The 57,671-nt window shown below is 45.1% G+C and carries 42 protein-coding genes and 1 riboswitch (1 of these 43 running past the window's edge); of the genes, 24 read left to right on the forward strand and 18 right to left on the reverse strand.

The window, feature by feature from the left end; genetic code table 11:
* Positions 1-6: 6 nt before the first annotated feature.
* From OCU74_RS16340 to OCU74_RS16355, 4 genes are all read left to right on the forward strand, one after another.
* A complete protein-coding gene (locus tag OCU74_RS16340; RefSeq protein ID WP_087481774.1) occupies positions 7-1,224 on the forward strand; it encodes an AAA family ATPase in 1,218 nt (405 codons plus the stop codon).
* Positions 1,225-1,230: 6 nt separating this feature from the next.
* The gene (locus OCU74_RS16345) at positions 1,231-2,202 is read left to right on the forward strand and encodes a ParB/RepB/Spo0J family partition protein (RefSeq protein WP_087481773.1); all 972 of its coding nucleotides are present in this window, start codon (positions 1,231-1,233) and stop codon (positions 2,200-2,202) included.
* 187 nt (positions 2,203-2,389) lie between these two features.
* Complete coding sequence (locus tag OCU74_RS16350) at positions 2,390-4,417, forward strand: GNAT family N-acetyltransferase (protein ID WP_087481772.1); 2,028 nt, start codon at positions 2,390-2,392, stop codon at positions 4,415-4,417.
* Between the two features lie 142 nt (positions 4,418-4,559).
* Positions 4,560-6,239 carry a DUF342 domain-containing protein gene (locus OCU74_RS16355; protein WP_087481771.1) on the forward strand — a complete coding sequence of 560 codons (1,680 nt, stop codon included), beginning with the start codon at positions 4,560-4,562 and terminating at the stop codon, positions 6,237-6,239.
* 82 nt (positions 6,240-6,321) lie between these two features.
* Here OCU74_RS16355 and OCU74_RS16360 read toward each other — a convergent pair whose 3' ends face one another.
* The 4 genes from OCU74_RS16360 to OCU74_RS16375 are packed head-to-tail and all read right to left on the reverse strand — an operon-like array spanning position 6,322 to position 12,486.
* Complete coding sequence (locus OCU74_RS16360; RefSeq protein WP_087481770.1) at positions 6,322-8,433, reverse strand: type I secretion system permease/ATPase; 2,112 nt, start codon at positions 8,431-8,433, stop codon at positions 6,322-6,324.
* Between the two features lie 27 nt (positions 8,434-8,460).
* Positions 8,461-10,374 (reverse strand): bifunctional diguanylate cyclase/phosphodiesterase, encoded by a 1,914-nt coding sequence (locus OCU74_RS16365; protein WP_087481769.1) that lies wholly within the window; start codon positions 10,372-10,374, stop codon positions 8,461-8,463.
* Between the two features lie 6 nt (positions 10,375-10,380).
* Positions 10,381-11,043: a transglutaminase-like cysteine peptidase gene (locus OCU74_RS16370; protein WP_087481768.1), complete on the reverse strand. Its 663-nt coding sequence runs from the start codon at positions 11,041-11,043 to the stop codon at positions 10,381-10,383.
* 51 nt (positions 11,044-11,094) lie between these two features.
* Complete coding sequence (locus tag OCU74_RS16375; RefSeq protein WP_087481767.1) at positions 11,095-12,486, reverse strand: HlyD family type I secretion periplasmic adaptor subunit; 1,392 nt, start codon at positions 12,484-12,486, stop codon at positions 11,095-11,097.
* Positions 12,487-12,732: 246 nt separating this feature from the next.
* On the opposite strand from OCU74_RS16375, the gene pdxH reads away from it, so the two are divergent.
* A complete protein-coding gene (gene pdxH, locus OCU74_RS16380) occupies positions 12,733-13,368 on the forward strand; it encodes a pyridoxamine 5'-phosphate oxidase (protein ID WP_087481766.1) in 636 nt (211 codons plus the stop codon).
* 100 nt (positions 13,369-13,468) lie between these two features.
* Here pdxH and OCU74_RS16385 read toward each other — a convergent pair whose 3' ends face one another.
* Both OCU74_RS16385 and OCU74_RS16390 read right to left on the reverse strand, forming a co-directional pair.
* Entirely contained in the window at positions 13,469-15,301 is a 1,833-nt protein-coding gene (locus tag OCU74_RS16385) for an SUMF1/EgtB/PvdO family nonheme iron enzyme (RefSeq protein WP_087481765.1), read from the reverse strand.
* A gap of 157 nt (positions 15,302-15,458) precedes the next feature.
* Positions 15,459-16,571: a PEGA domain-containing protein gene (locus OCU74_RS16390; protein ID WP_087481764.1), complete on the reverse strand. Its 1,113-nt coding sequence runs from the start codon at positions 16,569-16,571 to the stop codon at positions 15,459-15,461.
* A 561-nt stretch (positions 16,572-17,132) separates the two neighbouring features.
* On the opposite strand from OCU74_RS16390, the gene OCU74_RS16395 reads away from it, so the two are divergent.
* From OCU74_RS16395 to OCU74_RS16415, 5 genes are all read left to right on the forward strand, one after another.
* The gene (locus tag OCU74_RS16395) at positions 17,133-18,005 is read left to right on the forward strand and encodes an AraC family transcriptional regulator (RefSeq protein WP_390623664.1); all 873 of its coding nucleotides are present in this window, start codon (positions 17,133-17,135) and stop codon (positions 18,003-18,005) included.
* Between the two features lie 332 nt (positions 18,006-18,337).
* Positions 18,338-21,493: a bifunctional proline dehydrogenase/L-glutamate gamma-semialdehyde dehydrogenase PutA gene (putA, locus tag OCU74_RS16400; protein ID WP_087481763.1), complete on the forward strand. Its 3,156-nt coding sequence runs from the start codon at positions 18,338-18,340 to the stop codon at positions 21,491-21,493.
* Complete coding sequence (locus OCU74_RS16405) at positions 21,483-22,181, forward strand: 1-pyrroline-5-carboxylate dehydrogenase (RefSeq protein ID WP_087481762.1); 699 nt, start codon at positions 21,483-21,485, stop codon at positions 22,179-22,181. The genes putA and OCU74_RS16405 overlap by 11 nt, the downstream gene beginning before the upstream one ends.
* Before the next feature lie 105 nt (positions 22,182-22,286).
* A complete protein-coding gene (gene putP, locus OCU74_RS16410; RefSeq protein WP_087481761.1) occupies positions 22,287-23,777 on the forward strand; it encodes a sodium/proline symporter PutP in 1,491 nt (496 codons plus the stop codon).
* A 205-nt stretch (positions 23,778-23,982) separates the two neighbouring features.
* On the forward strand, positions 23,983-24,225 hold the full coding sequence (locus tag OCU74_RS16415; RefSeq protein WP_087481760.1) for a hypothetical protein: 243 nt from the start codon (positions 23,983-23,985) through the stop codon (positions 24,223-24,225).
* Between the two features lie 191 nt (positions 24,226-24,416).
* Here the strand turns inward: OCU74_RS16415 and OCU74_RS16420 are convergent, their stop codons facing one another.
* The 3 genes from OCU74_RS16420 to OCU74_RS16430 form a co-directional block, all read right to left on the reverse strand.
* Complete coding sequence (locus OCU74_RS16420; RefSeq protein ID WP_087481759.1) at positions 24,417-24,953, reverse strand: MltR family transcriptional regulator; 537 nt, start codon at positions 24,951-24,953, stop codon at positions 24,417-24,419.
* A gap of 66 nt (positions 24,954-25,019) precedes the next feature.
* The gene (locus OCU74_RS16425; protein ID WP_087481758.1) at positions 25,020-26,165 is read right to left on the reverse strand and encodes a mannitol-1-phosphate 5-dehydrogenase; all 1,146 of its coding nucleotides are present in this window, start codon (positions 26,163-26,165) and stop codon (positions 25,020-25,022) included.
* 64 nt (positions 26,166-26,229) lie between these two features.
* Positions 26,230-28,122 (reverse strand): PTS mannitol transporter subunit IICBA, encoded by a 1,893-nt coding sequence (locus OCU74_RS16430; protein WP_087481757.1) that lies wholly within the window; start codon positions 28,120-28,122, stop codon positions 26,230-26,232.
* A 603-nt stretch (positions 28,123-28,725) separates the two neighbouring features.
* Here OCU74_RS16430 and OCU74_RS16435 point away from each other — a divergent pair.
* A complete protein-coding gene (locus tag OCU74_RS16435) occupies positions 28,726-29,682 on the forward strand; it encodes a M23 family metallopeptidase (protein WP_087481756.1) in 957 nt (318 codons plus the stop codon).
* Positions 29,683-29,755: 73 nt separating this feature from the next.
* Here OCU74_RS16435 and OCU74_RS16440 read toward each other — a convergent pair whose 3' ends face one another.
* Positions 29,756-30,112: a DUF413 domain-containing protein gene (locus OCU74_RS16440; protein WP_087481755.1), complete on the reverse strand. Its 357-nt coding sequence runs from the start codon at positions 30,110-30,112 to the stop codon at positions 29,756-29,758.
* Positions 30,113-30,287: 175 nt separating this feature from the next.
* Between OCU74_RS16440 and OCU74_RS16445 the strand changes: the two genes are divergently transcribed.
* A complete protein-coding gene (locus tag OCU74_RS16445) occupies positions 30,288-31,184 on the forward strand; it encodes a LysR family transcriptional regulator (RefSeq protein ID WP_087481754.1) in 897 nt (298 codons plus the stop codon).
* Positions 31,185-31,194: 10 nt separating this feature from the next.
* Here the strand turns inward: OCU74_RS16445 and OCU74_RS16450 are convergent, their stop codons facing one another.
* Entirely contained in the window at positions 31,195-31,638 is a 444-nt protein-coding gene (locus OCU74_RS16450; RefSeq protein WP_087481870.1) for a DoxX family protein, read from the reverse strand.
* 281 nt (positions 31,639-31,919) lie between these two features.
* On the opposite strand from OCU74_RS16450, the gene OCU74_RS16455 reads away from it, so the two are divergent.
* Entirely contained in the window at positions 31,920-32,315 is a 396-nt protein-coding gene (locus tag OCU74_RS16455) for a hypothetical protein (protein ID WP_087481753.1), read from the forward strand.
* A gap of 219 nt (positions 32,316-32,534) precedes the next feature.
* Here the strand turns inward: OCU74_RS16455 and OCU74_RS16460 are convergent, their stop codons facing one another.
* Positions 32,535-34,184: a methyl-accepting chemotaxis protein gene (locus tag OCU74_RS16460; protein WP_159457444.1), complete on the reverse strand. Its 1,650-nt coding sequence runs from the start codon at positions 34,182-34,184 to the stop codon at positions 32,535-32,537.
* A 612-nt stretch (positions 34,185-34,796) separates the two neighbouring features.
* Here OCU74_RS16460 and OCU74_RS16465 point away from each other — a divergent pair.
* Entirely contained in the window at positions 34,797-36,236 is a 1,440-nt protein-coding gene (locus OCU74_RS16465) for a PTS transporter subunit EIIC (protein WP_087481751.1), read from the forward strand.
* A 35-nt stretch (positions 36,237-36,271) separates the two neighbouring features.
* A complete protein-coding gene (locus OCU74_RS16470; RefSeq protein WP_087481750.1) occupies positions 36,272-37,678 on the forward strand; it encodes a glycoside hydrolase family 1 protein in 1,407 nt (468 codons plus the stop codon).
* Positions 37,679-38,011: 333 nt separating this feature from the next.
* On the opposite strand, the gene OCU74_RS16475 is transcribed toward OCU74_RS16470, so the two are convergent.
* Genes OCU74_RS16475 through slyA form a run of 3 tightly spaced genes read right to left on the reverse strand, consistent with a single transcriptional unit; the run spans position 38,012 to position 40,602 of the window.
* The gene (locus OCU74_RS16475) at positions 38,012-39,046 is read right to left on the reverse strand and encodes a DUF2955 domain-containing protein (RefSeq protein WP_087481749.1); all 1,035 of its coding nucleotides are present in this window, start codon (positions 39,044-39,046) and stop codon (positions 38,012-38,014) included.
* Between the two features lie 13 nt (positions 39,047-39,059).
* A complete protein-coding gene (locus tag OCU74_RS16480; protein ID WP_087481748.1) occupies positions 39,060-40,118 on the reverse strand; it encodes an HlyD family secretion protein in 1,059 nt (352 codons plus the stop codon).
* Between the two features lie 22 nt (positions 40,119-40,140).
* Positions 40,141-40,602, reverse strand: coding sequence for a transcriptional regulator SlyA (slyA, locus tag OCU74_RS16485; RefSeq protein WP_087481747.1), 462 nt, complete (start codon positions 40,600-40,602; stop codon positions 40,141-40,143).
* 510 nt (positions 40,603-41,112) lie between these two features.
* Here slyA and OCU74_RS16490 point away from each other — a divergent pair.
* The 3 genes from OCU74_RS16490 (at position 41,113) to OCU74_RS16500 (ending at position 46,581) form a co-directional block, all read left to right on the forward strand.
* The gene (locus OCU74_RS16490) at positions 41,113-42,702 is read left to right on the forward strand and encodes a carboxylesterase/lipase family protein (RefSeq protein WP_087481746.1); all 1,590 of its coding nucleotides are present in this window, start codon (positions 41,113-41,115) and stop codon (positions 42,700-42,702) included.
* A gap of 330 nt (positions 42,703-43,032) precedes the next feature.
* Entirely contained in the window at positions 43,033-44,631 is a 1,599-nt protein-coding gene (locus OCU74_RS16495; protein WP_087481745.1) for a carboxylesterase/lipase family protein, read from the forward strand.
* Between the two features lie 351 nt (positions 44,632-44,982).
* Complete coding sequence (locus OCU74_RS16500; RefSeq protein ID WP_087481744.1) at positions 44,983-46,581, forward strand: carboxylesterase/lipase family protein; 1,599 nt, start codon at positions 44,983-44,985, stop codon at positions 46,579-46,581.
* A gap of 80 nt (positions 46,582-46,661) precedes the next feature.
* On the opposite strand, the gene OCU74_RS16505 is transcribed toward OCU74_RS16500, so the two are convergent.
* The 3 genes from OCU74_RS16505 to OCU74_RS16515 form a co-directional block, all read right to left on the reverse strand.
* The gene (locus tag OCU74_RS16505; protein ID WP_087481743.1) at positions 46,662-48,578 is read right to left on the reverse strand and encodes a methyl-accepting chemotaxis protein; all 1,917 of its coding nucleotides are present in this window, start codon (positions 48,576-48,578) and stop codon (positions 46,662-46,664) included.
* A 154-nt stretch (positions 48,579-48,732) separates the two neighbouring features.
* Entirely contained in the window at positions 48,733-49,389 is a 657-nt protein-coding gene (gene ribB, locus OCU74_RS16510; protein WP_087481742.1) for a 3,4-dihydroxy-2-butanone-4-phosphate synthase, read from the reverse strand.
* Between the two features lie 116 nt (positions 49,390-49,505).
* A riboswitch (FMN riboswitch) is annotated at positions 49,506-49,654 on the reverse strand.
* Between the two features lie 180 nt (positions 49,655-49,834).
* A complete protein-coding gene (locus OCU74_RS16515) occupies positions 49,835-50,716 on the reverse strand; it encodes a LysR family transcriptional regulator (protein ID WP_234993608.1) in 882 nt (293 codons plus the stop codon).
* 239 nt (positions 50,717-50,955) lie between these two features.
* Here OCU74_RS16515 and OCU74_RS16520 point away from each other — a divergent pair, with 239 nt between their 5' ends.
* The 6 genes from OCU74_RS16520 to fecE form a co-directional block, all read left to right on the forward strand.
* Positions 50,956-51,756: a dioxygenase family protein gene (locus OCU74_RS16520; RefSeq protein ID WP_087481741.1), complete on the forward strand. Its 801-nt coding sequence runs from the start codon at positions 50,956-50,958 to the stop codon at positions 51,754-51,756.
* 339 nt (positions 51,757-52,095) lie between these two features.
* Positions 52,096-54,231, forward strand: a complete 2,136-nt coding sequence (locus OCU74_RS16525) for a TonB-dependent siderophore receptor (protein ID WP_234993607.1) — start codon at positions 52,096-52,098, stop codon at positions 54,229-54,231.
* Positions 54,232-54,395: 164 nt separating this feature from the next.
* Entirely contained in the window at positions 54,396-55,298 is a 903-nt protein-coding gene (locus OCU74_RS16530) for a Fe(3+) dicitrate ABC transporter substrate-binding protein (protein ID WP_087481740.1), read from the forward strand.
* Entirely contained in the window at positions 55,295-56,323 is a 1,029-nt protein-coding gene (locus OCU74_RS16535) for a FecCD family ABC transporter permease (RefSeq protein WP_234993606.1), read from the forward strand. The genes OCU74_RS16530 and OCU74_RS16535 overlap by 4 nt, the downstream gene beginning before the upstream one ends.
* On the forward strand, positions 56,320-57,282 hold the full coding sequence (fecD, locus tag OCU74_RS16540; protein ID WP_087481738.1) for a Fe(3+) dicitrate ABC transporter permease subunit FecD: 963 nt from the start codon (positions 56,320-56,322) through the stop codon (positions 57,280-57,282). The genes OCU74_RS16535 and fecD overlap by 4 nt, the downstream gene beginning before the upstream one ends.
* A gap of 3 nt (positions 57,283-57,285) precedes the next feature.
* A protein-coding gene (gene fecE, locus OCU74_RS16545) for a Fe(3+) dicitrate ABC transporter ATP-binding protein FecE (RefSeq protein ID WP_087481737.1) crosses the window boundary here: on the forward strand, positions 57,286-57,671 show its 5' portion. 382 nt of this gene lie beyond the right edge of the window; 386 of the gene's 768 nt are visible here — the first part of the coding sequence; it begins with the start codon at positions 57,286-57,288; its stop codon lies beyond the right edge, outside the window.

The following is a 57,671-nucleotide window of genomic DNA, read 5'->3' on the forward strand; positions in this document are numbered from 1 at the left end:
TTGGCAATGAAGAGAGAACAAACAATAGATAACCTCTGCCAGCTTGCTGAACAGACAAAACAAGTTCAGGCTGATCGGATTGAAATCGTCCTTGAAGAACGTAAAGATGAGCATTTTCCTCCGATGTCTAAGGCATTGATGGAAACCCGTTCAGGTCTGACGCGTCGGAAGTTGGATGAAGCCATTGCAAAAATGGAAGCTGAAGGTCATCAATTTACAAAAAATAATGCAAATCATTATTCGATCTCTCTTGCTGAAGCCCATATGCTGATGGATGCGGCAGGTGTTTCTACTTTCCACCAGCGTAAAAAGAACAGTGATAACAGTCCCTGGATTATCAATGTTCAGAATCAGAAAGGTGGAACAGGCAAGTCAATGACAGCTGTTCATCTGTCTGCTTGTCTGGCTCTGAATCTTGATAAACGATATCGTATCTGCTTAATCGATTTAGATCCTCAGGGATCATTGCGCCTGTTTTTAAATCCTCAAATCAGTACGGAAGAGAATGAAAATATCTTTTCGGCTGTTGATATCATGCTGGATAATGTCCCAGACGGGACGGTTGTTGATCGTACTTTTCTGAATAAGAATGTTCTGATGTCAACTCAGTATCCGAATCTGAAAACCATTTCTGCTTTTCCTGAAGATGCGATGTTTAATGCTGAAGCGTGGCAATATCTGTCGCAGAATCAGTCTCTGGATATTGTCCGTCTGTTGAAAGAGAAGTTGATTGATAAAATTGCTGATGATTTTGATATTATTATGATTGATACCGGTCCTCATGTGGATCCTTTGGTCTGGAATGCCATGTATGCATCCAATGCTCTTCTGATTCCATGTGCTGCAAAGCGGTTGGACTGGGCATCAACTGTGAATTTTTTCCAGCACTTGCCGACCGTTTATGAGATGTTTCCTGAAGATTGGAAAGGGCTTGAGTTTGTTCGTTTGGTTCCTACGATGTTCGAAGATGATAATAAAAAACAAGTTTCTGTACTGACAGAAATGAATTACCTGCTCGGAGAACAGGTAATGATGGCGACGATACCACGTAGCCGGGCTTTTGAAACCTGTGCGGATACTTATAGTACTGTGTTTGATCTGACTTCCGGTGATTTTGAAGGTGGTAAGAAAACATTGGCAACTGCGCAGGATGCTGTCCAGAAAAGTGCATTAGAACTTGAAAGGGTTCTGCATACACATTGGTCGTCGTTGAATCAGGGGTAAGAGAATATGGCAATTAAAACATCTGAATTAAATGCAAAACTGTTTGGAAAAGCTGATAAACGGCGGGCAACAACCCCACAGGAAGCACAGCATGCAGCGAAAGAAAAAGCACATGTGATTGAACTGGCTGTAGCCGGAAAAGATTTAGTGACCTTCGAGCTGATGCATGTACCGGCCGATAAAATTGCGGCGAAGACGAGCGTTTTTGATCGCAATGCACGTGAGCAGTCATTTCTCAATGAACATGCTTTGTCTGATATCCTGAGTACTTTACAAGACCGGGGACAGCAGTATCCGGCGGTTGGACGCCGTTCAGCGGATGGCACAATTGAAGTCCTGGATGGCAGCCGACGCCGGATGGCGTGTATTCTGGCTAATCAGGATTTCTTGGTTTACGTCGCAGATGATATCAATGAAGAGCATGCGAAATTCTTGTCTGATGTTGCCAATGCTCATAAACCGCTATCTCTTTATGAAAAAGGGAAAGAGATGCAGGCGAAGCTTGCGAGTGGTGAAGCCGAAGATCAGAAAGCACTGGCGAAAATGTTCCAGTGTAGTGAAGCGCTGGTCAGTGGTGCTCTGAAAGCCGCTGATTTACCTCTCGAACTACTTCAGGCTTATCCGAATGTCGTTGAACTTGGACGGCCAACAATAGTGAAGCTTCACAAACATTTTAGTGTGTTGGATGAGAAACAGCAGAAACAGCTGCTGGATAAATGTCGTGACGGTGGGGAATTTGTGTGGCAGAAAAGTGATGCCCAAGGGATTGCCCGGTTAACCAAAGAAGTAACGGAGACTCTGGAACAGTGGATGGCCTCACTGGCACCGAAGCAGAAGGCGGCGTCTCAGAAGATTGAACTGGTGAAAGGTCGTGCTCACTATGTCCGTAAAGGAAGCCATTTGGTTCTGAACCTGAAGAGAATCGATGATCAGCTTATGGATGAACTGTTTGAGTTTATTCAGAGTAAGATGGATTAAGACGATCCCCCGACTGCAAGTATTAAACCCGGTGAATCACCGGGTTTTTTCTGAAATGAATAATATCGGTCACATTTGTTTGATGGTCTTGATAAATGTGATTCTACAAACCGCTTAAAACTTCCCTTTCCCTGCATGACTTGTATGATGTGATATCTATGCATCAGTTGTTACGGTTTCGCTTTTTATGCCTGCTTTTTCTGAGATTATCTCATCATTACAGTCTTATTTGACCGACTCTTTCTGTCGTGCCGGTGTCGTGTTGCGAGGTGAGCCGGAGTGGACTGATGAACTACTACTGCAGTTGAATGATCATTTCTATGCGGTTCGCCGCATACAACTGGGTGGTTCTCCCCGGGATGGTTATGAGTGGATCGATTTTAAGCAGGGACGTCGCTTACTTGGGCAGGAATGTAGTCTTTTAGTTGTCGACCTCTCTCTTGGCTTTGATGCCGACAGTTTCAATGCACTTCTGGGAACACTACAGGGCGGTGGTTTGCTGGTTTTTGTTGGTGAGTCTGGCAGACATTCGGATCATGCCCAAAAGTGGTTACATCGTGCGTTAGAGCGGCTAATCTTAGTCGAACAGCAGGTAAATTCTGTTTGTTTCGATTTTCTTCCCATTCCGCTGCAGAAAAATCCATTCGAGCAACAAGAAAAGGCTGTTGATGCGATTGTTCATGTCGTTGAAGGCCACCGTAACCGTCCATTGGTTTTAACTGCTGATCGTGGCCGGGGGAAAAGTAGTGCGTTGGGAATTGCTGCTGCAAAGTTAATGGAACGACGCCCTTCGATTCAGATTATTGTCACAGCACCATCTTATGCTGCTGTTGGGCCGGTATTTCATCATTTATTACGTGTTTTAAGTGATGGAAAAATGCAAGCGAAACAATTTATCTATCGGGAAGCCAGACTACAATTTGTGCCTCCGGACGAACTGCTTCATTCACATCAGAGCTGTGATTTGCTGTTGATTGATGAAGCTTCTGCGATTCCTGTTCCGCTGCTTACCGATTTAACCAGGCAGTATCACCGTTTAGTTTTTTCGACAACCATTCATGGTTATGAGGGTTGTGGAAGAGGATTCACACTTAAGTTTTTGCCTTGGTTAAAACAACTCAGACCGGCACTCAGACATCAGAAATTGTCGATGCCAATCCGCTGGTCTGAGGGCGATCCGCTTGAACAATGGCAATATCAGACATTTCTCCTTGATGCAGAGCTTCCTGATATTTCTGAAAAGAAAGCTGAGGAGCCGGTTCAGTATCACTATCTCTCCGGAGAAACACTGCTGAATGATCCTGAACTGCTGGCAAATATTTTTTCTCTGTTAACTAATGCTCATTATCAGACGACTCCAAATGATTTAATGGGGGTTCTTTCTGACCCTAATATAGCTGTTTTTGTTGCCCGGTCTCAGCATCATCTGCTGGGATGTGCTCTGACGATACAGGAAGGCCCTTTATCATCGCAGACGGTTATCCGGATTCAACGTGGCCAGCATCGCCCTAAAGGGCATCTGGTTCCCACAACATTGGTCAATCAACTCGGACTTTCCGCAGCTGCCAGTGCATCTTGCTGCCGTGTCATGCGTCTTGCTGTTCATCCTGATTTACAACATCAGGGATATGGTTCAGCATTGCTATCTGAACTGATTCGCCAGTGTCCGGCAGATTACGTTGCCACCAGTTTTGGTGCGACTTCGGAGTTACTTCGGTTCTGGGGAAAAAATAATTTCCATCCGGTTAAGATTGGTTCTCGCAGAGATCAGGCTAGTGGATGTTATTCCATCGTGATGATTTATCAAAGCCCACATGCATGGTTTGATACGGCAAGAGAACAGTTTTCTTATTATTTCTCCCATGCATTAAAAACTGAATTGATTCGGCTGGAACCAGATGTCGTCCGGCAGCTACTAAAGATGAAGGTAGCTTTACCGATAACAGATATAGCTACATCACTGATACAGAACTATGCTCAGGGTGGTGCTAATTACGAAAGTGTTGCTGTGTGGATTCATCTCTATATATCAATGCTGCCATATGAGTATATCGATATGGTTGATGATCTATTGGTTGCGAAAGTATTGCAGAATCAGGAATGGTCTTTGGTCGCAGCTTGTTATTCTTTAACCGGCAGAAAACAGATTGAAGAGAGAATAAGAGAAAATCTTTCAGCAATTATGATGACTTTACAGTGTAAATCTCAGAAATGATGGGCTTGTTTATTTACAGTGTAAATTGCTTAGTTGGTGACCCAGCGCTTAATTTTTAATGGAGTTTATTTAGTTGATGCCTTGGGATGCGTAAAATGCAAACGATAGAATAGGTTACGATGTGTACGATAGGGGCGAATAGATGTGGAAAAGAATCTTATCTATTGCAGAAGATAAAAAATCAGTAATAGCTAATTTGAAGCCGATAGAAACGCTTAGTAAGAAATTATCTAAGAGTGGAATCATGGAAGCTTTATTCTCTTTAGGTGCCTCTAAATTCTATCTGGATCAAGAAGCCTTAGAACTATTTATCAATCATGCAAATGAAGGTAAAGGTGAGGCTTATCAGGATTGTGTGATTGCAAAACGTTTAAATGCGACGGTTACGATCGAGTTAGCTGAGCAGAGTATGATTGCCAGTATGGTTGTTACCGGTGCTTATGGTGGCCGGGGATTGCTGGGGAGTGATTTAGTTCATGCGCTTGCTCATTCCCATGTCGTAAAAGGCATCAATAAAGCAGCTTTGAAAAAAGTTCTCATCACCAGTAAGTCGCTTCCTCCCGGGGAAGTTTTTACCCAACCCATCGCCCGGGGGAAAAATCCGGTTGACGGAGTCGATACTAAATTTATTCCTTTAGTCGATGATGTGAATAAACGGGTTCTGGCTCCACAACGTAAAGAAAATTCCTCAAAGCTTGATATGAGAAACTTGGGAGAAACCATCACTGTTGGTGAAGGGGATGAGGTGATGCGTCGGATTCCTTCAACAAAAGGAACGCCTGGTTATACCGTACAGGGGACAGTGATTCCTGCTAAACCGGGCAATGATTTCCCCATGAAAGAAGGAAAAGGAACCGCACTTTCTTCAAAAGATCCCAATCTTTTAGTTGCGACGATTTCCGGGATGCCGTTGATTAAAGAAAGAAGTATCGATGTTGATAATGCATTGTGTATGCAGAATATCAATGTGACAACCGGGCATGTGAAATTTAAAGGATGTTTGATCATTACCGGAAATGTTGAAGCCGGTATGATTGTCCGGGCTACTGGTTCTATAACGATTGCTGGATTTATAGAATCAGCTGATGTTCAGGCTCAGGGGGATATTCAGGTCGGGAAAGGAATTATCGGTCATACGACAAACGATGATGAAAAGCGGACCTGTACGGTTAAATCCGGGGGCAGTATCAAGGCAAATTATGCCCAGTACTCAGAGCTACAGGCGCATGATGATATTCATCTGACCGTCCATAGCATCAGTAACAATATCCGCTGTGGACAGGATTTATATGTAATTGATGAAAAAGAAAAGCAAGGGACATTGAGTGGCGGCACCGCGAAAGTCGGTGGAAAAATCACTTGTGTCAATCTGGGGGTTGAAGGTGATACCACAACACGTGTTGAGGCTTTTGCCTGTTATGCCAGCTATCGGGAACGTCTGGAACAGTACAAGGAACAGTATAAAGAGACTCAGGCTAAAACGATGGAAGTGGTTCGCCGGGAACTGGAATTCAATAAGAAACCCAAAGAGGAGCGGACAGAGGAAGGCCGTCAGGAAATCGAGCGTTTTAAGCTAGAGTCCAGTGAGCAAATGATTAAAGAAAAAGATATGCTTGCTGTATTAGAAGACGAATTTGAAGATATGCTGAGAGAAAATACGATTGAAGTTAAAAGTAAAGTTTTCAGTCATGTCATTATTCAGTTTGGTGATGAGCGTGTGGTGACCAAACGACTGCATGGTGCTAGCATCTTTACCTATACACAGTATGAGATTAAATGCCGTTCTTTATTAGATGAAAACGATGTTGTATCCGAAGTTTGAAGTGGTACCGGATAAACATCGTCTTAATTTTTCTTTGTAATTACTCGTATAACAATCGTTCGTATAAAGATAGCCCGTATCACTATACCGCCCGGACATTTCCCTGACGAAGATTATTGAGAACCTCATCTTTTGGTCCGTCAGCAATCACGCTTCCTTTTTCCATTACAATAATACGATCAACAATGTCCAGCATTGATGTTTTGTGTGTGATGAGGATCAGCGTTTCATTGTTGGTCAATTGTCTGAACTGATGTTTCACATGCATTTCGGAACGGTTGTCCATCGCACTGGTTGGCTCGTCCATCAGCAATACTGGTGGTCTGCCCAATAAGGCTCTGGCGATGGCTACAGTCTGTTTCTGGCCACCGGAGAGGAATTGTCCGCCTTCTCCAACCTGACGTTCCATACCGGCAGCATCCTGCTGAGTAAACATCGTTACGCCAGCCCGGTTGGCTGCATCGACCACATCCCGATCATCAACCAAAGGTCTTCCCAGAGTAATATTTTCTCTGATCGAACCGAAAAACAGCAAACTGTCTTGTGGTACGCAACCGATATTCCGGCGAATATCAATGTGGTGTAATTGAGAGATATTGGTATCGTCGATACGAATGTGGCCTTCTGTCGGTTTATACAGCCCCATAATTAACCGTTCTAATGTGGTCTTCCCTGAACCGACCCGCCCGATAATGGCGACTTTTTCTCCGGGATTAATGGTGATGCTGACATCACGAATAGAAGCAGAAGCTGAGCCCGGATAATGAAAGGTCACTTTGTCTAATTCAATCTTACCTTTAAAAATTGGCCGGTGAATATAACGTTTTCCTTCCTCTTGCTCATCCGGCATGGACATAATTCCTTCTATCAGCGTAAAGGCTGACTTTGCCTGAGCATAGCGGGTGGACAACAATGCCAGTTGGATCATCGGCGCTATTGCCCGGCTGCTGAGCATTGTGGCTGCAATCATGCTTCCCATCGTGAGCTCGCCTTCAGCAATCAGGTAAACCCCCACAATAATCATACCGACATTACTGACTTGCTGAACAAACCCCGCAGCGTTCTGAACGCCATTAGTAATCTTCCTGCTTTTAATGTTCCAGTTGGCCATATGGGCAACAGCTTCTTCCCAGCGATACTGGAACTGACTCTGTGCTCCGAAGAGTTTTACGGTCTCCAGACCGGAAAGACTTTCAATCAAATTGGCATATTTTTGAGAAGCGAGCCTGGAACCTTCTTCTATCGCCAGTTTAAGTTTTGACTGTATCAGATAGGAGTAGCCTGCCAGGGCGAGTACACCAATAATTGGCACAATAACTAGTGGTCCTGACATCAGCCAGATCAGGAGCAGGAATAAGATAGCAAAAGGTAAGTCAATCAGTGATGAAATTGTTGCTGAAGTAAAAAATTCCCGGATAGATTCAAACTCCTGCAGATGCCGGGCAAATGCACCTACTGAGGCCGGGCGGTTTTCCATGCGAATCCCCAGCACTTTACTGTAGAGTTTTGAAGAGATAAGAATATCAGATTTCTTTCCGGCGATATCGATGAAGTAACTTCTGAGCATTTTCAGCGTAATATCAAATAGAAAAATACAGATGATTCCGCTGGAAAGTACCCAGAGCGTTTCGAATGCCAGATTGGGGACGACTTTGTCATACACCAGTCTGGAGAACATGGGAGCTGCAATCGCGAAAGCATTGATCAGCAGCGAAGCAATCAGCACATCCCGGTAGATATTTTTGGATTGCCAGATTGTACTCCAGAACCAGTGTCCCTGATTGGTCTTTAAAACTTCCGGTGAGCGCTCATCATAGCTGAATTGCTTCTTTACCATGAAATAGCGGCCAATATAGCGCTCTTCCAGCTCCTGGAGTGAGTAAGATATCGGAACCATACCAGAGGCTTCCGTTACAACTTCTGCTTCCTGCTGCTCTTCACTGATGCTCAGCAGTACACATGATTCTCCACCTCTGAGTAGAAGAACGACAGGAAATATCAGCTTGGGTATCTCGATAAGCTTTGCCCGGTTTTCTTTGGCGACTAATCCGGCTCTTTCTGCTGCACGGGGAAACAGAAACGGGGTTAGTTTTCCATCAGATAATGGCAATCCATTGATCAGAGCTTCCGGTGAATTCGCCAGTCCATAATACCGACTGATATAAATCAGCGAATTGAGTAATGTATCTTGCATTCAAGCTGATCCTTTCTTATCCATAAATCACTTATCAACAATAAAGCCCTGGAAAACATCAATAAAGTGTTCTGCCAGAAAGTCCAGTTGCTCTTGTGTTTCTATTCTTGATGCGACGGTCACAATATCCAGATTGTGTGCTGCACGTGAAATTGATGCGAGCGTATAGGTTTGCTTCTCATCTTTCAGGTTATGCGTAAATAAGTAATCCAGTTTGACATAACGAGGTCTGAATTCGTTCAGGTAATCCAGCGTCTGGAAGTGTCGCCCATAATGGTCCACACCGAAGTCGGCTCCTGCTTCCCGGATGCCATGACAGAGTAAGGCAGTATAGCTTGCTATATCAATGAAGCAGGCTTCGGGGATTTCAAAATGGAGCCGTCTGGCGACTGATGGATTCTGTGTGAGCAACTGGGAAACCCAGCGGATGAAACTCGGTTCAGAAATACTGCTGGCTGAAATATTAATGGCCAGAGTGTCTTCTCCATGTTCGTCCTGAGCTAATTTATCGAACATCTGTTGAATGACATACTGGTCGAAAATATGGCTGACATGGAGTTGTTCCAGAGCGAACAGATATTGAATTGCGCTATATCTGTGTCCCTCTTTCTCGATCGAAGAAAAGACTTCTTTATGCAGTTCTTTTCCATCTTTGTCACAAGCGGACTGAAAACGGAAATTAACAGCATCATTTTTCATGGCTTCATCAACCAGTGCTTTCCACTGCTGTTTACCCATGACAATCTGATTGTCTTCACTGCTGATATAGCAGTATGGTTTTGCCCGATCAGCTTTTGCTGAAGCCAAAGCATTGTCCAGAAGCGAAAGAATTTCTGTCGTTGTCTTTTTCGATTTGTTCAGAACCAGTCCTAAATAAGCCTCAGGAGACACAAGACCGGTCGGGTCCGGCGTCATATCAGAGACGCAATTCATAATATCTTCTGCAATAGACTGAATTTCATCATCTTCGGTATGAGGGAAAAGAAACGCGAATTCGCTGTTCGACAACCGGGCAATATTTGTTCCCGGAGCATGAATCGATAGTTTCAGATGCTCTGCCAGAGCTTTGACCTGAGCATCACCGTCAGCATAGCCCTGAGTATCATATATCTCTTCGATGAATGTAGCCTGAAGCATTGCTACGGCACCATATCCGCCTTCACTCAACCAGCTTTCCAACTGATTCATGTAGTAAGAACGGTTCCCCAGTTTTGATACCGCATCAATATAAGCCCGATCCCGAAGCTGCTGGGCTTCTCTTGCCTGAGCCATGAAGGATTTCTCGACCTGGGATGACATTCGGTTAATCCCGTCAACAACATGCACCAGATCTTTTGTTACGGGTTTTGGTAATGGTTTACCAAATTGACTTCTGGCAACCTGCTCCATTTTGATCACGATAGCATGAAGAGGTTGCAGAGAATGTCGGATAATCAGGGCAATTGCAACCAGCCCAACCAGGAAGACGCAACCGAATACAATACTCAGCCGGATCAGGGCATTCCATAACTGACGGTAAGCTTCTCCCGGATGGCTGGTAATTTCTACTTCAGCCAGTTGCATCCAGCCGCTGGTGACCACCCGGCTTTCACTGATTGGCTTAAATAGATTCAGGTGAGTGAACCACTTGGGAACGCCATTCGGAGTGATCGGATAGGTACGCACAATCGCAGGCCGTTCATCAAAAAAGGTTAATTTGACCAGAGAATAAGTACTGCCATCAAACAATGCATTGATCACTGATTCGGCAGCAATGGTGTCTTTATCTTCAAGATATGGTGCCAGAGCCAGCCCTACAGTGTTGATGGTATTGCTGACTTCTGAACTCTGCTGTTGTTCAAGGTTACTGCGCGTTGTATTAAATTGAATAATAAATACTGAACTAATCAGTAAAATAAACAGCGCAATCATTCCCATGACGATTTGCTTGTAAAGAGTCATATTTCCCTACCCATCGTAACTAACTATCGGTTTATTCAAAATGAGCGCCCGTTCGCGATCCCTTAAGTCATTCCACAAACTCAGACGAGACGATTCTCCCGCCAACTGACCGTTTTTCGATTTCATCAGCCATAGATTCCGACCGTTAAAACTGTAAATTGGTAATAAGTCTGTTCTGGTCCCTGCCGGCTTGATCTGAGGTATCAGGTTATCGAGGATGAGAGGCTCTGCATTTGGTGTATTGTAATAAGCCAGCACCATGTGGAACTGGTTCAATGTGATTGATTTTACATAGACTAGTCTTAGCTTCCGGTCCGGTATTCCAATCTCTCTGAGAGAGAAATATTTCGCAATGGTGAAATCTTCACAGTCACCGGCATTTGCGCCCAGAAACTCCAGTGGCGTTGCCCAGTAGTCTTTCTTTCCCCATAGGTTGATGTCATCGACGAAATAAAGCTGATTGAAAAAAGCATTGACCTTTTCCAGTTTTTCCAGTGTTGAAAGGTGTTTATATTCAGCTAAAGCTTCCCGCCAGGCCTGAACCCGGCGTCCGGCCCGCTCTCCGTACACTTTGGTTACAGCCTCAACCCACTTTTGTTCCGTGGTATTCAGTGCCTGTAACGATGACGCCAGCAATAGCATCAGGATTACTGTCAGCCAGCGTTTCATAATGCCTCTGTCTTTCTGATCTGGTCTTTCATTGGCAAATGTCGGGCTCCATTATTCCTTGAGTGCGTTTTCCTGTGCACCGAGTATAGGTTGTAAGAGGTATTCCATCACGGTTCTTTTTCCGGTGATGATGTCTACAGATGCGGTCATTCCCGGGATGATGGGCAGTTCACCATCATGATTTAGTGTTGTAGCAAAAGTCCTGACCCGGACAATATAAAAACTGTTTCCTTCTTCATCCTGAGTCGTATCGGCACTGATGTGTTCGAGTGTACCTTCCAGCCCACCATATTTGCTAAAGTTATAAGCTGTAAATTTAACGATCGCATGTAAGTTCGGACGGAGGAAAGCAATGTCCTGAGGTGCAATTTTAGCCTCGACCAGTAAAGTGTCTTCTGACGGGACAATTTCAACAATATCCATGCCCGGCTGGATTACTCCGCCAACCGTATTGACGTTGAGTGTTTTTACCGTACCTGTGACCGGAGAAACGACAATCGTGCGGTTCACTCTGTCTTCCAGGCCTACGGCTGATTCCGTCAGCGCGGATAGTTTGTCCTGAGCCTGATTCAGCTTGTCCTGTTGTTCCGAGCGAAAAGTTTGTGCAGCATCGATACGACTGTACATTGCTTCTCTGACAGCGGCTTTTGCCAATGGGATTTTCAGTTGGCCGGAAGTCATGTCCCTGCGCGTATCATTGACTTGCCGCCGTAGTTTTAAGATTTCAATCTCCGGAACGACACCTTCTTTTGCCAGTGGCTCCGTCATCTGTAACTCTTTCTGAACATATTCGTAGCTTTGCTTCAGGTTAGCGACTCTGGCCTGTAGTTCAACCAAATCCTGATTCTTTTGTTTGATCTGCTGATCGATGACCGAGAGCTGGTTTCGCAGATTATCCAAAGACTGAATATATTGTGCTTTTTGCCTTTCGATTAAGTCAGATTTTTTCTCTGTCAGAGAGGGCGGAAACTTCAGGTGGTTATAAGTGATCACAACACTCTTTTGCCAGTTGGAATCATCGAAGGTCTCGTTGATCTGAACACTCTCAATTGATGCCGATAACTGGACGACGTTCGCTGTCAGGTTGGCAACTTCTTGTTCCCGTTCCCGGTAATCGGATAAAAAACGGGTATCGTCAAGCAGTAAAAGTTGCTGACCTTTTTCAACGTGTTGTCCTTCTTTGACCAGAATCTGTTTAACCAGACCACCTTCTAAGTTCTGCACAACCTGTATCTGGGAGGAAGGAATGACTTTTCCGCTACCGACTGTGACTTTATCGATCTCGGCAAAAGAGGCCCAGATGGTTGCGATAATGAAAAAGACAGCCATAACCCATAGCATAATCCGGGCGCTATGCGGGGTATTGAGCAGAAGTGCTGCGGTTTTATCGTCAACATATTCCAGCTCTTCGGATGAAAGCTCACTGTAGCTGTCTTTACGCATCAAGACATCCTATTTGGTCGGTTTACTCTATTGATTTTATTACTAGTCTGGCGAAATGTTAAGAATTCGAACCAGATAGATGCTGAAAATCACTGAATTCTGCGTTTTTCTATGGAAAATGTATCACACCACTGGAAAATCACCCGGTTTTTCTGAAATCTGTCAGCCACATAGCTGGGAGGATGATGTGATACTTGTCTTATGGGTATGAAAAGAGCACAATCACGAAAAAACACAGGAGCGGTCATGAAACTCTCAGATATTCGTCGGGAATATATTCAGGGTGGCTTAAGAAGAAAGGATTTAATGCCAAATCCCTTTATTCAGTTTGAGCATTGGTTACAACAGGCAATTGATGCCAATATTTCTGATCCGACAGCAATGACTGTTGCGACAGTGGATTCCGATGGGCAGCCTTTTCAGAGAATCGTGTTGTTAAAGGGGTCAGGAGAAGACGGATTTCTTTTCTACACCAATTTGGGTAGCCGTAAAGCACAGCATATTGAGCATAATAACCGGGTCAGTCTTCATTTCCCGTGGCATATGCTGGAGCGTCAGGTGCATATTACCGGCCGGGCTCAGAAGCTTTCAGCCATAGAAAATTTCAAATATTTTTCCTCTCGGCCCAAAGAGAGTCAGCTTGCAGCGATTGCCAGTCATCAGAGTAGTCGGATTTCTGCCCGGGGTGTACTGGAAGGTAAGTTTCTGGAGTTAAAACAGAAATTTGCAAAAGGTGAAATCCCTGTTCCCAGTTTTTGGGGCGGATACCGGGTTATTCCTGATAGTTTTGAGTTTTGGCAGGGTGGGGAACATCGTTTGCACGATCGGTTTCTTTATACCCAAAGTGGCGGGCATTGGGAGATTGATCGTCTGGCACCCTGATGATTTCAGTTTATTTAACTATCCGTTTATTTTTACTAAGAATTGTTTATTTTTACTAAAAAAGGGAAGCATTGCGCTTCCCTTTCTCTTTGGTTGAGGTTTACTCTTTGATTTCTCTGACGACCCTGAAGCCGATATAGTTAGCCGCAGTGGATGGTTCAGCAAAGAGTTGACTATAGACAACCGCGTTGCGGGGAGAGAAACTCCAGGCGCCGCCTTTCAACAGGCCTTGTGGTGCACTGGTCCATTCCCAGACATTGCCGATAACATCATATAATCCCAGAGGATTGGTCGGAAATGATTTCACAGGGGAAGTGCTCTTATTTGACCAATAAGAACCGCCCCAGCCTGTGTTGGCTAAGCCGGTTGCAAAGTCGTCTCCCCACCAGTAATCCGTGTGGGTTCCGGCCCGGGCTGCGATTTCCCATTCATCTTCTGTTGGCAGGCGATATTTAAATCCGGTCTGTGTGGATAACCAGCCGGTAAATGCTTTTGCATCGTTCTGACTGACACAAACAACCGGAGATTGCGATGATTGCTTAAATCCGGGATTACGCCAATAGTGGCCAGACTGTGGTGTCATTTGGTTATTAATCATTGCCACACAAGTCTTGGTTAATTCAGCATCTGAGCGATAGCCGGTCTGGGTGACAAATGTTCGGAACAACTCAACAGTTACTGGTGTAGATGAAATTGCGAAAGCATGATCAAGGAAAACCTGAGTGGAAGCATGTTCTCCAATAAAGAATTTTCCCGGAGTTATAGCGACTAACCCAGGACCGGAGAGATCTTGTGATAGTGAATCAGCAAATGAAAATCCGGTTTTTAGTTGATTGTGCTCTTCTTGCAAAACCGCCCGTAACTGGCTGTCTGATTTCAGGTTTAGCGTCGTTTTATAAGGGAGATATCCAGTTTTTTCTACGCGTATCTGATGTTCACCTTCAGGTAAAGTCAGAGTTAACGGCGTATGACCGTAGCGGACATCATCAACAATGACCTGATCATCATAGAGGTTAGAGTGAAGTTTCAGGTTAAACCAGGCCACTTCCCGTTGAATGTTCTGTTGATCATCAATAATACAATACTGGGAGTCAATGTTTAGAAGCTGACAGGCTGTTGCGCTGACCGGCCTTGCTTCCAGTCTTGCTTCAACAATCGTCCGGTAACGGCTGGCATCAGAAAAACCGGATTGAAGAACCTGATGCTGAAGTACATGAACATTCAGAGAGGCTTTAGACACATTTTTGCCAGCAAGTGCAGATTCGGTGACGTTATTAAGCAGCGATGTCTGAAATTGTTTAACCGCTTTTTGCAAGGCCAGCTTGATCGTTTGCTGTTCACAGTCTGCAATTGTCATCGATGGATTACACCGGTTGGTAAAACTGACTTTTTCAGTACCTTCCCGTGATATTTCTTCTCTCAGACGTGTCGCCCGGGCTTTTAACTTATTTTGTTGAAGGTTGGAGATGTTTTTTTGTAGCAGAGAAACGGTCGTTTCCTGATCTTTGAGTAACCCTTCCTGTTCCTCCAGTTTGTTATTTAACTCAAACTGGCTTTTCTGGTTCTGTTTATATTCAGACCATGCATTCTGGTAGGTTGACTGATAGGTTGTTATATCCAGCTTCGGATCTGAGATCATCTTCTGGTAGGCCTTTTCCAGATCGGATTTCGCCTGATTCAGGCTGGCAGAGAGTTTCTCATCCCGTTGACGAAGTCTGTTCAACTCGGCTTTTTGATTTGCGACAGTCTGTTGCTGTTCTTGCAACACTTTCCGGGCATCTTCCAGCTCGGTATTTTTACTGAAAAGAGCATCGTCAATCTGATTTACCAAAGGTGCTGCTTTTTCTGGCGACACTGCATCCTCGGCGAAGATGCCGAATGATACGAGGCCAAGCAGAAGAGTCGATAATAGAGCAGTAGTTCCTTGTCGCATGCTTTTGTACTTCAATGTTGGATCGTCAAGTCGTCTGATCGATTGTAAACGAAAACGCCATTTGACCATAAGTCATATATCAATAACTTACAGACAAAATGGCGTCATAACCATATCTTTGTGAATCGTAGCAAAAAAATAATTCACAAATTGGCATTTAGCTTTGCTTATTCGGACGAAGTTTAACCCATACCGTATCATTACCATTGACGGTGATGACCTGGTTATATGTTTCATATCCGTCTTTGGACACGGTAAACTGATGACGGCCGTGTGGAAGAACAATTTCTACCGGTGTACTGCCATAGCTCACACCGTCAATGGTAACTGAGTCCTGATACTGATCAGAACGGACGGTAACATTCGCCCACTGTTTTTCCTTTTTCGGTGTATAGTTTTTCTGTCCCTGCAGGCAATATCTTGTCGATACTCCCAGCAATTTACATCCAGCGGTTGCTTCTGGACGAGCCTGAAGCTGAGCCTGGATTTTGGTGTAGTAGTCGTTGTTGCCCTGAAAACCACTGGACAGGATCTGACTATCCTGAATCGAAACATTCAGATCGACATTTTTCAGATTCTGCTTGGCGATCACAGATTCGGTCAGGTTATCAAGCAAGCGGTCCTGAAATGCGGAGACTGCTTTCTGTTTAGTCAGATAAACTCCCTGACTGGAACATTCACCGAGTGTCATCGTGGTTGAACAGGTTGTTTTGTAACTGGCTTCCAGCGTACCACTATCCATTAATTCGGCATTGATACGTTTGACCCGGGCTTCAACTCTCGATTCTTTCAGATTATCAAACTCACTTTTCAGGCGAGCCTGCTTCTGTTTGAACTGAGATACACGCATTTCACTTTCGGTGATTGCCTGCTCATTATCCAGACGGGCAGATTGATTCTGCTTTAAGTCATTCCAGACTTCCTGATATTTTTTCTGGAAGGTTGCTAAATCGATATCCGGATCTTCAAGGAGTTGACTATACTGTTTGTCCAGATCTGATTTAGCCCGGTTTCTCTTTGTTTCCAGACTATCTCCTTCGCGTTTCAGACGGTCCTGATCATTTTTTAACTGCTGAAGTTTTGCGATCTCCGCGTCATATTTTGATGAAATAGACTTCATTTCATCTTGTTTTGTATCTATTTTTGCATCAATAGCCGCAACAGGATCTGTCTGTGCCTGTGCGACATTTGCTTCGTCAGCATATACAAATGCTGGTCCCAAAAGAGGGCTGAGCGCCAATACGAGCGCTGGGATGTGACGTACTATCATAGGTCCCTGCAACAATTTAACGTTTAGCCACAGTAACTCTGTGGAGAAGACAATGACTCGACAACTAGAGAAATAATGGAGTAGCTGTCTCATAATTCTTACTCTATTAGAAGCACGAATGAAACAAAATGCAACTTAGGTCTCTGATTTTGTATATTTTACACGTGCCATTTCCATTTTGAGCCGAATGAGAAAATATGCAAGTCTTTCACCTCAATCTCTGCTCTAGTTTTGCGCTTGAACAAACACTCTCCGTAATTTATGTGCACTTGATCATTGTTCCGGGAATTGTTCAAACGGTCGATGCCATGCTTTTCAGCGACAGATCGACATGCCCTAATATACATGAACGGCAATTATTTTCACGGAATTCGTTACGGATTTGAATTCATCACTTCTGATAATCATCTGTATGCTTATTGATTTGCTCTGTTTGAAAAAATAGCGGTTTTGAGTTAAAAATCTACTATTCGTTTTGTTAGTATTTTATTCGTGTTGTTAATACTGGGGTGTGTTGACCTTTCGTGATGGTTTTTGCAGCTGATTGAACAAAACTCAACCATGAAAGATCAACGCGCCCTAATGTTTCACCGGATATTCTGGGGAGAGTGTGTGGTGTCCGTTCAGGAAGAAGCTTCCCGATTTGCGTCCAGTCAAATGTCTATACCAAAACCTGCTGAAGTGATGACTTTGCCTTCCGGTATGGATTGTCATGCTCACCGTTATACACAAATTGTGGTGTGTCTGAGTGGGATGACGGAGTTTGAAATCAGTGGATATGGTAATCGGGTTGGCCCGGGTCAGGGATGCATTGTGCTTGCCGGTGCCAGTCATGCCTTCGGTGGTATTGCCGATAGTGCCGATATCATGGTTCTTAATCTTCCGGCACCTTCGTCAGAATCACCGGTTTATCTGCAACAGATAAACGATTTATCTCATTCGCAAAGCTACTTTTGTCTTGATGAACCCTTTAAAAATCTTATTCGGATTCTGGGACAAGAGATAACTTCATCTCCGGATGATAAGCTGTTGAGCCAGGCTTGCCATGATACTCTGGTTTCTATTTTGCCCCGGCATATGACCGGCTATGTTCCGCGGCAAAGAGAATCCAGATTCGATATAGAAGCCATTGACCATTATATCACACGCCATATCGGGCAGCCGATTACGGTTGCTCAGCTCGCCGGGAGCGTTTTTCTTGGGGAAAGTCAGTTTCACTCACATTTTAAAGCAGTTACGGGAATGACTCCCTATCAATATGTTTTAAATAAGCGGGTTGAAATGGCGAAGTCGCTGATCGAGCAGGGAAGATATACACTAGGACAGATAGCAGATATTACCGGGTTTTCTGGTCAGAGTACGTTTTCTCATGCATTTATCCGGCAGTTAGGATTGTCGCCGTCTGCATATAAAAAACGCTGTCAGGTTCAGTAATCTATTCTGAGCAGAAAGAGACCTGTTTTTCGGATTCTGCTTAATCCCTTTCATTTGTTTCGTAATCAGCTTATTGATGAAGTGCGCTGACTACATTCCAATATTCTTCTCAAATGTTTTTCTTCTGTCATAAATGTTTTTGTCTTTTTGCTCATTAGCTAAAAAAACATGTCGATATTTTATTAAAATTGATGTGATTGTGTTTTTAATTTGTTAAATATCGGAGTTTTTCGCAAAAAAACCGGAGTTTTTGACAAGTAAATCACTGATGCCCAGAATACACTGCTAGCTATTGTAAAAAGCCCGTTCGGGATGAGGTTGAGGAAAGACGCATGTTTACAGCAAATGATGTGTTGAAGTCGGAGTTTGTCGAGCAGCCGTTGGACAAGCTTTGGACACTGATCTCGCCATTATATATGGCTGATGAATCGCAATGGCTGCAGGAGTTGTTACCACTTGCAACACCGACAGAAAACGAGAAACAGGAAATTACAGAAAAAACGACCCGGTTGATTGAATCGATCAGGGCCGACAAAAGATCAGTACAGATGATCGATGCGTTGCTTCTGGAATACAGTCTGGATACACAGGAAGGTATTTTACTGATGTGTATTGCCGAGGCTCTTATGCGGATACCGGATGCTGAAACTGCCGACGCATTTATCAAAGACCGGCTCAGTGTTGCCGACTGGCGTTCTCATCTGAAGCATTCCGACTCAGTTTTTGTGAATGCTTCAACCTGGGGATTGATGATTACCGGTAAAGTTCTTGAATTACCAGACATGCACAGCACCAGCCCGATGCAGGCATTAAACCGACTGGTGAACCGATTTTCTGAACCGGTTATTCGTAGAGTGATGCATCAGGCGATGAAAGTGATGGGGCGTCAGTTTGTTCTTGGGCAGTCAATCGATGAAGCGCAGAGAAACGGGCAGTCGATGCGGGAGAAAGGGTATACCTATTCCTTCGATATGCTTGGTGAAGCAGCACTGACCATTGCTGATGCCAACAAGTATTGTCAGGACTATCTCTCAGCTATTGAATCAGTTGGGAAAGCATCCGAAGCAGGTTCTCTTCAGTCTTCTCATTCCGTGTCGATTAAATTGTCTGCATTGCATCCACGTTATGAAGCAGACAATCAGGAGCGGGTGATGACTGAACTGCTGGCGACGCTGGTTATACTGGTCCGGCGTGCCAGAGAATTTGATATCGGAATTACCATTGATGCAGAAGAAGCCGATCGGCTGGAACTGTCTCTGGCACTGTTTGAAAAATTATACCGTCATGATGTTAACCGGGGTTGGGGCAAGCTTGGTATTGTTGTTCAGGCCTATTCAAAACGGGCTTTACCCGTGCTTACCTGGCTGACCGGGCTGGCGAAAGAGCAGGGGGATTTAATTCCGGTCCGTCTGGTGAAAGGTGCCTACTGGGACAGTGAGATAAAATGGTCACAGCAGCGAGGTTACTCCGGCTATCCGGTGTTTACCCGTAAGGAAGCGTCGGATGTTTCTTATCTGGCCTGTGCCCGCTTTTTATTGTCGGAACATGTTCGCGGTTTTCTGTTTCCTCAGTTTGCCAGTCATAATGCCCAGACCGTTACTGCTGTTGCTGTCATGGCTAAGCATAATGATTATGAATTCCAGCGCTTGCATGGTATGGGCGATGCTCTGTTTCATCAAGTGATGGCAACGTACCGGCCGGCAATAAGAATCTATGCTCCTGTCGGTCATCATAAGGATTTACTGCCTTATCTGGTGCGGCGTTTACTGGAGAATGGCGCAAACAGTTCTTTTGTTCACCGTCTGGTGGATGCCCGTTGTCCGATTCATTTACTGAACCAGCATCCTGCTGAGGCTCTGCGAGAGTTTGAGACGCTGCATAATGCATCTATTCCGCTACCACCGGGAATATATCCGGATCGTAGTAATTCTCATGGGATCAATATTGATATTGCCAGCGAAGCAACTCCCTTTAATGAAAAGGTATCTGAATATCTGAACCGACAATGGCATGCTGCTCCTGTCATTGGTGGGGAAGATCGATTCGGAAGCATGATCAAGGAGAATGCTTCACTGGTTTCCGTAACAGCACCTTATGATCGCCGGATTGAAGTCGGAAGAGTGATCATGGCAGATGCAGAACAGATTACGGAGGCGATCAGTATTGCGCAGACATCATTTCCGCAGTGGCAGAAAACCGAGCTTTCGGTCCGTTCGGCGTACCTGATGCGCTTTGCAGATCTGTTGGAAGCGCATCTGGAGGAATTTGTTGCACTGTGCCATCAGGAAGCCGGCAAAACGGTGCATGACAGTATTGATGAAGTCCGGGAAGCAGTTGACTTCTGTCGCTATTACGCTTGTCAGGCAACGCAACTGACTCCGAGGCTCAATATTGGTTTTGATGGTGTGGAACGGGTTATCCAGCCTCGGGGTTGTGGTGTTTTCGTCTGCATCAGCCCATGGAATTTTCCGCTAGCAATTTTTGTCGGGCAAATCGCAGCAGCATTGGTTTCCGGAAATACGGTCATTGCAAAACCGGCAGAGCAGACTTCGCTCATCGCATTTCGTGCTGTTCAACTGCTGTTGGAAACGGGGATTCCTTCCGGGGTTATTCATCTATTACCATGTGTTGGTAGCGAGAGTGGTCACTTACTTACATCACATCCGCATATTGCTGGTGTTGCGTTTACCGGTTCGACCGGAACAGCCCAGCGTATTCATCAGACATTAGCTAAGAGAGAATGCGATCCGGTTCCTCTGATTGCTGAGACCGGCGGGCAAAACGCCATGATTGTTGATAGTACAGCGCTTCCTGAACAGGTTGTGAGAGATGTTCTCCGTTCGGCGTTCGCTTCTGCCGGGCAGCGTTGCTCGGCGCTACGCGTATTGTTTATACAAGAAGATGTTGCCGAACGGATTATTACATTGATTCAGGGAGCAATGCAGGAGTTGTCTGTTGGCAATCCTTGCTGTCATTCGACAGATGTTGGTCCGGTGATTGACCAGACTGCACGGAATAAATTACTGGCGCATATTACCGAGATGAAGCAGACCCAGTCTCTGATCGCGGAGCTGGCATTAGATGAGGCGTGTTCTCATGGCGATTTCGTGCCGCCGACTGCTTTTGAAATTAATGGGATTGAATGCCTGAAAGAAGAACATTTCGGACCAGTGTTACACATTGTCCGTTACCGGGCAAAAGACTTGCCACAGGTGGTTGAGCAAATCAATCAGACCGGTTTTGGACTGACATTGGGTATCCATAGCCGGAACGAAACAACCTACCGGTGGATTGAAGCGCATACCAGAGTCGGAAACTGTTATATCAACCGTGATCAGGTTGGCGCCGTTGTTGGAGTTCAGCCCTTTGGAGGGCAGGGATTATCCGGAACCGGCCCTAAAGCTGGCGGGCCACACTATCTTTATCGGTTTACCCGTCCTTTCTATAGTGAAACGTCGATAAAACAAGGAGGACGTCATGGCGAGTGAAGCAACTTATTTTTCCGATGCATCTTTAGCATGGCAACACTGGAATTTAACCGATTTCATTTATAGAAGTGAGTATTTACTTCGTTTTGCTCAGTTTCTGGAGAAAGATTCCACCGATTTAGCCAAGGTTGTTAAATATCATCTCAACTGTGCAAGAACTCTGATTGCTGAGCCACTGCTTCTGGCTGGACCAACCGGAGAAACTAATGAACTTTACACTACCGGGCGGGGAGTCACGGTTATTGCTCAGATGCAGATGGAAAACGGTGCTCTACCGGCTGTGATGGCTCAGTTATCTGCGGCTTTAATTGCTGGTAATAGTGTGGTGATTTGTTCTGACGATACCGTGCTGAGAGCATGTTTATCAGCCGCGTTCGAAGAAAATTGTTTTCCAGTCAATCTGGTGCAAGTAATTGCGGCTGATCTCTTTCATCCAATACTTGCACATGATGTTCGTCAGGTTGGGATGATTGGTGACCGGCAGGATGCGCGCAGGGTGAATCTGGCACTGGTACAACGTTCCGGTGTGATCATTAATCCGGTTATTGAAACTGATTTAGACATGCTTCCGGTGGCTCATGATTCTGCCCTGGTATTACGTTTTGTTACGGAACGTACCCGAACCATAAATATAACAGCGATTGGGGGAAATGCTTCCCTATTAGAAATGGGAAGCGCGAACCACTAGAATCCGCTTTTTTGTTTCTGATTCCGGACGTATTTCAGTCATCTGTGCAGAGATACGTCTGGAGAAGAACAGGGAAGGCGATCGATATAAAAAGAGGAGTGAAATATGGAAAATAGCTTTGCTATTACAACGACCTTTATCGTATACCTCGTAATGATGTTAGCGATAGGGGTATATGCATACTTACGAACGAAAAACTCAACCGACTATTTTCTCGGAGGGCGATCACTGGGTCCCTGGCCTGCGGCTTTGTCAGCCGGAGCATCCGATATGAGTGGTTGGTTGTTGCTCGGACTGCCGGGTTACGCTTATGCAGCTGGATTAGAATCATTGTGGCTGGCCGGAGGGTTACTCCTTGGAAACTGGCTGAACTGGTTGATCGCAGCAAAGCGGCTCCGGACTTACAGTATTACGACCGATGCTATTACAATCCCTGAGTTTTTATCCCGCCGCTTTAATGATCAGTCGAAGTTGATTCAAACAATTTCTGCATTTTTCATTCTCTTATTTTTCCTCTTCTATACCAGCTCTGGCCTAGTTGCTGGTGGGAAACTGTTTGAAACAGTCTTTGGTCTGGATTATTCCACAGCGGTGATTGTCGGTACGGTTTGTGTCGTCTCATATACATTATTTGGTGGATTTCTTGCGGTTGCATGGACCGATCTGGTTCAGGGACTCTTGATGGCTGCAGCTTTATTAATTGTGCCGATTGCTGCAATGCAAGGTGGGTTCGGAGATTTAAATGATAGTCTGGCCCACATTAATCCGGAATTATTGACTGTCTGGCAAGGAATTGATGGCAAGCCATTATCTGCTATTGCGATTATTTCTCTGGCTGCCTGGGGATTAGGTTACTGTGGTCAGCCACACATTCTGGCCCGTTTTCAGGCGACTCGCTCGAATAAAGATATTGGTGCCGCCCGCCGGATTGCGATCGGTTGGACTGCACTAGCCATGTTTGGTGCAATCATGGTCGGTCTTGTCGGGCTGGTTTATACCACAAACCATCCGACACTGACGCTGGCTGATGGAGAAAAGGTTTTCATGCTGTTGGTGAATGCTGTTTTCCATCCTGTAATGGCTGGAATTCTACTGGCTGCGATTCTGGCGGCTATTATGAGTACGGCGGATTCCCAGTTGCTGGTATGTTCATCGGCATTGGCAGAAGACTTCTATAAGCAGGTCATTAAGAAAGACGCAACATCTGAGCAGATTGTCCGGGTTGGTCGTATTTCTGTGATGGCAATTTCTATATTAGCACTGATCCTGGCTATGACACCGGAGAGCTCAGTTTTAGGGTTGGTTTCTTATGCCTGGGCCGGTTTTGGTGCAGCATTCGGACCTGCCCTGGTGATGAGCCTGTTTTGGTCTCGCATGAACCGTAATGGCGCATTAGCTGGAATTATTGTTGGTGGCGTGACTGTTGTTGTCTGGAAACAATTGGCCGGCGGCATTTTTGATCTTTATGAGATTGTTCCGGGGATGGTGCTGTCCACGATCGCCATTATTGTTGTGACATGGCTAAGTCGTGAACCCGATCAAACCATTCGATCACAGCATTCAACGTTCTTAAAACAACTCTCAGAGTTGGATTAAAACACTTTGATAACAGGCCCCTCACTAAAGAGGGGCTTTTTAGTGATATTGTTATAGATATGAACGGGAGTATAGGATTTGGGAATAATCAATAATTTTTTAGTGATCCATGTCACAAATGTGGTGTTGAATTTTGAGAAAATGTTTCTATATGGATAAATACTCTTATTATTGATATTAGGTAGTTTACTTGATGAGGTCTGTCATGTCTGAAGCATATTGTCCAGTGTGTCGTAAAGTTACACCACACAAATCGATTATGCGGCGTTGCCAGACTGAACGTTGTACGAAGTGGCAGGAGATTCAGTTATTTCTGTCCTTACTGATGCAGGGTCATCATTACTACAAGATGGAAAGGCAATGTTTTTGTCGTGTATGTAATCACCAGAATACCAGAGCGGTACTTCCTCTTCATAACAACTCCCGCAACGAGCCAAGAGTTTCTTAGTTAAAGCAGCTCTCCCTAACTAAGGTTTCACCGATCATTCTCTTTACAGTGTAAATCTGTGTGGCCAGTGTCGGTCATCTTTTGACGTTATCTGTACTTTTTAGAGAGACTCCCCACATCTGCTCTTCGAAGAGTCTCGTAGATGGGACATTAGAAGCGCATCGTAGCACGGGATGTCCCCGGTTGGCGTGCTACGTAGTAAAAGGGCTTTCAATATTGAGCGTATTGCAGATATCAACAATTGCGAGCGACAGACTCGATTTAATGACTTGCTGCTGACGATTCAACTGTAGCTGATAAAACGCTACATCTGCCTCTTCATCAATCATTGGTGGGGTAAGCTGCAGTATTCCCATTTGACTGAGAGCGCTGATTTTTTTGATTGCATCTAGTATCTTCGGATCCGTAAAGTGATACTCGGTTCCGTCTTTATTTAGTTGATTTCTCAAACGAATAATTGTTTCTATATCATGATAAACCGCATCTGGTATCACTCCCAATCCGAACAGAAGCTTTATCCGTACACTTAAATTGCCAAGTGGCCCGGAAGATTCCAGTAAAGGATTGATCACGGCTTTTACAGCAAGATAATCACTTCGGAAAATACGCTGTACCAATGAATCAACGGACTGTTCAAAGATGTCGACAGCTGCAATAAAAAAACCTCGGACTGAAGGGGCTACATTCAGTTGCTCAATAATGTCTGCTTCGTTAATTTTCTCTACCATAAAGAAAGCATCATAGTTAAAAAGGAGGAGGGGGAAGGAGCACTCCCCCAGCCTCACTTATTATTTTTAGAGGGTGTTATAGATAGCTTCGACTTGCTTAGCCTCTTTCCCGTGTTCATCCAGATTGGCATAGTGTGCCAGAGTCGGCAGAACACCATGTTTACTCAGATATGCCTGTAAGTCGACAGCCTGAGGATCTGAAGCGTTGGTATATTTTAATGCAGCCGCGATTCCTTTCAACAGTGCTGTATTCGAAATTCCGTATTCCATTGTACCACGTAATGGTTTGATTAAACGGTCATTTTCTCCGAGTTTGCGTATCGGCTGACGTCCAACCCGTTCTACATCATCAGTTAAATATGGATTAGCGAATCTGGATAAAATTTTCTGAATGTACGCAGCATGTATTTTGCGTTCAAAATGGTAGCGATGGAGTAAAACTTCTCCACTTTCTGTCATTGCTTGTTTGACATCAGCATAGATTGTTTCATCTTCAATCGCTTCTTTAATCGTCTGATAACCTTTGAGGCAGCCCAGATAAGCCGTAATACAGTGTCCGGTATTGAGCGTGAACAGTTTTCGTTCCACATAAGCCATCAGGTTATCTGTCTTCTCCATTCCCGGAATATCAGGAATTTCTCCAACAAATTGCAGTTCATCAACGATCCATTCACTGAAACTTTCAACGGTTACATCCAGAATATTATCTGAGGCTTCTGCCGGAGGTACGATGCGATCAACGGCTGAATCAACAAAACCAATCAGCTCATCAGCCTTTGAGTGATATTCTTTGGCAAGGTGCTGATATACCTGCTCTTTAAGATGCGATGTACCCCGAATCATGTTTTCACAAGCGATAATATTCAGTGGTGTGCTGTTGCCGCTGTCTATCCGTTTTTGTATTCCGGTCGCGATTGTTTTGGCGATAATATCCAGAACATTTGGTCCGACAGCTGTTGTAATTAAGTCAACACAAATCATGTGTTCATAGATTTCATCACTGGTTGAGTTGACTGCTGTTACATTTTTGACCGTTTGTTGCTGACACTCAGAACCGACAACTTTAACCTGATACTGTCCGTCTTGTTGCAGCTTTTGAACAATTTCCTGATTGACGTCTGCAAAGATTACGTAGATTCCGGCATCTGCCAGAAGTTTGCCAATAAATCCCCGTCCGATGTTACCGGCACCAAAATGAATTGCCTTTCTCATAGACTTTTACCTACAAATTAAAAACAAAGAAAAAGCAGAGGCTTTTTGCCTCTGCTTATGAAAGTTATGCAGTCGTATTACCCAACACTTCTAAAATGGCGTTGACGTCATTGGTTGAAGTGAGGGTTGCAATCGCATCCGGATCATCGAGCGCATTGGTGATCATGGTGATTACACCAATATGTTCATCATTCTGCGCTGCGATGCCGATAACCAGTTTGGCGATGTCGTCTTCGTCATCTGTAAACTGGACTCCTTCCGGGTATTGGCAAATGACGATTCCTGTTTTCAGGACGCGATCTTTTGCCTCAACCGTGCCATGCGGTACTGCGATGGATTCACCCAGATAAGTGGACACCATGTTTTCTCTTTCAAACATGGCATCGATATATCCGGGATCTACATATCCAAGCGCGACGAGTTGTTCTCCCGCGTAACGGATGGCTTCTTCTTTGTTGTTTGCTTTTAGGTTTAAGTGAATATTACGGGCTTCAATTTGAAATGCCGGCGTGACTTCAGTATCTGCAGCAGAGGAAACCGCAGTTGCTTGACCGGCATCAGGCTTTTTTATTTCATTGACGAGATTGTTATATAGTTCATTATCCAGAAAGTTAGTTAATGAAATATGGTGTGCAGACGGGGCGTGTTTACGAGCCCGATCAGTTAAATCTTTATGAGTAATGACGATGTCAACATCCTGAGGAAGGCTGTTAATTGCCAGATTGGTGACCTGGATATCTAGTCCGGCCTCCTGTACTTTCTTACGGAGCATACTGGCACCCATGGCACTCGACCCCATTCCTGCGTCACATGCCACGATGATGTTTTGCACGCCACTTGCCGGTAGCCGGGATGCGGATGCACCTTTAGATTCTGCCTTCATATCTTGCATTTGAGAGGTTGCTTTTTCCAGAGAATCTTCGTCATCAGTTTCCTGATTTCTCTGTGTTTTCATTAGCAGTGACGCGACAGTAAATGAAACGGCAGCAGCAGCTGTAATTGAGCAGAGAACACCAAGTATCGAACTCTTCGGAGTCATGAGTAAGACGGCAAAAATAGAACCTGGTGATGCTGGAGAAACCAGTCCGGCACCAAATACGGTTAATGTAAATACACCAGTCATCCCACCAGCAATGGCTGCGAGGATCAGCCGGGGATTCATCAGAATGTACGGGAAGTAAATCTCATGAATACCACCTAAGAAATGGATAATCGTTGCACCACCGGCAGTTTGTCTTGCAGTTCCTTTACCAAAAACGATGTAAGCCAGAAGAATTCCCAGGCCCGGCCCCGGATTTGCTTCAATCAGGAAGAAAATAGATTTACCGGTTTCACTGGCTTGTTGAATACCCAGTGGTGAGAAAATGCCATGGTTGATTGCATTATTCAGGAACAGAATTTTGGCTGGTTCAACAAAAAGTGAAGTCAAAGGTAGTAAATGTGCTTTCACCAGAACATCAACACCGGCAGCAAGTGCGGTTGACAGGACTTTGACAAACGGGCCTATCAGGAAGAAAGCAATAATCGCAAAGATCATTCCGATGATACCAGCAGAGAAATTGTTCACCAGCATCTCAAAGCCACTTCTGACTTTCCCATCGACTTTCCGGTCAAATGTTTTGATTGCCCATCCCCCGATCGGGCCTGCAATCATTGCTCCCATAAACATCGGGATGTCTGCACCGATGATGACACCCATCGTGGTAATTGCACCAACGACGGCTCCGCGTTCACCACCGACAAGCTTACCGCCGGTATAGCCAATCAGGAGTGGTAATAGATAAGTGATCATCGGACCGACAAGTGCAGCCAATGTCTCATTGGGTGTCCATCCTGTTGGAATGAACAATGCTGTAATAAATCCCCATGCAATGAATGCCCCGATATTTGGCATAACCATGTTGGATAAGAACCGGCCAAAATTTTGTATCTTGACCTTTGCATCTGGTGATATCATATGGATTCCCCGTTCGATGTTCTATTTGATGTTGTTGTGTGTTACGGCTCGGCAAAGCCGTTGAATTGGATAGTTCTCCATCAATCTAACACACAACTTTTGAATTGAACCTAGAACGGGTTTTTTGTGACTTACTTCAATAAATAGTGTGGATGCAAGTGTCTTTTAAGTGATTTACATCTATTTTTTTTGCTGTAAATTTATTACAAAAAATAACACCAAGAAAAGTCAATATATTTTTTATGTGTAATATCTCATTTTTTGTAATTTGAAAAATAACTTTATGGTGATCAATGTCTCATTTTTATCAGATTTTGAATTTTGCGTGATGTTAAGTGTGATTTTGATCTCGCTGGGTTATTTGTTTTGATATAAAAAATAAATTGGCGAGAAATGTGAGGTGTGTTCTGTAATAAATATACGGAGTTTATGGCGGTTCAGCGATATGATTCAGGGCGGATTTTATTAGGTGATTTCCCCGTGATGGGAAATATTATTTATGCAATGATAAGTATATTGACCCATAATTAGTTGATTTTATCGTTTTGGGTGTGTCGGTTCCTTGTTAGAATCCTGTCAATTTTTTAAACATCAGATTGGTTAATGAAAGATAAAGTGATTTTAGCTGTTACCTCTGAACGGGGTACACGGCAGTTTCGTATTGGGCGACGTTTCTATCGGGTGTTAAAAGTAGCTGGTTGTTCGGTTGCTTTGGGGGTCTTCGTATCGACAGGAGTCATTTATTATCTGACTCAGAAGAGTCAGGCACTGGAAGTACAGTCAATGACGCTGACCGAGGAGGTTGCATCATTAACTGAATTGAAGCAAACGCTGGAATCTGACTTACAGTCCCGCGAGGAGGAGATGCAGTTAGTCTCTGATCGATTGGGGGATCTGGAGAAATTACTCGGTGTTGATAGCGGAGAAGAAAACATTATCTCAAGACTGGACGTTGCAACCATTCATTCGTCGATTCGTCTGGTGATGCTGAACCAGATACCCAGTGGTTCTCCAGTGAAACAAGCCAGAATTTCTTCTGGATATGGCAGGCGGGTTCATCCTGTGACCGGGAAAGTAAAATTTCATCGTGGGCAGGATTTTGCCGTCAACACCGGAACACCTGTCTATGCGCCGGCTGATGGTGTGGTACAAGCCACCCGTTCAAGTAGTAAAGGTTCCGGTAATTTCTTAAGATTGCAGCATTCCTTTGGTTTTTCAAGTTCTTACTCTCATTTGAATCGTTTTTCTGTACGAAGTGGTACTTTTGTGAAAAAAGGGGATTTGATTGGTTATTCAGGAAACAGTGGCCTGACTTCCGGCCCTCATCTTCATTATGAAATCCGCTTTGTCGACAGGCCTCTGAACCCCCGGCCATTTGTCGATTGGGGAATGAACAATTTTGAAAGTATCTTCACTAAAATTAAGTCAATTCATTGGGATACGCTGGTGGCTCGGGTAGAATCGAGAGTTAGTCAGCAGATGGGGATTTCATCACGAGGTACCCAGATTATTGCCGGTAATGCTAATGTTGCCGACGTTCCGGTGAGGTTTAAGGAATAGAAGAAAGACAAAGGTTCAATAAGAGTAGAGGATGAATTCTCTACTCTTGTGACTGATCTGATTTTATCGGTGATTAGCTTTCTGTTTCGATATCTGAATCATCAGTAAATTCATCCAGTGCATCGGGCTTATTTCGGCCATTGAGGGTATGAAAGCGTTTTCTTCCTCTGGAAAGACGAACGTATTTCAGCCAGACTCGTTCAAGCTTTGTTTTGGCTTTTTCGGGATGTTCCAGTACGAGTAGGAAGTGATTTTCATCTGCGTTTTCGGGCTCTAGAATACCAGATTCCAGTTGGGACATAGTTTCCCCGAACTGAATCAGCAGCTCTTCTTCTGCAAGCGTGAAATCACCTGATTTGGCAAATCCCCGTGGGAATTTTTTATTGTCGTAAAAACGTTTTTTTCCATAACGGAATTCTGTCTCAGACATATCAACCTCGTGTCAATGCAGAGTTACATTTTTGTATTGAATTACGGCGAAAGTTAGGCGTAATCTAAGCAAAAGAAAAACAAAAATTTTTTATCGTCATCATTGCGTTTTATTATCTATATGCATATACCCAAATGACCTCAAGATGCAGTTTCAGTGAGAATAGAGAATTTCTATGGATGTGAAAGTTTTTCGTACTTTTCTGGAATTAGCCCGGGTTCGCCATTTTGGCCGGGCAGCAGAAAATTTGTATTTGACACAGGCAGCGGTGAGTGCCCGCATTAAACAACTTGAAAGTTATTTCGATACACAGTTATTTACGCGGGATCGAAATAATATCAAGCTGACCTCTGCCGGAGAACGTTTGGTCGGTTACGCTGAAGTTATGGTGACCACTCTGCAACAGGCGAAGTTTGAGCTGTCACTGGAAAGTGGTAAGGCACTCCAGTTGACGATCGGAGGTACGCCAAATATCTGGGATGCTTATTTACAACATTGTCTGAGTAAGGTGACAGACGCATTTCCCGGATATGGTTTTATTGCTGAGGTCATGGGGCGTGAGCAACTGAGCCGTAGTTTACTTGAACGTACACTGGATATGGCATTTGTATTTGATCCGATTAAGACCGAAGAACTGCATTGCAGAAAGGTAACGGATCTAACGTTACTCTTTGTCTCAACTCAGCCTGGTTCTATTGACTCCGCTTTCCAACACCATTATGTCTATGTGGATTGGGGAGCAAAATTTGCCGCTGAGCATGCCGAGCGATATCCACATATTACGACTCCTTTTCTGCGCACATCAACAGCCAGAATCGCACTGGACTTTATTCTGGAAAAAGAAGGAAGTGCTTACTTACCGGCATCGCTTGTCGAACCTTTTCTCCGTACGCGTCAGCTCCACTGTATTGAGGGAAGCTCTGAATGGGAAAGACCGGTTTATCTGAGTTACCGGAAAAACAGTTCATCGGTAAATGCAATCGAGCAGGTTGAAAAGCTGGTTAAAGAAATTGACCCGCTTACAGCTTTTTCGTTGCAGCAAGCGGGTGAAATAGGCAGGAGTCAGGATTAACAATCAATGATTATTTAATAGCGCGAAGGATGGCTTGATCCAGACTGACTTTTCCTGAACCGGAGAAAATCAGAGAGACACAGATTGCCAGTAGCGCAAGTGCGTACTCGTACCCGTTGTTTGACAGGAACAAGCCGTTATTAATATGTACGGAAAAGATCGCAACAACCATGGTGAAGGCAGTGACGAATGCCGCGGGTCTGGTCAGCAGGCCAAGTAGCAGGAACATTCCACCGAAGAACTCTCCGCAACCGGCAAGGAATGCCATCAGGATTCCTGGTTCCATACCCAGTGATGCCATCCATTGTCCGGTTCCTTCAAGGCCGTAGCCGCCAAACCAGCCAAAGAGTTTTTGAGAACCGTGTGCCATCAGAATGATCCCAACCGGAACCCGCAGAATCAAAGGGGCAAACTGGGCATCAGAACTGAGAAGTTTACGCAAAAAGCTCATTATCAATATTCCTTATATCAGAAAATTCGAAATAGTTGTGTCATCTGTTAGGAATATTAGACGATGAAACAGGGCAATGATAAATGTTCCATTTTGGATGTATTTATTCAAAAATTTTGAACGAAATAAAAACAGCAAATGCAATGAGATGCAAATCCAGAGTATCAGAGTCTATACTCATCAATGATGGTAACGGATTCAATAACTGTCATAGGAGATTTGTGAGGTGATAGGTGCGTTTTTGTACTGAAATAGCGTACTCTGGCACGGAGGAGGAAACGGATATGCGAAAAAAGTTGAGATACTCCGTGAAGCAATGGCTGATAGTAATATTGTCTTCTCTGGTAACGTATGGATGTTTTCAGGAAGATCTGGAACATTGGCTGAATAAAGAAACTTATCAGTTTCGGGGCACCTATGAGAACCAGTACAATGCTGATTTAATTGCTTTTGAAGAAGCTAAAGTTTCTATCCATAGTGAAGGGCGATCGATGGTTGTTCCTTTTCAGGTGGATGGGAATTTTATTTATATTCAGGTCAGACAGAGCTCCAAAGAACACCGGGAAGATATTGTCATGCGTATTCATGGTGAAGGAGAAGTGCTGACATGTAATGCATGTGCAAAATATCATTTGAGTAACATATGGGTTCGGGTAAACCCGGAAGTTCCTGCAAAGTGACTGTCATGACATCGTATTGATGGACTCAGTCTCACTCCGTTTTCTTTCTTCACATTCATTTCATGATGTCGATGATACCCGGTGGCCTGAATCGTTGCCGGTAGCTCGTCTGTTTCCGCATCGATTTAAGCTGTAGTAGAGTTACTACAGCTTAAGTTTTTGGGTTGTCTTGGTATCTGATAATTTTCGCTGAAACTGCCTCGGACATATCGGTTTCATTCAGCAAAGTTTAAATAACGCTATTTGTTGTGACAGTTTCTGAATCGATAATGTGACCTCCTGAATCGAGGTATTAGCCTCAGATGCATTCGTTGTTACTTCTTTCGAGCTTTCACGCATCTGCTCCATATTGTTGTTGACCTGATTGACGACTACACTCTGTTCTTCGGTTGCTGCGGCAATCTGAACGGAGAAATCCGTGATGCTATTGACCCTCTCTATAATCAGATTCATCGCGGTTCCGGCTGAGTCTGTATACGTTGATGTTTCAATAGCTTTTTCTGTTCCTGATTTGATGGTTTCCACTGCTTTTTCTACACCGGCATTCAATTCTGACAGTGTCGTCTGAATACTCTGGGTTGATTCCTGAGTTTTCTGTGCCAGAGCTCGGACTTCATCGGCAACCACTGCGAAACCTCTTCCGGATTCTCCTGCCCGGGCAGCTTCTATGGCTGCATTGAGTGCCAGCAGATTGGTTTGTTCGGCGATTCCCCGGATGACGTCAACAACCGAGGTAATGCTCTGACTATCCTGTTCTAGCTTACTGATGACACTCGCTGCCCCTTCCATCTCCTGTACCAGTGCGGTTATCTGAGTAATCGCACGCTGAATTTCCTGATGGGAGTTTGTGACATCAGATCTTGCATTGTTGGATTCGTCTGATGAACGCTGAGATTGTTGGGCGACTTCTGAAATTGCAGTGTTCAGCTCAGAAATCGAGTGGGCGATGTCATCCAGAGCAGCATTCTGTTGAGTGGCGCTGGTGCCGGTTCTGGATGTCAGGTCTTGCAATTGATCGGCATGATTCCGGATTCCAAGTACTTCATCTTCAATGGCCAGTAACATATTTTGCAGATAACTGATGAACTCATTGGTTGCTTCGGCAAGCATCGATAGTTCATTGTTTCCGTCTACCGGTAGCCTGAGTGTTAAATCACCGCCGGAGTGACTCAGTTCTTTCATTTTTTCGGTCTGTGTCTGTAATCTGGAAGCGATCAGGCGGGGAATATAAAATAGAAACCAGAAACCGATGACAGAAGAGAAGACACAGGCAATGACTGTATAGGATTCCTGTTGTGCCTCCAGACGGTGAATATCTGCTGCGATTTCCTGACGGCGTTTTTCTAATTTTTCGCCAAACTTATCGTAGTAAGTCCGCAGTGTGGAGAACATCTGATCTTGATCTTTAGTCAGTAAAATATATGCCTGTTGATATTTGTTTTCACTGACCAGATGTACGATTTTTTCCGAGATATTTTTCCACTGATTGAAGGCCCGGATGTAAGTTTCATGTTCCTGAGGGATAAGTGTAATTCCGGCTGACTGACCAAGTTCCCGGGATTCCAGCATTCGGTCATAAGCCTGTTCCTGATTTTCATGATATGCATCGAACTGTGTCTGAGAATTCTGGCCCTGTGATGAAAGATAAACATAGTCGCGTAGTGCAACCGCTGATTGGTATAAGTCCCGATCTGCGTTCAGGACGGTAGTTGTTGCCGGGGAAATATATTTCGTCAACTTTTGTGTGTTTTGAGCGATCTGATGGTTTACCTTCAGCCCGATAGCGGAGATAACGATGAGAGCTCCCAATAAAAACAGGATGGGAGTGAGTATCTGATACTTAATTTTCCAGCCAGAAAAACGACCCATAACACACCCTCCATTTATTGATGTTTTTGTTATTAAGTGTTTGCTTATGTTAATATTTTTAAGCATAGCCGCTATGAGAGAAATTGGAGGTTCATGTACAAATAAAAATGCTGATTGTGAATAAAACCCTGTGCATTTGCCCGGTCAGATTACTGCAAACAGAAGGTGTGTATTGAGTAATTTCTACTGAAACATCATCTTGTAATAATTAAGGTGTCAATAGTGACAGGGGGGACTTGTGGACATAAACCTCTGTGATTCTGAAAGCCGGTTATTATTCATAGGTTCATATTGAATTATGTGAAATTATCTGATCCCTATCACAAACAGGGTGTATCTGTATTGTTTGTCTGAACAGGTGTCGGTATAAATATTACCAACAAATTGGATTGCTACTGCATTTATGCAGGCAAAACCTGACGTATACGGAACGAGTGCTACATTGGATGTTTCGGGATGTCAGGTTTTTTTATTGCTAAATTTTAGGATTGTTACCGCGAAAGCGGGCAAAACCTGAAGGATTCAACGAACCATGAGGTGACGTTGCTCTTTCAGGTTTTTTTTTGCTCCGGTTTTGCCGTTATGAATTGTAGAGAATGATGTGAGGCTTATATGGCTTATGAAAAACTTGCTGCCGAGATAGTTGAAGGAGTCGGAGGCGCTGCGAACATCGACAGCGTGATCCACTGTGCTACCCGGCTGAGATTTAAACTACTGGATTCAGCAAATACAAAGCGTGATGAGCTGAAAGAACACGGGGACATTATCGCTGTGGTCGAAAGCGGGGGACAGTTCCAGGTGGTGATTGGTAACCATGTCGGAGATGTCTTTGCTGCCATTCAGTCTCAGTTAAAAAATGGTGGTGTGGCTGTAGATGCAGACGTTGAAAGCCAGTCAACTGAGTCTGCAAGTAAAGAAAAGCAAGGAATTCTGAGCATATTCATTGATATTGTTTCCGGTATTTTTACACCGTTACTGGGCATTATGGCGGCTTCAGGAATTCTGAAAGGTTTGCTGGCTTTAGGAACTGCTTTTCAGGTCATGGATGCTGGCAGCGGAACTTATCAGATTCTGAATGCAGCCAGTGATTCATTATTCTTCTTCTTCCCGCTGGTTCTTGGTTATACCGCTGGTGCTAAATTTGGCGGCAATCCTTTTGTCACAATGGCTATCGGTGGTGCTTTAGTGCATCCGAGCATGATTGCCGCATTTCAGGCCCAGCAGCTTCCCGATGCTGCCGGGTTAGAGTTCCTCGGTATTCCCGTAACATTCATGAATTATGCATCTTCAGTGATTCCTATCATTTTTGCCGCGTATGTGAGTTGCAAACTGGAAAAATTCTTTAAACCGAAACTTCCTTCAGCAGTGACTAACCTGTTCACACCAATGTTGTGTATTTTGATCACCACACCGCTGACTTTTCTGGTCATTGGTCCGGCAGCGACTTGGGTCAGTCATATGCTGGCGAGTGGTTTTGAGTCTATTTATAATATGAGTCCGATGGTTGCCGGTATTGTGATTGGCGCTTTCTGGCAGGTGTTTGTTATTTTCGGTCTGCACTGGGGCTTTGTGCCAATCATTATCAATAACCTGAGTGTATTAGGCGCTGATCCTATTGGTCCGCTTTGTCTGGCTGCTGTTCTGGCTCAGGCGGGAGCATGTCTGGGCGTGTTCCTGAGAACTCGTGATACCAAAACAAAGGCATTGGCAAGTTCTGCATTTACGACCGGGCTGTTCGGTATTACAGAACCTGCAATTTATGGGGTGACTCTGCCGCGCAAACGTCCATTTGTTTTTGCATGTATTTCCGGTGGTGTTGGCGGCGCTATTATCGGCTTTTTCCAAACAAAAGTTTATTCATTCGCGTTACCGAGTATTTTAGCATTTCCACAGTATATTCCACCGTCAGGTGCTGTTGACATAACTGTGTGGGCTGCGATTGCCGGTGCAGTTGTCGGCATCGTTCTGGCAGCATTTCTGACGTTCTTCTTTGGGGAACCTCGTGAAGAGAAAAAAGCAGCAAATCATCTGGCAACATCTGTTTCTAAATAATACTATCGGTTTCAGCATTAAAAAGGAGCATAAGAATGAGTTTTAAATTTCCAGATTCTTTTCTGTGGGGCGGAGCAACAGCTGCCAATCAGATAGAAGGTTCACACCAAACCGATGGTAAAGGTTTATCTACGTCAGATGTTTGTCCGCAGGGCGCGTTCGGGGACATCGTTCCCCGCCAGCCAGGTGATTTCAATATTAAAGACCTTGCAATCGATTTTTATAATCGTTATCCCGAAGATATTTCGTTATTTGCTGAAATGGGGTTCACCACTCTTCGTTTGTCGATCGCCTGGAGCCGTATTTTCCCGAATGGAGATGATGCGGAGCCGAATGAAGCAGGCCTGGCTTACTATGACAAAATTTTTGCTGAGTTGGCAAAACACGGAATTCAGCCTCTGGTTACACTTTCTCACTACGAGATGCCGCTGAACCTAGCGGAAAAATACCACGGTTGGGCCAGCCGGGATGTGATCGGCTTTTTTGAAAAATATGCCAAAGTTGTTTTTGCCCGTTATGGCCATGCGGTGAAACTCTGGCTGACATTTAATGAAATCAATGTGACGCTGCACGAACCGTTTACCGGTTCCGGTCTGCCAAGAGATTGTGATGAGCAAACCCGTTATCAGGCAATCCATCATCAGTTAGTTGCCAGTGCTAAAGCGGTGAAAGCCTGCCATGAGATGATCCCCGATGCCAAAATCGGCAATATGATTTTGGGTGCGGTGCAGTATCCGCTGACCTGTAAGCCTGATGATGTTATGCATACGCTGACTCAAAACCGGGAATGGCTGATGTTCGGTGATGTTCAGGCAAGAGGATATTACCCAAGCTATATGACTCGTAAGTTTAAAGCGCTGGGGGTAGAGATTGACATTACAGAGGCTGATCGGGAAGCATTGAAAGAGACGATCGACTTCATTTCATTTAGTTATTACATGACCGGATGTGCCAGTGCTGATCCGAATGAGCAGGGTAAAGCAGATGCGAATATGCTGCAAATGATTGCTAATCCATATCTGAAAGCATCTGAATGGGGCTGGCAGATTGATCCGGTTGGACTGCGTTATCTGCTTAACTTCTTGTATGACCGTTATCAGTTACCTCTATTTGTGGTGGAAAACGGCCTGGGTGCTAAAGATGTTGTTAATGAAAATGGTGAAGTCGTTGATGACTACCGGATTCAGTATCTGAATGATCACTTGTTCCAAATCGGTGAAGCGATTCAGGATGGTGTTGAAGTGATGGGATATACCAGTTGGGGACCGATTGATTTAGTCAGTGCCAGTACTGCGCAGTTGTCTAAACGTTATGGCTATATTTATGTTGATCGGAACGACGACAATCAGGGAACGCTGGAGCGGAAACGGAAGAAAAGTTTCTATTGGTATCAATCCATCATTCAGTCTCAGGGTGAAAAACTGGCTTCTCCTGAATCTTAAAATATTGGCTACTGTCTGTTTGACGTATTTTATATGTCTTTTACATCATGTCGCTGCGTGATTGAAACTCCTGAGATCACAAAGTATTGGATTGAGTGTCGTCAGACCTCAATCCCTTTTTCATTTATACCAATCGCAGTAATTATCTGATTATTCTTGCTGGTTAAAAGACCCGGTGACTGCGTTAAAAATTTTTGCCTTACTCTCAATTTTTCCTACGCAATTTATGACCATTTAATCACTTTGACTGATATGATCTTCTCTGATTTTACAGTGTAAAGCGGTTCCTGCCTGATGATGGATATTTTGTCTTGCCGATCGTCTGACTTTTCATTAGTGCCCATACCGCGTTGCTTCGACGGAATTCAACATTCGGTGAATCAGATAGGTAACGATGAGTGTGGCAACAATGGCAAACAGAATACTACTGATTCGGTATAACGCATTGAATGTCAGGTCGCTGGTCGGTGTTAAATACTGGCCGAATAAAATACCTAATGTTGTTAGTCCACCAAATCCAACTCCAGACCCACTGGCTTCTTTCATATGTAGATAGCCAAATAGCATTGTGCCAATCCAAAGGAGTGGTATCACCAGAATTAGTTGGTTAGAGCGGTCATATAGCAGGATTTGACAGCATAAACCGAAGGCGACCCCTAAAATTGTGCCAATCGCTCTTTTCCTTGCATAGCCTAAAGCGCCATTCCAGTTCATCGGAAAGAGCAGTAGCAGGCTGGTGGACTGTGCAGACATCGAGTCACTGAGGTTGAGAGTCTGAAAGACCAGAAACGATAGCGTTGCCACTCCCGCTCCCAGAAGCGTTTCGTGCCGGATACGATGCGATCCTTTAGGAGACGATGGCTGTGGTGGTGGTTGTCTGGGCTCTGCATCTGGGATCAGGTAATGCATCAGATATGCAATACCAATAGAAAGGAAACTTGCCGTCAGGTTACTGGCAATCATATCGTTAATATCGGTTGTTGAATAGCTGGCAAAATGCAGCATGATACTCAGGTTCAGAACACTGTTTGCACCGAATAAAAACAAAGGTCCACGAGCCATACAGGCAAATTTAGCCAGAAACAGCAAAAAAGCAATGGGTGTCATGAGACCCGGATGAGTACCGAATAAACCGCCCAGCAAACCAACTTCCAGTGAACAGATGACGCCGGAAGCGATCATTTGCCGGGCTATATGTCCATTGAGTACCGGAATCATGCCGAGTAACAGCATCGGAACCACAGTAAAAAAGACCCCGAAACTCCAGCCGAAGAATTTACTGATGATGAAACCGAGGGTTGCTCCCAGAGCGATCCGCAGACACTGACGGAGATCATTTTCATTCAGCGGATGAGTCCACAAGCGCATCTTGTTCTCCTGATCAGTAGATGTAATGAAGCAGGCTTAATGCATGAATTTGCATGTGGGCAAACCAGGCAAACAGTGGCTGTTGTGGTATTAGCTGGACCGTTGCCCGGGCTCCGGTCGGTAAACTGTCAGGCAGGCTTCGGTTTAAGGAAAGATGCAGGCGGATACGCTGTGCATCTCTGACCCAGCGATTGGAGCTTGTCGGAGATGCAAGTGAACCGTTAGCATCAAACTGGCCACTACTGACACCGGCATCGATCGTACTGACGGTTGCGGTGTAAAGATGACCCGGATCCCGGTCAAAAGTAATAAGTGCCGGAGTATCGCGGCTGAAATTACGCAGGCTTTTTTCTCGGAAGTCAGCAATAATATCCAGCCCGGTATCGACCAGTGCAATTAAAGGGGTTCCTGTGTTTGCGAAGGTACCAACCATTAACTGCAGATTCGTAATCACTCCGTCATGTTCGGCTTTCACTTTTGTATAAGAGAGGTTGAGTTCCGCTTGCTGAAGGCGGTTTTGTGCCATTTTGACGGTAATATTTTCCTGATCTGTTGCGCCTCGACGGACCTGAAGTTCTTTCAGACGAGCCTGAGCGGCCATAAGATTTGCTTTCGTTGCTGTGGCGTTACTTAGCGCATCGTCCCGTTGTTGCTGAGAAACCCCATTACGGGTAAATAGTTTGTCTAATCGTTTCGCTTCCCGGACTTTCTGTACGACCAGAATCTGGTTGGCATCGACATCAGCCTGAGCTGCTGTGATTGATGCATCTAACTGTTCGTTATCCTGAATTGCTTGTTCCAGATCGATTTTTGCCTGTTCGACAGCAAGCTGATAGGGCGTCGGGTCAATCTCAAATAAGACATCGCCTTTGTGAACCTGCTGATTGTTACGGACATATACCTGAGTGATTTGTCCACTGATTCTGGGAGCAACTTTAGTAATGACACGGGTTGCCATTGCCTGCGGCGTGAGAGGCATAACGGTGTCTGCCAGCAGGAAATAGGCAAAAAGTACGATAAAAAGAGCGCTGGAGTATTTCACCCAGCGTGCAAATTTTTGATCAGGGGTCATGTGGTGAAACTTCCTTCTGTTTTTATTCTGGCTGATTCAGGTTTTCCTGAGCGTTATGAGCAATTTTTTCCAGAGTCTGGCTGAGCTGACTCAATTCGGCTTCGTCAATATTGCTGAGCAGGCAACGTCTGACGTGCAGTACTTTCTCTTCAATTTGTTTTAAAATGGCTTTCCCGTCATCTGTGAGCCGGACGATTCGGGCGCGTTTGTCATATGAGCAGCAGTGGCGCTCGATTAAATTCTGTTCTTCAAGCAGTTTCAAAGTTCTCATCAACGAACCGAGTTCAATTTCGAGTGCATCAGCCAGAGCTTTCTGACTGATGTTGTCACCGAGGCGTTGTAGTTTCCAGAGGGCAACCCAACGACTTTGAGTTAGGCCCAGTGGAGCAAGTTCTTGATCTGCTGCACTTTTCCACAGCCGGGCTACACGTGCGAGTTGTTCGGCAAGTGATAAGTTTTTCAGAATATTAAGATTGTCTACCATTCTTTGATTGTTTTGATTACTGAGCAGGCTTAGTAATATAAAGTAGTTAGCATGCTAAGTAAATATTTTTGATTGAAATCACAAAAAATAGTAACAATGTTGTTTGTTACAAGTGAAGATCAACCATGATCTGTTATGGACTTCACAGGGTAAGCGAGAAAAGTTTGAGTCGAAGATTGGATGTCATTAAATTGATTTCATAACTGGATTGTTACTGTTTTATATCCAAACAGCCTGAGTTTTATTTTTGAGGCAATTTGATATACGCAGGCAAAACCTGGCATTTCCTGAAGTTTCGTCTTCAGGGGCCGGGTTTTTTTATGCGTAAATTTAGCCTGAGATTTTTGTTATTCCGAGTTCCGCCGTTAGGAAATTGGTTTTATAAATAGTTGTTCTTTTTTATGTGTGATGTGAACAGAGCGTTATTTCGGCCTGGCAGTTCCGCCTTGTTTAAGGAACCGGGTAGGAAAATAAACGTTAATTCAATAGATAAGATGGAGAATACTTCAGATGAAAAAGAACCGCATATACATGCTGGCTCTCGCAATTGTGGGGGTGAGTTGCAATGTGTATTCACATGTAAATACCGTTGTAGAAACCGATTATGGACTGGTACAGGGCGAACAGAATGGCCCAGTGATTTCATATAAGGGAATTCCTTATGCGCAACCGCCAGTCGGAGAGCTCCGCTGGCGTGCACCGCAACCAGCAGAGTCATGGGATGGTGTTTTACAGGCAAAAGATTTTGCAAATGACTGTTTGCAGGCGTCATTTCCCGGTGATACCTCCCAGATGAATAATGAGAGGTCTGAAAACTGCCTCTTCCTGAATGTCTGGAAACCTGCCGAGCCGAGCCGGACACTGCGTCCTGTTATGGTGTGGATCCATGGTGGTGGCTTTGTTAATGGAGGTTCATCTGCACCGACTTATGACGGAACTTCGTTTGCTGAAAACGGCGTTGTGATGGTGAGTTTTAACTATCGTCTGGGACGTTTTGGCTTTTTTGCCCATCCGGCCTTAACTGCCGCACAGGAAGAGTCGGTACTTGGCAACTATGGTTTCATGGACCAGATCGCTGCACTGAAATGGGTTAAAGAGAATATTGCGCAGTTTGGTGGTGATCCGAATCGGGTGACGGTTGTCGGTGAATCTGCCGGAGGAGTGTCCATTCATGTGCTGTTAACATCACCATTGGCTGAGAATTTGTTTGATCAGGCAATTATTCAGTCAGGAGCCGGGCGGACCCTGAGTAGCCGCTATATTTCAAAAGAGAATGAAGAAACAGGTGCTGCACCTGCTGAGACTGCCGGTATATTATTTGCGAAGAAGTTTAATATCAGCGGTGAAGGGCCGGATACTCTGGAAGCTTTGCGGGCACTACCGGCTGAAGATGTTGTCAGTGGTCTGAATATGATGAATATGGGCGGCGATCCTACCTATTCAGGCCCGATGCGTGATGAAAAACTGATCATCGATCATCCTCAGAATATCTATTCATCCGGACACGCTTTAACTGTGCCGGTGATGCTTGGTGCGACAACGGCAGAGATTTCGAACATGTCATTGTTTCCGAGAGTCCCTGAAACGGTAGATGAAGCATTAGCGATCTTCGGCCCGTTTCGTGCGGAACTTGCCCGGTATGCCTATGGTGTGACCAATGATACGACGGTCATGGCACTCGCGCAGGATATTGGCCGTGATTCTGCAATGGTTGAGCCTGCTCGCTTTATTATGCGGGAAGCAGTTAAGCAGGGACAGCCTGTTTATGGCTATCGTTTTGGCTATGTTGCAGATTCATTGAAGCCGACTTCTGACGGTGCTGCCCATGCCAGTGATATTGCTTATGCATTTAATACGGTCAGAGCCCAATATCATGATGAATTGACTGAGTCGGATCAGGCAATGGCGGATATGGTTCACCAGTATTGGGTGAATTTCATCCGCTACGGTAATCCGAATGGCTTTGGTTTACCTTATTGGTCTCAGTACCGGCATTGGTATGAGAATTTGATGATGTTCTCGAATAGTGGTGTCAATAATTCCGGCATGGTCCGTGATCCCTGGAAATTACGATTAGATTTAATTGAATCGATCCGGTAAGTATCTGCGTGATGATCAAGGTATCACAATATAAGAGATGCCTTGATATTCTCAGCCCTTTTTCTTTCACAGTATGAACGAGGTCATTACACCGAATAAACGAATGTTTTACTCATATGCTCGTTATGGGGTGATTAAGCTGCTCTATCTATGATTATTGGCTAGAAGCATCGTATTTTATATTTTTGATTTTAATAAATAATAAATTGAAGTTCTTTTTTATGGGTGATGTTAATCGCATATTGTTTCATCTTTATTGACTGTTTAGTTATGGCAGAAGATGGATGAGATGGATGTGCATTTCAATCAATTGAGTGGAGAATATCTTAGATGAAAAAGAACCATATTTACGCACTGGCATTAGCGGTGCTAGGGATTAGTTGTAATGCGTATTCGGGAATGAGAACCGGGAATACGATTGTGGCAACCGATCATGGGTTGGTACAAGGTGTCCAGAACGGTGAGGTGACTTCGTATAAGGGGATTCCTTATGCACAACCGCCGGTCGGAGAGCTTCGCTGGCGTGCTCCGCAGCCAGCAAACCCGTGGGATAGTGTTTTACAGGCGAAAGAATATGGAAATGACTGTCTGCAGGCGCCATTTCCCGGTGATTCATCTCAGATGGATAACGGGATGTCTGAAGATTGCCTCTTTCTGAATGTCTGGAAACCGGCTCATCCAAGCCGGGCGTTGCGTCCGGTTATGGTGTGGATCCATGGCGGCGGCTTTGTCAATGGTGGTTCGTCCGCACCAACTTACGACGGTACTTCGTTTGCTGAAAAAGGCGTTGTGATGGTGAGTTTTAACTATCGTCTGGGACGCTTTGGCTTTTTTGCTCATCCTGCCTTAACGGCTGCGCAGGAAGAACCGGTGCTTGGAAATTATGGATTTATGGACCAGATCGCGGCACTGAAATGGATTAAGGAGAATATTGCACAGTTTGGTGGTGACCCGAATCAAGTGACGGTTGTCGGTGAATCTGCCGGGGGAATGTCTATTCATGCCCTGTTAACATCGCCGTTAGCTAAGAATTTATTTGACCGGGCTATCATTCAATCAGGATCTGGCCGGTTGAATTTTAGTGGTCGCTATCTTGATAAAGAAAGTCCGTCGGGCGAGGCTCCGGCTGAAGTCGCCGGGACGTTGTTTGCAGAAAAATTTAATATTAACGGGGAAGGATCGGATGCACTGGATGCTCTGAGAGCCTTACCGGCTGAAGATATTGTCAGTGGCTTGAATATGATGAATATGGGCGGAGATCCGACTTATTCCGGACCGATGATTGATGGTAAATTGGTAACCGCTCATCCTCAGGATATTTATTCATCCGGCCCTGCTTTGTCCATTCCGGTGCTGGTCGGAGCAACAACCGCAGAAATTCCGGTTATGTCACCATTTTCCTCGTTTCCTGAAACTGTCGATGAAGCATTGGCGATTTTCGGACCATTTCGCTCGGAGATTGCCAGATATGCTTATGGCGTGGAGGAAACGACTCCGGTCATGGGACTTGGGCTGAACATTATCCGGGATACAGGGATGGTTGAGCCTGCCCGCTTTGTGATGAAAGAAGCAGAGAAGCAGGGACAACCGGTTTATGGTTACCGGTTTGGTTATGTTGCTGATTCACTGAAACCAACATCTGACGGCGCTGCTCATGCCAGTGATATTGCCTACGCTTTTAACACGCTTCAGGCCCAGTATCATAGTGATGTGACTGAATCGGATCAGGCAATGGCTGATATGGTTCATCAGTACTGGGTGAATTTCGTTCGCTATGGTAATCCAAATGGCTCAAACCTGCCTTACTGGTCTCAGTACCGCAGCTGGAATGAGAATCTGATGATGTTCTCCAATAACGGTGTAAATGACTCCGGAACAGTACGTGATCCCTGGGAATTGCGATTGGATTTAGTTGAATCGATCCAGTAGTCCTTTGTGTCATTATCAGGGCATCCTGTTCGGGATGTCCTGATATTTTTAAGAACCCGATCTTTGTTTTCACAGTCGTATCAGAAGCAGATATATCGAATGAATTAAATGTGCAATTTATTGATATGCATAGTCTATTAAACCTCAGACCACTTTGTTCATGATTGCTGGTAATATGGGCAGCGTTTCAATATATATGCTCTATTGTTCATATTTGAAGCAATAGCATGCAGTTCTTTTTTATGTGTGATGTTAACCGCATATCATCTCATTTTTGTTGACTGCTTAGTTATGGCAAAAAACTAATTGTATGAATATGTATTTAAGTCAATTGAGTGGAGAATATCTCAGATGAAAAAGAACCGCATATATGCACTGGTATTAACGGTGCTGGGGGTTAGTTGTAATGTGTATTCCGGGGTAAAAACCGGGGATACGATCGTAGAAACTAATAATGGATTGGTTCAGGGTGTTCAAAGTGGTGAGGTCATCTCCTATAAAGGGATTCCTTATGCTCAGCCGCCAGTCGGAAATCTACGCTGGCGGGCACCACAACCCATTGAGTCATGGGATGGTGTGTTTCAGGCAAATGATTATGGTCATGACTGCCTTGAAGTACCGTTTCCCAGTGATTTGACGACCAGTGATAATGAGATGTCTGAAAACTGTCTCTACCTGAATGTCTGGAAACCTGCTCAGCCAAGTCGGACGCTACGTCCGGTAATCGTATGGATCCATGGTGGTGGTTTTGTTAACGGTAGCTCATCGGAGCCAGCTTATAACATTAGAGCATTTGCCAGACAGGGGATTGTAGGTGTGAGCTTCAACTACCGTCTGGGACGCTTCGGATTTTTTGCCCATCCGGCATTGAGCAATGCACAAGAAGATCCAACACTGGGCAATTATGGGTTCATGGATCAGATAGCAGCATTAAATTGGGTGAAAGAGAACGTTGCTCAGTTTGGTGGCGATCCGAATCAGGTGACTGTTGTCGGTGAGTCTGCCGGTGGATTGTCGATTCATGCGCTTCTCACTTCTCCACTGGCTGGTCATCTGTTTGATCGGGCGATTATTCAGTCAGGAGCAGGACGGGTTAACTTTAGTAATAATTATCTGTCGAAGACCAATGAGAAAGGGGATATTTCAGCAGAAGAGGTTGGGGTATTATTTGCAGAGAAAGAAGGAATCAGTGGTGAAGGACCTGATGCTTTGCAAGCACTACGCGCCCTACCTGCAGAGGAGATTCTTGGTAATCTGAATCTGTTGACTCTGGGAAGTGACCCTACTTATTCCGGTCCTATGATCGATGGTAAGGTGGTGACAGCTCATCCGGAAGACTTCTATTCTGCAGGGCAGGGACTTTCTGTTCCACTGCTGGTTGGAGCCACAACTTTGGAACTGCCAATCATGTCGTTCTTTGATACGATTCCACAGACTAAAGAAGAAGCTTTGTCTCTCTTTGGACCTGTCCGTTCGGAAATTGCCCGTTGGATCTACGGTGTGACAGATGAAACGGCACCGATGGAACTTGTACAGGATATAGCCCGTGATGCAGGTATGGTAGAACCAGCCCGCTTTGTAATGAGAGAAGCAGATAAGCAGGGACAGACTATCTATGGTTATCGCTTCGGTTACGTTAATGATGCGCAGAAAGCGACGGCTGAAGGTGCAGCGCATGCCAGTGATATCGCTTATGCATTTAATACGGTTAAAGCTGTATATAAAGACAAGCTGACAGAATCGGATCAGGCAATGGCTGATATGGTTCATCAGTATTGGGTTAACTTTGTTCGTTACGGTAATCCGAATGGTGCAGGTTTACCTTACTGGTCCCGTTATCATGGCTGGGCGGATAATCTGATGATGTTTTCCAATGATGGAGTCAATCAGAGCGGAATGGTTCGTGATCCCTGGCAGTTACGGTTAGATTTAATCGAGTCCATTCAGTAAGTCATCTTAAACAAGCCATAAAAAAGCGCACCTGTAGGTGCGCTTTTCTCATCAGTTTACTCATCAACAGCATATGAGTTTTATAATTTAAACCGCCCGACAATGTTGATCAGGTTATGGTTAACACTGGTGATATCTTCCATGCCTGACAAAGATTTCTGTCCATTGGTATCCAGTTCATTGACGATATCATTCAACGCAGACATATTGCGGCTAACTTCATGTGTTACACTGCTCTGTTCTTCTGCTGCTGTGGCGATTTGTGTACTTAAATCATTAATTTTAGAAACAAAATCTGTCATTGTCTCCAGGCTGACCGCAACATTTTCGGAACCAGCGGAAGTTTCCTGACAACGCTGTCTGGTGTGTTCCATTGAACCGACAATTGCTTCTGTGCCTTTGAGTAGTCTGGAAAGTGCTTCTTCAATTTCTTCAGTACTTTTTTTGGTTCTGCTGGCCAGGTTTCTTACTTCATCGGCCACGACGGCAAAACCTCGTCCCTGTTCGCCAGCTCTGGCCGCTTCTATTGCAGCATTGAGTGCCAGCAGGTTGGTTTGTTCTGCAATATCTCCGATAACATTCAGAATCGAGTGGATACTCTGGGTTTCATCACTCATATGCTGAATATGGGTGGAGGAGGTTTCAACATCACTGATCAAGGCCGATACGGTACTTTGCGACTGGGCAACAATCTGTCTTGATTCAGCACTTGTATCATTTGCCTGCTGTGTCAGGTTAGCAGTATTCGCTGCATCTGTTGCCATTGATTCGGCTGTTGCATTCATTTCTTCAATCGCTGTGACAACCTGTTCGGTTTCGACCACATGGTTTCTCAGGATTGCAGAGTTGTGTTCCGAAAGCTGTTTCATGTCTCCGATACTGTTCTGGAGCTGACCTGACGCATTTTGGATTTCCAGCATCATTTCCTGCAGATTACCAATAAACTGGTTAATGCCTCCGGCAATCTGTCCCAAATCGTCATTGGAATGAACTTCCAGACGTTGCGTCAGATCCCCGTCTCCACGGGAGAGGCCTGCAATCATATTTTTCAGCAAAATAATTGGGCGATACAGGAGCTGGATGACGAAGAAGGCCACAATCACACTCACAATCGTAGCGACAACCGTCGTTGTAATCGCGGCATGTTTTGCTGATTCCAGTCCTTTAAACGCAATCGCTTTATTCAGACCGATCACAAAATACCAGTTCTTATCGGCAACTTTGATCCGATGGGTAAATAAGATTTTATCCTGTCCATTGAGAACGTAGTCCTGCACAGTTTGTTCCTGTGTAACGGCTTTGTTGACAACGTCTCTGAACCAGCTGAAATCGCGGCCTTTGTCTCCGGGTTTCAAAGCTGTTGAAGAAGAAGCCAGAACCGTTGTGTCCTGGTTCAGAATTAAGGCGACGGATCCTTCAATATCTGTTGACTCTTTAACGAGCTGGCTCAGGAAAGCAAGTTGCATGTCAACGCCAATCATTCCGTCCTTAATTTTCTGGACAATGCTGACCCAGTAAATATCAGGATGTGCACTATCCGGATAAGGCTCTGTCATTGATGGTGTGACTGCTTTTCTGCCATCTTTGTAGTAGCTCATGGTCCTGATATCACCCTTGAACTTATGGTCTGGCCAGGCATCACTGATCTGATTCCAGTACGCATCACCAGTGGCTTCAAAACCAATGAATGAACTGCCGGTGTTTAAGGTAGTCGCAAAAACACTTGCCTGATTAATATAATCCTGAGGTGTCTGACCGGGGAGTGATGTATTTTGATACATTTCTCCGATGCCCTTTATCCCAGCAACTTTCTCGCTGATAAACTGTTCAACCAAATCGGCTTTATTAGCAGCGTAATCTGTTCCGGATGCAGTGATCAATTGCGAAATTGTTTCAGCTTGTTTGATATAAGAGATATAGCTGGAAATTGATACAGAGGCACCAACGAGTAACATCACTGAAATAAGTAATACTTGTTTAAGTCCGTACTTTTTCATATTGAATCCTTCCGGATAATTGTTTTAATAAAACTGTCTATCGGGGGGTTATTAAAAGTTTAGTATTCTTTTTGATAATTAAGTAATTTGTTTTGATATAAACCTGAAGAATGTTTTCTTCAGGTTTGATAATCATGTGGAAGGGGGATATAAATCAGGCTGATTTCAGGTGTTTCTGGAGCAGGTAGGTTGCAATGTCTTCAATGGTCAGAACCGGTAAATCATGTTGATGGCTAAAACGGATAATTTCCGGTGTTTTTGCCATCGTACCGTCTTCATTGGTGACTTCACATAAAATACCTGCGGGTTGTAGTCCTGCCAGCTTCATTAGATCGACGGTCCCTTCGGTATGACCGCGACGAACTAAAACACCACCATCCCGGGCCCGCAACGGGAATACATGTCCGGGGCGGGCCAAATCGTTGCCCTTTGTTTCCGGGTGAACCGCAGTTTTAATCGTTGTGACCCGATCTGCGGCAGAAACCCCGGTGGTTACACCTTCTTTAGCTTCAATACTGACCGTGAAAGCCGTTTGATTCTTACTGTTGTTGTTCTGAACCATTGGCGGCAGTTCCAGACGATCTGCATCTTTTTCTGTTAAGCACAGACAAACAATGCCGCTGCATTCGCGGATCATGAGTGCCATCTGTGCCTGTGTCAGATGTTCTGCCGAATAAATAAGATCGCCTTCATTTTCCCGGTCTTCATCGTCAAGCAGTAAGACCCCTTTTCCTTCTCTTAATGCTTGTAATGCTATTTCAACCCGAGTCATCGGGTCGCCGAATTCGGCGAGTAAGTTTAACTGATTCATGGTTACCTCAATGTATTTGCTTTACCAGAATCAGGGCAAATATATGAGGGATGATAAATGACAGACACGACGCCCCTACAGCGGACAACCCGGTACAGGGAGCAGTTGTGACTATACTTAATTCTCTCTCATCCGGACTATAACCGTCGGCTCTGGCTTGGAACCAGATCTGCTGACCCTGATACATATCAGGCGCTCGTGGGCTCGTCAGACTTATTTCTGACCTACCACCGGTGGGGAATTCCGCCCCGCCCTGAGAATATTAGAAATGCCGTACAACAAATGAATGATAAGATCCAATGAATACGGCACTCGTATCATAACCTTGGCTAAGACAAAAAAGAAGTTCCTTTTGGCAATGTATGCACTGGTCTGATTTCACTGAATTTTTATGATTGATGAGGTAAATGTTAATTATGAATTAACATTTGTGTTTATGTAATTTCTATGTGTCCCAGTAAGGCAGTTCACCATAGTAGCCACTGATAAAGTCGACAAAGTGGCGAATTTTACTGGCCAGGAACTGGCGATTTGGATAAACCGCATATAAACCCATCATTGGGAGCGGAAACTGTTCGAGAACAACTAATTCTTCCCGTTTCACGGCATTGTAAGTCAGGAAAGTCGGCTGAATGGCGATTCCCTGATGACGAATGGCAGCGTTGATCAGAATATCACCATTATTACTGACTAAATGGGTGTGCTGTTCTCTGAATGGTGAATGTTCTCCCCATGACTCGGTAATTTCTCTCCCTTCTGAATAGCTATAGCGAAGGTATCGGTGTTGACTCAGATCTTCCGTTGTTTTCGGTACACCATGTTGTGCCAGATATTGTGGTGAAGCACAGGTGACAAGCCGGATAGGGGCAATTTTTCGTCCGATCAGTGAAGAATTTTTCATGTTTCCGATGCGCAGGGCAACATCAACATTGGCTTCCAGTAAATCGACTTTTTGATCAGTCAGAAAAAGCTGGACTTTAACGGATGGGTAGCGTGACTGAAACTCAGCAACCGGTTCAGAAAGATGGTGAATTCCGAAAGACATTGGTGCGCTGATATTGAGAGTTCCCGTCACCTGATTTTGCAGGTCGGTCAGGGAGTTTTCCATTTCTTCAATATCTAGCAACACCTGCTGGCATCGTTGTAGATAAATGTGGCCGGCTTCCGTGAGATTAATCTTTCTTGTGGTACGGGTGAGTAACCGGGTTTTCAGGTCGGATTCCAACTGAGAAACATACTTACTGACGAGTTGGGGGGATAAGTTCATCCGGTCAGCGGCTTTATGAAAACTGCCTTCAGTCACAACGGCAGTAAACGCCTTCATCATCAGGAGTTTATCCATATTGTAAAAACTATATTGCGAATGATTTAATGGTTCGTTTTTATCATAAATCAGCTGGTAAGTATATCCTGAGTGGCTTGTGGTGTTGTGGGAAGCTGTCAACTTTGTTCGGTTAATTAGCAACGACATGTTGTTAATCATTCAATAGATAAGGGTTTTATCATAAATAAATTGATCGGTATATTTGAGGCATCTAATGAAGTTACTGGCTAAGAGAGGTTGCTATGAATAATGTAATGATGCCGACACTGTTTGTTTCCCACGGTTCACCGATGATGGCGGTGGAAGAGTCTTCGACCACCCGGTTTCTGGAGCAAATGGGTCAGACGATACCGAAACCTAAGGCAATCATTGTGTTCTCTGCACATTTCGACATTGCCGGACCGGTTGTAATTACCAGTGGTCAGACATTGGGTACGATCCATGATTTTTATGGTTTTCCTAAACCATTATATGACATTGAATATCCGGCTCAGGGTGCTCCCGATTTAGCCCGGCAGGCTGGTGAATTGCTACAGAAACATGGTTTCCCTGTCGCCTTGGATCATACTCAGGGACTGGACCATGGCGCATGGGTGCCGATGCTGTATATGTTCCCGGATAGAGATATTCCGATCATCAGTATTTCGATTAACAGTCAGGCCGGAGCACAAAGGCATTATGAGTTAGGGAAAGCGCTGCGTTCTCTGCGTCAGGAAGGAGTGTTGTTTGTCGGTTCCGGTGGTATCAGTCATAACCTGAGAGCGGTATTTACCGAAGCATCGAACCCTGAAAGTATCCGGAAGATGCACGCCTTTACTGACTGGATGGCAGAGAAGGTAGAACATCGGGATGTTACAGCGATTAACGACTATATTCAGGTCGCACCTTATGCTCTTTACAATCATCCGACACCGGATCATTTCTTACCGCTTCCTTGTATTCTGGGAACCAGCGATGAAAGTGAACACGGACAGGTCTTACACCGTTCTGTTGATATGGGGCTTCTGGCGCTGGATGCATACGGATTTGGTTTTGCCGCGTAATTAATCTGGTATTTACTTAAGGTACTTACGGGGACAGACACTTTAAGTCGGACACTTTAAGTCGCATCATGTTGATGTTGCCGTGTCTGTCCCCGTAGCTTTATCTCCTGCCGCTCACATCATCGTGCTCTCATTTTTATCTTCACTGTTTTTATGATCGGACGTATCAGAATAAGCAATAATGTTCCTAGCAATAAGCAACAGAATGCGTCATTTTCGCTGGAATTTAGCATCATCTCTGCGATGAAATAAAGTATTACTTGAAATAAGAATTAAACTCATTTAGATTTCCTGCTCATTTATATATTTCTCAATTGATTTAACGGATCAGGCAATCTCATGATTCATTCCGAACAGAACAATAAAAAGCAGACATCCGCTTTGGCTAACCAGACACCATTAGCGTTGATGATCGCGCTTAGCTTTTCTGCCGCAGCAGTGGCAAGTGATGATACAAATACAACAGATGCAGATACGATGATAGTGCATGGACGAGCGCTGTCTCTTTATCGTGCGCAGGAAACTTCTCTGGCAACCAAAACACCAACAGCGATTGATGACACGCCGCAGTCGATTCAGGTTCTTCCCCGCCAGCTTATTGAAGATCAGGCCGCGCGGCAGATTACCGATTTATACCGTTCAATGAGTGGTGTCAGTCAGTACAACTACTCATTTGTGACATTTCGTGGTTTCCGTCAGGATCATGTCTTATACGATGGTGTCCGGGGTGATCCGTTTGAAGGTCTTTCGATCCCACAGCTGTTTAATATTGAACGGGTTGAAGTATTGAAAGGTCCGGCTGCTGCGGTTATGGGAAGTGGTGAGCCGGGTGGAACGATCAACTATACGACGAAAAAGCCGACTTATGCGACCAAGCGTCATGTTGCAGTGACGGGTGGAAATCAGGATTTTGTCAGTGGGCGTGTTGAGTTGTCCGGTTCTGCGGATGAAGAGCAGTCGCAGCGTTACCGCCTCGGTATCTATCAGGATCATGAGAATCCTTATCGTAAAAATACCGATACCCGCAACCGAATTATTGATCTGGGATACGAATGGGATGCCGGTGAGAATACGACCGTTGGGCTGCAATATGTCAATGTTACCCAGCATATTGGTGGCGGACGCATTCGTGGAATTCCGACTGATGACGATGGTAACTTTCTGGCTGATACATCCTGGAATGCCAATGATGCCGGTGATTACCATGATCTGGAAGCTCAGGTGTATCAGGTTCGGGTCGATCATAATATCAATGACTGGTTATCCGGCGATGTGACTTTCCGTTATTTTGAAAATGAAGATACGCAAAAATATCATGAAGCGAGAAAGCTGAAGGATACCAATAGTGACGGAATCGATGACACGGTGACGCGCCAGTATCGCGATCAGCTCCGTACGAATAAAGCCGGTTCTGTAACGGCAAATCTGGTGGCTCAGCTGGCTAAGCACACTATTTTGTTCGGTGCCGATTATTATCGTCTGGACAATGAATTCACCTATTACCGGGCTGATAGCAGTGACGGAGTTTCGGATCGCAGCCTGACAAATCCGGATTACACCGCAGATGATGTGTCATCGTATAGTCTTGATCTGTCCAAGCATACCGATTCCCGCGAAGAGCGCTACGGTGCTTATCTTCAGGATCAATGGGACATCACGGATGCGTGGAATGTGCTTTCGGGAATTCGTATCGACGGATACCACGACGAAGTGGCTGATCTGAAAAAAGAGACTAACGAGCAGTACACCGGTTCCGGCTTCTCTTACCGGATTGGTTCTACCTATCGTATCAACGAACAGTTCCACCCATATGCGGTTGTTGCTACGGGGTTTGTTCCTCAGGATGCAGCTGCTCAGGTTTCAAGTAACGGCGGTCCTTTCGAGCCGGAAGAAAGCCTGATGTATGAGACAGGTCTGAGAACTTATCTGTTCGACAGCCGGGTCAATATGAATGTAGCTCTGTACCATATCATTAAAGAAAATGTGCTTCAGACCGATCCGAACGATAGTGATAAGCAGGTGGCTTATGGCAAAGTTCGCAGTCAGGGGGTTGAAGTCGACATTCTGGCTGACCTGACGGAAAACTGGGTCGCAAATCTTTCCTATGCGTATAACGATACGATTGTAAAACAGGGTTATGGTGAGTTTTCAAACCGGACTGTCGGTAAACGTTTTGCCAATGCGCCTCACAATCAGTTAGGTCTGTGGACCCGTTACCATTTTGCTGCGATTGATTCATCGGTCGGATTTGGCGCTGATTATGTCAGCGAACAGCTGACTCAGGATGCTCAGAAGGTGAAACCTTTTACTGTGTATGATGCTTCCTGGCAAACTCAGTGGAATGACTGGAAGTTCCAGCTGAATGTGAAGAATCTGTTTGATAAAGAGTATGCCGTCAGCGGCTTCACGCAGGCAACAGGATCGTTTGTTGGTGAGCGGCGGCGGGTTTACTTACAAGCCGATTATGAGTTCTGATGTTTATGGCCCGGAAGTCTCCGGGCCTTTTTACAGGTCTTGTTCCGAAAATGACTGGCGAAAGCGTATACCTGTCTCTGGTGTTATATGCGACTTTTTCGTAATATGAACAGTTCTCATTTTTATATTGCTTAACAATTTTACTTTCTTCTGGTGTATGCAGCATGCTGAAATGTTTTATCAAACGGTCTGCTTTTCTGCTCCTGTTGTTGTGGGGATTTTCCATATCGGCCGGGGCGGTGACTGTTCAGGATCAGCGCGGGACGTTTTCGATCGATTATGTTCCCAAACGTATTGTGGTACTGGAGTTCTCTTTTGCTGATGCTTTAGCTGCCGTTCATGTCAGTCCGGTTGGGATTGCTGATGATAAAGATGCGGAGCGTCTGTTGCCGGCTATCCGGGCACAATTTTCCGGCTGGGCTTCGGTAGGAACCCGCTCTCAGCCTTCGTTAGAAGTGATTGCTTCTCTGAAGCCGGATTTGATCATTGCCGATGTTGAGCGTCACGCTGCCGTTTATGATGATTTGGTTAAAATTGCTCCGACGCTGATGTTGCAGTCCCGACGGGAGACCTACGAAGATAATCTGGCTTCTGCTGCGATTATTGGTACGGTTGTCGGTAAGGGAGCAGAAATGCAGGCAAGACTACAGCTGCATGAACAACGAATGGTTGAGTTTCGAAACAAACTGAGCGCTCTTCGGGGCAAAACGCTTCAGTTTGGTGTGGCCCGGGAAAATGGTTTCTTTGTCCATGCGAATGAATCCTATGCCGGCGGAGTTGCCCACACATTAGGATTCACTTCTCCTCCGGCATTACAGAATGACCGGGCCAGCCGTCAGGTCGGGCTGGAGCAGATGCTGGCACTGAACCCTGATTATCTGGTGATTGGTGATTATACGCCGAACAGTATTATTCACCGTTGGGAAAAGCAGCCTTTGTGGCAGATGCTTAATGCTGTGCGTGCCCACCACGTGGTGTACGTCAGTGGAAATCTTTGGTCGAGATGCCGGGGGATTCTGGCGGCTGAATATATGGCACAGGATCTGATCAGACAGGTTCAGTCGTGAGCATCAGCGCTAACATGTATCAGAAGACAACTTCCTGCTTCGCTGTCCGTAGTAGCCTGATATTGTGTTTTATCGTCCTGACTCTGCTTTTAGGATGGTGGGGTTTATGGGCTTTTTCTGCCATACCGATGACGATTGGCACACCTTATCACACCTTCTTTTCTAATCAATTGCCGGGAATTGCCGGGACAGTCATTGTTGAAATCCGTCTTCCCAGAGTGATTGAAACTGTGCTGGTGGGTGCCGGACTGGCTGTTGCCGGGCTATTAATGCAAACTCTGACCCGCAATCCGCTGGCTTCACCCGGTTTGTTTGGTGTGAATGCCGGTGCTGCATTGGGCGTTGCTCTGACTTCCACACTGTTTCTACAGGAAGCCTATTTCAGTCAGCCGGTTGCCGCGATTCTTGGTGGTGCTCTGGCCTGGAGTGTTGTGGTTATTCTGGGTGGTGCGTGGAAAATCGGAGCTGAACGCAAGCAACTGGTTCTGGCCGGAATTGCAGTATCGGCGTTGTGTGGGGCGATGACGAAAGCAACCGTTATTCTGGTTGAAGATCAGGCATCCGGAGTCATGACCTGGCTGGCTGGTTCTTTTGCCAGTGTCAGTTGGCAGCATGTGTTGTGGAGCTGGCCGCCATTGTTGAGCTCTCTGTTGTTGGCGTGGGCACTGGCACCAAAGCTGAATCTGCTCTCTCTGGGAGACGAACAGGTAACAAGCCTCGGGATTCGTCTTAAATGGAGCCGGGGACTGACCGGGCTGCTGGTTTTAATTATTGTTGGCGTTTGTGTCAGTGCCGTAGGTTCGATTGCTTTTGTTGGTTTGATTGTGCCACATATGGCCCGGAAACTGTTCGGTTATGATCATCGCTGGCTGATTCCGGGGACGGCTCTGGTTGGTGCGATACTGACATTGTGCGCCGATATTCTCAGCCGCTGGATTGTGTTTCCGACAGAAACACCGGCTGGTGCTGTTCTGGCACTGTTGGGCGCTCCTTGTTTCATTTATCTCGTCAGGAAAGAGCGATGAGTCATTCTTTAAAGATCCCTTTATTCCTGAGTGGGCTCGTTCTGGTCACTGTTATTATCAGCCTGAAATTTGGGGCAGTTTCTCTGAACTGGGAACAGTTATGGGCCGGGTTACACAATCAGGGGGTATTTGCCTTTACCATTCATGAGTACCGTTTTCCCCGGGCAATCGTCGCGATTCTGGTTGGTGCGATGCTGGCAACCGCCGGCGTATTAATCCAGGGTGTCATTCGTAATCCGCTGGCATCTCCGGATATTCTGGGAGTGAGTCATGGAGCCGGGTTGGCAGCCGTACTAATGATGACGCTATTTCCTGCGATTTCGGTGTTCTGGCTTCCCTGGGTTGCATTGGCCGGTGGTGTGGGTTCTGCTGTTGTACTGGCATTGTTGGTCCGGGGAAATCTGGCTCCGGTAAAGCTGGCTGTGACTGGTGTTGCGTTAGCTGCTTTTTATGCCAGTGCCATTGATTTTACGATGTTGATTCATCCTTTGGATATCAATAACGCCTTACTTTGGCTGACTGGTAGTTTGTGGGGCCGGAGCTGGGAACAGATTCAGTTACTCTTGCCGTGGTGTCTGTTGCTCCCACTCGCTCTGGGGATGAGCCATCCGCTCAATATACTGGTATTGGGCGATCAACGGGCAACGAGTCTGGGCGTGACTGTTCGTATCACCCGGTTTATTGCACTGGCGATTGCTGTCGGATGGACTTCGGCAGCCGTGGCGATCTGCGGGCCGATTAGTTTTCTGGGATTGATTGCGCCGCATCTGGCGCGTCAACTGGTTGGCGGGAAGCATCAGATCCTGTTGCCGACAGGAATGTTGGTTGGTGCCTTGATCCTACTGGTCGCAGACTTTGTGTCACGGGTGATTGACCCACCGATTGAGTTACCGGCCGGGATTCTGACCGCTGCTATTGGTGCACCTTACTTTTTATATTTATTAGTGAAAATGAGATAAGACATGGGTTTGAAGACAGAGAATCTTTGTGTCGGATATGGCGATCGTCCGGTTGTCCAGCAGGTGAATATTCAAATCCTTGAAGGGAAGATCACGGCTTTGCTGGGGCCAAACGGCTGTGGTAAGTCAACGCTTCTGAAATCTTTAGTCCGGATTCTGACACCTCAGTCGGGAGAAGTTCAATGGCAGGGAAAAGATGTTCGCCATTACCCGTCACAGACGATTGCCCGGAGTTTGTCTTTACTACCTCAGTCTCAGGAAGCGCCGGAAGGTATTCTGGTCCGGGATGTCGTCGGATATGGCCGGAGCCCGTATACCGGCTTCTGGGGACAGTTGACCGAAACGGATCGCCACAAAGTTGAACAGGCGATGCAACTGACCGGTGTGAC

Origin of the sequence: Vibrio mangrovi, assembly GCF_024346955.1 — a bacterium.
GTDB classification, from domain to species: domain Bacteria; phylum Pseudomonadota; class Gammaproteobacteria; order Enterobacterales; family Vibrionaceae; genus Vibrio; species Vibrio mangrovi.

Bases quoted from the DNA above. Each gene is read 5' to 3' on its own strand.
- OCU74_RS16360 (WP_087481770.1), bottom strand. From the start codon at position 8,433: ATGCAAGATACATTACTCAATTCGCTGATTTATATCAGTCGGTATTAT.
- OCU74_RS16470 (WP_087481750.1), top strand. From the start codon at position 36,272: ATGAGTTTTAAATTTCCAGATTCTTTTCTGTGGGGCGGAGCAACAGCT.
- OCU74_RS16455 (WP_087481753.1), top strand. From the start codon at position 31,920: ATGCGAAAAAAGTTGAGATACTCCGTGAAGCAATGGCTGATAGTAATA.
- OCU74_RS16495 (WP_087481745.1), top strand. From the start codon at position 43,033: ATGAAAAAGAACCATATTTACGCACTGGCATTAGCGGTGCTAGGGATT.
- OCU74_RS16425 (WP_087481758.1), bottom strand. From the start codon at position 26,165: ATGAGAAAGGCAATTCATTTTGGTGCCGGTAACATCGGACGGGGATTT.
- fecD (WP_087481738.1), top strand. From the start codon at position 56,320: ATGAGTCATTCTTTAAAGATCCCTTTATTCCTGAGTGGGCTCGTTCTG.
- OCU74_RS16430 (WP_087481757.1), bottom strand. From the start codon at position 28,122: ATGATATCACCAGATGCAAAGGTCAAGATACAAAATTTTGGCCGGTTC.
- ribB (WP_087481742.1), bottom strand. From the start codon at position 49,389: ATGAATCAGTTAAACTTACTCGCCGAATTCGGCGACCCGATGACTCGG.
- putA (WP_087481763.1), top strand. From the start codon at position 18,338: ATGTTTACAGCAAATGATGTGTTGAAGTCGGAGTTTGTCGAGCAGCCG.
- OCU74_RS16525 (WP_234993607.1), top strand. From the start codon at position 52,096: ATGATTCATTCCGAACAGAACAATAAAAAGCAGACATCCGCTTTGGCT.
- OCU74_RS16505 (WP_087481743.1), bottom strand. From the start codon at position 48,578: ATGAAAAAGTACGGACTTAAACAAGTATTACTTATTTCAGTGATGTTA.
- slyA (WP_087481747.1), bottom strand. From the start codon at position 40,602: ATGGTAGACAATCTTAATATTCTGAAAAACTTATCACTTGCCGAACAA.
- OCU74_RS16345 (WP_087481773.1), top strand. From the start codon at position 1,231: ATGGCAATTAAAACATCTGAATTAAATGCAAAACTGTTTGGAAAAGCT.
- OCU74_RS16355 (WP_087481771.1), top strand. From the start codon at position 4,560: ATGTGGAAAAGAATCTTATCTATTGCAGAAGATAAAAAATCAGTAATA.
- OCU74_RS16405 (WP_087481762.1), top strand. From the start codon at position 21,483: ATGGCGAGTGAAGCAACTTATTTTTCCGATGCATCTTTAGCATGGCAA.
- OCU74_RS16340 (WP_087481774.1), top strand. From the start codon at position 7: ATGAAGAGAGAACAAACAATAGATAACCTCTGCCAGCTTGCTGAACAG.
- OCU74_RS16420 (WP_087481759.1), bottom strand. From the start codon at position 24,953: ATGGTAGAGAAAATTAACGAAGCAGACATTATTGAGCAACTGAATGTA.
- OCU74_RS16460 (WP_159457444.1), bottom strand. From the start codon at position 34,184: ATGGGTCGTTTTTCTGGCTGGAAAATTAAGTATCAGATACTCACTCCC.
- OCU74_RS16480 (WP_087481748.1), bottom strand. From the start codon at position 40,118: ATGACCCCTGATCAAAAATTTGCACGCTGGGTGAAATACTCCAGCGCT.
- OCU74_RS16365 (WP_087481769.1), bottom strand. From the start codon at position 10,374: ATGACTCTTTACAAGCAAATCGTCATGGGAATGATTGCGCTGTTTATT.
- OCU74_RS16375 (WP_087481767.1), bottom strand. From the start codon at position 12,486: ATGCGTAAAGACAGCTACAGTGAGCTTTCATCCGAAGAGCTGGAATAT.
- putP (WP_087481761.1), top strand. From the start codon at position 22,287: ATGGAAAATAGCTTTGCTATTACAACGACCTTTATCGTATACCTCGTA.
- OCU74_RS16530 (WP_087481740.1), top strand. From the start codon at position 54,396: ATGCTGAAATGTTTTATCAAACGGTCTGCTTTTCTGCTCCTGTTGTTG.
- OCU74_RS16385 (WP_087481765.1), bottom strand. From the start codon at position 15,301: ATGCGACAAGGAACTACTGCTCTATTATCGACTCTTCTGCTTGGCCTC.
- OCU74_RS16475 (WP_087481749.1), bottom strand. From the start codon at position 39,046: ATGCGCTTGTGGACTCATCCGCTGAATGAAAATGATCTCCGTCAGTGT.
- OCU74_RS16520 (WP_087481741.1), top strand. From the start codon at position 50,956: ATGAATAATGTAATGATGCCGACACTGTTTGTTTCCCACGGTTCACCG.
- OCU74_RS16435 (WP_087481756.1), top strand. From the start codon at position 28,726: ATGAAAGATAAAGTGATTTTAGCTGTTACCTCTGAACGGGGTACACGG.
- OCU74_RS16445 (WP_087481754.1), top strand. From the start codon at position 30,288: ATGGATGTGAAAGTTTTTCGTACTTTTCTGGAATTAGCCCGGGTTCGC.
- OCU74_RS16395 (WP_390623664.1), top strand. From the start codon at position 17,133: ATGAAAGATCAACGCGCCCTAATGTTTCACCGGATATTCTGGGGAGAG.
- OCU74_RS16500 (WP_087481744.1), top strand. From the start codon at position 44,983: ATGAAAAAGAACCGCATATATGCACTGGTATTAACGGTGCTGGGGGTT.
- pdxH (WP_087481766.1), top strand. From the start codon at position 12,733: ATGAAACTCTCAGATATTCGTCGGGAATATATTCAGGGTGGCTTAAGA.
- OCU74_RS16415 (WP_087481760.1), top strand. From the start codon at position 23,983: ATGTCTGAAGCATATTGTCCAGTGTGTCGTAAAGTTACACCACACAAA.
- OCU74_RS16370 (WP_087481768.1), bottom strand. From the start codon at position 11,043: ATGAAACGCTGGCTGACAGTAATCCTGATGCTATTGCTGGCGTCATCG.
- OCU74_RS16490 (WP_087481746.1), top strand. From the start codon at position 41,113: ATGAAAAAGAACCGCATATACATGCTGGCTCTCGCAATTGTGGGGGTG.
- OCU74_RS16465 (WP_087481751.1), top strand. From the start codon at position 34,797: ATGGCTTATGAAAAACTTGCTGCCGAGATAGTTGAAGGAGTCGGAGGC.
- OCU74_RS16350 (WP_087481772.1), top strand. From the start codon at position 2,390: ATGCCTGCTTTTTCTGAGATTATCTCATCATTACAGTCTTATTTGACC.
- OCU74_RS16440 (WP_087481755.1), bottom strand. From the start codon at position 30,112: ATGTCTGAGACAGAATTCCGTTATGGAAAAAAACGTTTTTACGACAAT.
- OCU74_RS16390 (WP_087481764.1), bottom strand. From the start codon at position 16,571: ATGATAGTACGTCACATCCCAGCGCTCGTATTGGCGCTCAGCCCTCTT.
- OCU74_RS16515 (WP_234993608.1), bottom strand. From the start codon at position 50,716: ATGATGAAGGCGTTTACTGCCGTTGTGACTGAAGGCAGTTTTCATAAA.